Annotated in this window: 54 protein-coding genes and 4 pseudogenes (2 of these 58 running past the window's edge); 37 read left to right on the top strand and 21 right to left on the bottom strand. The window is 72.0% G+C overall.

Annotated elements, in window-relative coordinates:
- On the top strand, window positions 1–179 hold the 3' end of the coding sequence (locus tag CRYAR_RS44175; RefSeq protein ID WP_051571456.1) for a hypothetical protein. The gene continues 1,000 nt to the left of window position 1, outside the view; only the last 179 of its 1,179 coding nucleotides appear in the window; its start codon lies beyond the left edge, outside the window; it ends in the stop codon at window positions 177–179.
- A 269-nt stretch (window positions 180–448) separates the two neighbouring features.
- On the opposite strand, the gene CRYAR_RS37715 is transcribed toward CRYAR_RS44175, so the two are convergent.
- Window positions 449–736, bottom strand: a complete 288-nt coding sequence (locus tag CRYAR_RS37715) for a helix-turn-helix domain-containing protein (protein ID WP_211247833.1) — start codon at window positions 734–736, stop codon at window positions 449–451.
- Between the two features lie 400 nt (window positions 737–1,136).
- On the opposite strand from CRYAR_RS37715, the gene CRYAR_RS37720 reads away from it, so the two are divergent.
- Window positions 1,137–2,366 carry a PP2C family protein-serine/threonine phosphatase gene (locus tag CRYAR_RS37720; RefSeq protein ID WP_211247834.1) on the top strand — a complete coding sequence of 410 codons (1,230 nt, stop codon included), beginning with the start codon at window positions 1,137–1,139 and terminating at the stop codon, window positions 2,364–2,366.
- Window positions 2,367–2,390: 24 nt separating this feature from the next.
- On the opposite strand, the gene CRYAR_RS46425 is transcribed toward CRYAR_RS37720, so the two are convergent.
- From CRYAR_RS46425 to CRYAR_RS44740, 5 genes are read right to left on the bottom strand one after another with little or no spacing between them, the layout of a single operon-like run.
- The gene (locus tag CRYAR_RS46425) at window positions 2,391–2,972 is read right to left on the bottom strand and encodes a hypothetical protein (protein WP_051571457.1); all 582 of its coding nucleotides are present in this window, start codon (window positions 2,970–2,972) and stop codon (window positions 2,391–2,393) included.
- Window positions 2,969–5,347, bottom strand: a complete 2,379-nt coding sequence (locus CRYAR_RS37730; protein WP_035869424.1) for a glycoside hydrolase family 2 protein — start codon at window positions 5,345–5,347, stop codon at window positions 2,969–2,971. Before CRYAR_RS37730 ends, CRYAR_RS46425 begins: the two co-directional genes overlap by 4 nt.
- A gap of 11 nt (window positions 5,348–5,358) precedes the next feature.
- Entirely contained in the window at window positions 5,359–6,171 is an 813-nt protein-coding gene (locus CRYAR_RS37735; protein WP_035857979.1) for a carbohydrate ABC transporter permease, read from the bottom strand.
- Window positions 6,168–7,028, bottom strand: a complete 861-nt coding sequence (locus CRYAR_RS37740) for a carbohydrate ABC transporter permease (RefSeq protein ID WP_211247836.1) — start codon at window positions 7,026–7,028, stop codon at window positions 6,168–6,170. Before CRYAR_RS37740 ends, CRYAR_RS37735 begins: the two co-directional genes overlap by 4 nt.
- Window positions 7,025–8,338 (bottom strand): ABC transporter substrate-binding protein, encoded by a 1,314-nt coding sequence (locus tag CRYAR_RS44740; RefSeq protein ID WP_035857981.1) that lies wholly within the window; start codon window positions 8,336–8,338, stop codon window positions 7,025–7,027. Before CRYAR_RS44740 ends, CRYAR_RS37740 begins: the two co-directional genes overlap by 4 nt.
- Before the next feature lie 180 nt (window positions 8,339–8,518).
- Between CRYAR_RS44740 and CRYAR_RS37750 the strand changes: the two genes are divergently transcribed.
- The 4 genes from CRYAR_RS37750 (at window position 8,519) to CRYAR_RS44185 (ending at window position 12,377) form a co-directional block, all read left to right on the top strand.
- Entirely contained in the window at window positions 8,519–9,721 is a 1,203-nt protein-coding gene (locus tag CRYAR_RS37750; protein ID WP_051571458.1) for an ROK family transcriptional regulator, read from the top strand.
- Between the two features lie 116 nt (window positions 9,722–9,837).
- Window positions 9,838–10,821, top strand: coding sequence for a glycosyl hydrolase (locus CRYAR_RS37755; RefSeq protein WP_035857986.1), 984 nt, complete (start codon window positions 9,838–9,840; stop codon window positions 10,819–10,821).
- A gap of 78 nt (window positions 10,822–10,899) precedes the next feature.
- A complete protein-coding gene (locus tag CRYAR_RS37760; RefSeq protein ID WP_211247837.1) occupies window positions 10,900–11,736 on the top strand; it encodes a LacI family DNA-binding transcriptional regulator in 837 nt (278 codons plus the stop codon).
- 23 nt (window positions 11,737–11,759) lie between these two features.
- Window positions 11,760–12,377, top strand: coding sequence for a hypothetical protein (locus tag CRYAR_RS44185; protein ID WP_051571460.1), 618 nt, complete (start codon window positions 11,760–11,762; stop codon window positions 12,375–12,377).
- Window positions 12,378–12,387: 10 nt separating this feature from the next.
- Here the strand turns inward: CRYAR_RS44185 and CRYAR_RS47800 are convergent.
- Together CRYAR_RS47800 and CRYAR_RS37770 are read right to left on the bottom strand one after the other, a co-directional pair.
- Window positions 12,388–12,522, bottom strand: a pseudogene (locus tag CRYAR_RS47800) (DUF5996 family protein); the annotation flags it as partial.
- A gap of 76 nt (window positions 12,523–12,598) precedes the next feature.
- Window positions 12,599–13,345 carry an SDR family NAD(P)-dependent oxidoreductase gene (locus CRYAR_RS37770; protein WP_035857990.1) on the bottom strand — a complete coding sequence of 249 codons (747 nt, stop codon included), beginning with the start codon at window positions 13,343–13,345 and terminating at the stop codon, window positions 12,599–12,601.
- Window positions 13,346–13,402: 57 nt separating this feature from the next.
- Here CRYAR_RS37770 and CRYAR_RS37775 point away from each other — a divergent pair, with 57 nt between their 5' ends.
- On the top strand, window positions 13,403–14,434 hold the full coding sequence (locus CRYAR_RS37775; RefSeq protein ID WP_035857994.1) for a DUF4331 family protein: 1,032 nt from the start codon (window positions 13,403–13,405) through the stop codon (window positions 14,432–14,434).
- Here the strand turns inward: CRYAR_RS37775 and CRYAR_RS37780 are convergent.
- Genes CRYAR_RS37780 through CRYAR_RS37790 form a run of 3 tightly spaced genes read right to left on the bottom strand, consistent with a single transcriptional unit; the run spans window position 14,421 to window position 17,520 of the window.
- A complete protein-coding gene (locus CRYAR_RS37780; protein WP_157018381.1) occupies window positions 14,421–15,851 on the bottom strand; it encodes a protoporphyrinogen/coproporphyrinogen oxidase in 1,431 nt (476 codons plus the stop codon). The genes CRYAR_RS37775 and CRYAR_RS37780 overlap by 14 nt on opposite strands.
- Complete coding sequence (locus CRYAR_RS37785; RefSeq protein ID WP_035857999.1) at window positions 15,758–16,759, bottom strand: terpene synthase family protein; 1,002 nt, start codon at window positions 16,757–16,759, stop codon at window positions 15,758–15,760. The genes CRYAR_RS37780 and CRYAR_RS37785 overlap by 94 nt, the downstream gene beginning before the upstream one ends.
- A gap of 5 nt (window positions 16,760–16,764) precedes the next feature.
- Entirely contained in the window at window positions 16,765–17,520 is a 756-nt protein-coding gene (locus tag CRYAR_RS37790; RefSeq protein WP_035858002.1) for a S1 family peptidase, read from the bottom strand.
- 383 nt (window positions 17,521–17,903) lie between these two features.
- On the opposite strand from CRYAR_RS37790, the gene CRYAR_RS37795 reads away from it, so the two are divergent.
- Entirely contained in the window at window positions 17,904–18,500 is a 597-nt protein-coding gene (locus CRYAR_RS37795; RefSeq protein ID WP_035858005.1) for a MarR family winged helix-turn-helix transcriptional regulator, read from the top strand.
- Window positions 18,501–18,514: 14 nt separating this feature from the next.
- On the opposite strand, the gene CRYAR_RS37800 is transcribed toward CRYAR_RS37795, so the two are convergent.
- Entirely contained in the window at window positions 18,515–19,981 is a 1,467-nt protein-coding gene (locus tag CRYAR_RS37800; protein WP_035858008.1) for a catalase, read from the bottom strand.
- Between the two features lie 102 nt (window positions 19,982–20,083).
- Between CRYAR_RS37800 and bla the strand changes: the two genes are divergently transcribed.
- Complete coding sequence (gene bla / locus CRYAR_RS37805; protein WP_035858010.1) at window positions 20,084–20,944, top strand: class A beta-lactamase; 861 nt, start codon at window positions 20,084–20,086, stop codon at window positions 20,942–20,944.
- Window positions 20,941–21,393 (top strand): acyl-CoA thioesterase, encoded by a 453-nt coding sequence (locus tag CRYAR_RS37810; protein ID WP_051571462.1) that lies wholly within the window; start codon window positions 20,941–20,943, stop codon window positions 21,391–21,393. The genes bla and CRYAR_RS37810 overlap by 4 nt, the downstream gene beginning before the upstream one ends.
- Here CRYAR_RS37810 and CRYAR_RS37815 read toward each other — a convergent pair.
- On the bottom strand, window positions 21,362–21,823 hold the full coding sequence (locus CRYAR_RS37815) for an SDR family NAD(P)-dependent oxidoreductase (RefSeq protein WP_051571463.1): 462 nt from the start codon (window positions 21,821–21,823) through the stop codon (window positions 21,362–21,364). The two genes, CRYAR_RS37810 and CRYAR_RS37815, sit on opposite strands and share 32 nt — an antisense overlap.
- Window positions 21,824–21,888: 65 nt before the next feature.
- A complete protein-coding gene (locus CRYAR_RS44190) occupies window positions 21,889–22,524 on the bottom strand; it encodes a helix-turn-helix domain-containing protein (protein WP_051571464.1) in 636 nt (211 codons plus the stop codon).
- Between the two features lie 144 nt (window positions 22,525–22,668).
- Here CRYAR_RS44190 and CRYAR_RS46430 point away from each other — a divergent pair, with 144 nt between their 5' ends.
- The 5 genes from CRYAR_RS46430 to CRYAR_RS44195 are packed head-to-tail and all read left to right on the top strand — an operon-like array spanning window position 22,669 to window position 28,512.
- Window positions 22,669–23,202 carry a hypothetical protein gene (locus CRYAR_RS46430; RefSeq protein ID WP_051571465.1) on the top strand — a complete coding sequence of 178 codons (534 nt, stop codon included), beginning with the start codon at window positions 22,669–22,671 and terminating at the stop codon, window positions 23,200–23,202.
- Window positions 23,189–23,884: a helix-turn-helix transcriptional regulator gene (locus CRYAR_RS49965; protein WP_245620593.1), complete on the top strand. Its 696-nt coding sequence runs from the start codon at window positions 23,189–23,191 to the stop codon at window positions 23,882–23,884. The genes CRYAR_RS46430 and CRYAR_RS49965 overlap by 14 nt, the downstream gene beginning before the upstream one ends.
- A gap of 7 nt (window positions 23,885–23,891) precedes the next feature.
- A complete protein-coding gene (locus CRYAR_RS37835) occupies window positions 23,892–24,467 on the top strand; it encodes a Pvc16 family protein (protein WP_063725822.1) in 576 nt (191 codons plus the stop codon).
- On the top strand, window positions 24,464–26,371 hold the full coding sequence (locus tag CRYAR_RS37840) for an ATP-binding protein (RefSeq protein ID WP_035858012.1): 1,908 nt from the start codon (window positions 24,464–24,466) through the stop codon (window positions 26,369–26,371). Before CRYAR_RS37835 ends, CRYAR_RS37840 begins: the two co-directional genes overlap by 4 nt.
- Window positions 26,372–26,391: 20 nt before the next feature.
- Entirely contained in the window at window positions 26,392–28,512 is a 2,121-nt protein-coding gene (locus tag CRYAR_RS44195) for an eCIS core domain-containing protein (protein WP_051571466.1), read from the top strand.
- A 3-nt stretch (window positions 28,513–28,515) separates the two neighbouring features.
- Here CRYAR_RS44195 and CRYAR_RS44200 read toward each other — a convergent pair whose 3' ends face one another.
- Window positions 28,516–29,868 (bottom strand): RICIN domain-containing protein, encoded by a 1,353-nt coding sequence (locus CRYAR_RS44200; RefSeq protein WP_051571467.1) that lies wholly within the window; start codon window positions 29,866–29,868, stop codon window positions 28,516–28,518.
- Between the two features lie 223 nt (window positions 29,869–30,091).
- On the opposite strand from CRYAR_RS44200, the gene CRYAR_RS37860 reads away from it, so the two are divergent.
- The 15 genes from CRYAR_RS37860 (at window position 30,092) to CRYAR_RS37930 (ending at window position 48,897) form a co-directional block, all read left to right on the top strand.
- Window positions 30,092–31,678, top strand: coding sequence for a phage tail sheath subtilisin-like domain-containing protein (locus tag CRYAR_RS37860; protein ID WP_035858013.1), 1,587 nt, complete (start codon window positions 30,092–30,094; stop codon window positions 31,676–31,678).
- Window positions 31,679–31,711: 33 nt separating this feature from the next.
- Window positions 31,712–32,155, top strand: a complete 444-nt coding sequence (locus CRYAR_RS37865) for a phage tail protein (RefSeq protein ID WP_035858015.1) — start codon at window positions 31,712–31,714, stop codon at window positions 32,153–32,155.
- Window positions 32,155–32,646 carry a hypothetical protein gene (locus tag CRYAR_RS51085; RefSeq protein ID WP_035858017.1) on the top strand — a complete coding sequence of 164 codons (492 nt, stop codon included), beginning with the start codon at window positions 32,155–32,157 and terminating at the stop codon, window positions 32,644–32,646. The genes CRYAR_RS37865 and CRYAR_RS51085 overlap by 1 nt, the downstream gene beginning before the upstream one ends.
- The gene (locus CRYAR_RS48305) at window positions 32,643–32,801 is read left to right on the top strand and encodes a DUF6760 family protein (RefSeq protein ID WP_169745145.1); all 159 of its coding nucleotides are present in this window, start codon (window positions 32,643–32,645) and stop codon (window positions 32,799–32,801) included. The genes CRYAR_RS51085 and CRYAR_RS48305 overlap by 4 nt, the downstream gene beginning before the upstream one ends.
- 4,244 nt (window positions 32,802–37,045) lie before the next feature.
- Window positions 37,046–37,483 carry a phage tail protein gene (locus tag CRYAR_RS37880; RefSeq protein ID WP_035858021.1) on the top strand — a complete coding sequence of 146 codons (438 nt, stop codon included), beginning with the start codon at window positions 37,046–37,048 and terminating at the stop codon, window positions 37,481–37,483.
- The gene (locus CRYAR_RS37885) at window positions 37,483–38,184 is read left to right on the top strand and encodes a CIS tube protein (protein WP_035858024.1); all 702 of its coding nucleotides are present in this window, start codon (window positions 37,483–37,485) and stop codon (window positions 38,182–38,184) included. The genes CRYAR_RS37880 and CRYAR_RS37885 overlap by 1 nt, the downstream gene beginning before the upstream one ends.
- On the top strand, window positions 38,181–40,043 hold the full coding sequence (locus CRYAR_RS37890; RefSeq protein WP_035858026.1) for a VgrG-related protein: 1,863 nt from the start codon (window positions 38,181–38,183) through the stop codon (window positions 40,041–40,043). Before CRYAR_RS37885 ends, CRYAR_RS37890 begins: the two co-directional genes overlap by 4 nt.
- 19 nt (window positions 40,044–40,062) lie before the next feature.
- A complete protein-coding gene (locus tag CRYAR_RS37895; RefSeq protein WP_035858028.1) occupies window positions 40,063–40,470 on the top strand; it encodes a GPW/gp25 family protein in 408 nt (135 codons plus the stop codon).
- Entirely contained in the window at window positions 40,470–42,425 is a 1,956-nt protein-coding gene (locus CRYAR_RS37900) for a putative baseplate assembly protein (protein WP_035858030.1), read from the top strand. Before CRYAR_RS37895 ends, CRYAR_RS37900 begins: the two co-directional genes overlap by 1 nt.
- Window positions 42,422–42,964 carry a phage tail protein gene (locus CRYAR_RS37905; RefSeq protein ID WP_035858032.1) on the top strand — a complete coding sequence of 181 codons (543 nt, stop codon included), beginning with the start codon at window positions 42,422–42,424 and terminating at the stop codon, window positions 42,962–42,964. The genes CRYAR_RS37900 and CRYAR_RS37905 overlap by 4 nt, the downstream gene beginning before the upstream one ends.
- A 22-nt stretch (window positions 42,965–42,986) precedes the next feature.
- The gene (locus CRYAR_RS37910) at window positions 42,987–43,868 is read left to right on the top strand and encodes an NADase-type glycan-binding domain-containing protein (protein WP_035858034.1); all 882 of its coding nucleotides are present in this window, start codon (window positions 42,987–42,989) and stop codon (window positions 43,866–43,868) included.
- 92 nt (window positions 43,869–43,960) lie between these two features.
- Window positions 43,961–46,849, top strand: coding sequence for an AfsR/SARP family transcriptional regulator (locus tag CRYAR_RS37915; RefSeq protein ID WP_051571468.1), 2,889 nt, complete (start codon window positions 43,961–43,963; stop codon window positions 46,847–46,849).
- Between the two features lie 90 nt (window positions 46,850–46,939).
- The gene (locus tag CRYAR_RS37920) at window positions 46,940–47,545 is read left to right on the top strand and encodes a dihydrofolate reductase family protein (protein ID WP_035858036.1); all 606 of its coding nucleotides are present in this window, start codon (window positions 46,940–46,942) and stop codon (window positions 47,543–47,545) included.
- Between the two features lie 107 nt (window positions 47,546–47,652).
- Window positions 47,653–48,273, top strand: coding sequence for a hypothetical protein (locus CRYAR_RS37925; RefSeq protein ID WP_157018384.1), 621 nt, complete (start codon window positions 47,653–47,655; stop codon window positions 48,271–48,273).
- A gap of 48 nt (window positions 48,274–48,321) precedes the next feature.
- Window positions 48,322–48,897, top strand: coding sequence for a TetR/AcrR family transcriptional regulator (locus tag CRYAR_RS37930; protein WP_035858038.1), 576 nt, complete (start codon window positions 48,322–48,324; stop codon window positions 48,895–48,897).
- On the opposite strand, the gene CRYAR_RS37935 is transcribed toward CRYAR_RS37930, so the two are convergent.
- The gene (locus tag CRYAR_RS37935; protein WP_035858040.1) at window positions 48,887–49,720 is read right to left on the bottom strand and encodes a helix-turn-helix transcriptional regulator; all 834 of its coding nucleotides are present in this window, start codon (window positions 49,718–49,720) and stop codon (window positions 48,887–48,889) included. The two genes, CRYAR_RS37930 and CRYAR_RS37935, sit on opposite strands and share 11 nt — an antisense overlap.
- 102 nt (window positions 49,721–49,822) lie before the next feature.
- Here CRYAR_RS37935 and CRYAR_RS37940 point away from each other — a divergent pair, with 102 nt between their 5' ends.
- Window positions 49,823–50,572: an SDR family NAD(P)-dependent oxidoreductase gene (locus CRYAR_RS37940; RefSeq protein ID WP_035858042.1), complete on the top strand. Its 750-nt coding sequence runs from the start codon at window positions 49,823–49,825 to the stop codon at window positions 50,570–50,572.
- Between the two features lie 81 nt (window positions 50,573–50,653).
- On the opposite strand, the pseudogene CRYAR_RS51090 reads toward CRYAR_RS37940, so the two are convergent.
- Window positions 50,654–50,908: pseudogene (locus CRYAR_RS51090) on the bottom strand (RNA polymerase sigma factor); the annotation flags it as partial.
- A 149-nt stretch (window positions 50,909–51,057) separates the two neighbouring features.
- Here CRYAR_RS51090 and CRYAR_RS51095 point away from each other — a divergent pair.
- The 3 genes and pseudogenes from CRYAR_RS51095 to CRYAR_RS37950 form a co-directional block, all read left to right on the top strand.
- Window positions 51,058–51,288 (top strand): annotated as a pseudogene (locus CRYAR_RS51095) (Asp23/Gls24 family envelope stress response protein); the annotation flags it as partial.
- Between the two features lie 142 nt (window positions 51,289–51,430).
- Window positions 51,431–51,796, top strand: a pseudogene (locus CRYAR_RS51395) (DUF6286 domain-containing protein); the annotation flags it as partial.
- A 37-nt stretch (window positions 51,797–51,833) separates the two neighbouring features.
- Complete coding sequence (locus tag CRYAR_RS37950; RefSeq protein ID WP_035858046.1) at window positions 51,834–52,412, top strand: hypothetical protein; 579 nt, start codon at window positions 51,834–51,836, stop codon at window positions 52,410–52,412.
- A 3-nt stretch (window positions 52,413–52,415) separates the two neighbouring features.
- Here CRYAR_RS37950 and CRYAR_RS50460 read toward each other — a convergent pair whose 3' ends face one another.
- The 4 genes from CRYAR_RS50460 to CRYAR_RS37965 form a co-directional block, all read right to left on the bottom strand.
- A complete protein-coding gene (locus CRYAR_RS50460; RefSeq protein ID WP_281174659.1) occupies window positions 52,416–52,547 on the bottom strand; it encodes a hypothetical protein in 132 nt (43 codons plus the stop codon).
- A 175-nt stretch (window positions 52,548–52,722) separates the two neighbouring features.
- Window positions 52,723–53,730, bottom strand: coding sequence for an alpha/beta hydrolase family protein (locus tag CRYAR_RS37955; RefSeq protein WP_035858048.1), 1,008 nt, complete (start codon window positions 53,728–53,730; stop codon window positions 52,723–52,725).
- Window positions 53,727–54,080: a hypothetical protein gene (locus CRYAR_RS37960; protein WP_035858056.1), complete on the bottom strand. Its 354-nt coding sequence runs from the start codon at window positions 54,078–54,080 to the stop codon at window positions 53,727–53,729. The genes CRYAR_RS37955 and CRYAR_RS37960 overlap by 4 nt, the downstream gene beginning before the upstream one ends.
- 69 nt (window positions 54,081–54,149) lie before the next feature.
- Entirely contained in the window at window positions 54,150–54,584 is a 435-nt protein-coding gene (locus tag CRYAR_RS37965) for a TetR/AcrR family transcriptional regulator (RefSeq protein ID WP_035858058.1), read from the bottom strand.
- Between the two features lie 117 nt (window positions 54,585–54,701).
- Between CRYAR_RS37965 and CRYAR_RS37970 the strand changes: the two genes are divergently transcribed.
- The 3 genes from CRYAR_RS37970 to CRYAR_RS37980 all read left to right on the top strand — a co-directional run.
- On the top strand, window positions 54,702–55,139 hold the full coding sequence (locus tag CRYAR_RS37970; RefSeq protein ID WP_035858060.1) for an ATP-binding protein: 438 nt from the start codon (window positions 54,702–54,704) through the stop codon (window positions 55,137–55,139).
- A 90-nt stretch (window positions 55,140–55,229) separates the two neighbouring features.
- Entirely contained in the window at window positions 55,230–55,634 is a 405-nt protein-coding gene (locus CRYAR_RS37975) for a Dabb family protein (protein ID WP_035858061.1), read from the top strand.
- A gap of 41 nt (window positions 55,635–55,675) precedes the next feature.
- Window positions 55,676–56,062, top strand: partial view of an ester cyclase gene (locus CRYAR_RS37980; RefSeq protein WP_035858063.1) — the 5' portion only. Its footprint extends 42 nt past the window's final position; the window shows 387 of its 429 coding nt (coding positions 1–387); its start codon is at window positions 55,676–55,678; the stop codon falls past the right edge of the window.

Raw genomic sequence — 56,062 nt, forward strand, 5'->3', positions numbered from 1 at the left:
CCGCGCCGACGAAGGCCCGTGGGCCCGCGGCCCCGAACCCCGTGGCCGCCCGCCCGAAACCGCGGAAGAGCACCCCGACGAAACGACACCACCACGCGACCCGCGGCAACCACGAGCGCTCACGCCGCTGGCACCACCCGCGCGGAAACCGGCACGGGCACCCGCGTCGGCACCGCTAGGCGGTGACCGGCCGCAGCAGCTGATTGCGTAACCCGATCGCCTCGCTCGCTCTGGCCCGCGGTCGCGGTGCACGGCGGTTCCACACCACCGTCTACGCGCTCGGCGGCTGGGTCGGCCCGACGCCGGACTCCTACGCGATCTTCGGCGCCACGCTGTTCGCGGCCGCGGTCGCCGAATGGGAGTGCGGCTGGGCCGATCAGACGCCGCCCCGGAATCCGCGTCCGTCCGAGGTGGCTGCGCCTGATCCGCGCCGCCCGATCCGGGCGGGTCACTCCTCGCCGTTGGCGGCCCGGTTGAGGCGCAGCGCTTCCTCGAGCTGGTCTTCCAGGCTGATGATGCGGCACGCCGCGTCGAGGGCCATGCCCTGATCGACGAGCTCGCGGGCTCGGGCAGCGAGCCGGAGCTGGTGCCGGGAGAAGCGGCGGTGCCCGCCGGCCGAACGTGTGGGGGTGATCAACTTCGCCTCGCCGAGGCTGCGCAGGAATCCCGGTGAGGTGCCGAGAATCTCGGCCGCGCGGCCCATGGTGTAGGCCGGAAAATCGTCGTCGCCGAACATGTCGTCGTGCTCTCGGGCCATGCAACCTCCACGTCTGGGCCCCGGCGCGGTAAGCGCCGGGGCCCAGGATCACGGGTCAAAAACACCATCTACCGATCGACTACATCGGCTCTCTTATTCGCGCCGGCCCAATCGTGCGGCACAGGACGCGAGGATCGCATCAGCGTGACCGGAGACCACCTCTCAATCGATGGAACCTACGGTGCCCGGCCTCGAAATCCGGCCCGGGCCGATCCGAACGGTGTGGGACCCCTTCCCTCTCGACTGTTTCTTGCTACGGCCGAATTTAGTCCGTCGTCCGGAGCATGTCTAGTTCCGTCAGCACAGATTTTCTGATCAACCGGATCGAGCTTCGCTACTCCGCCCGTCGTGGCCGCACATCCGTACCTATGCTCGCCCGGTGAGCATCAAAGGCGTTTCGGACGCGGACCTGTGGGAGATGCTCTTCGCCGTCGAGAAGGCGGCGCCCGTCGACGCCGTGCAGGTGGTCGCCCGCCGGCTTGCCGTCGGCATCGAAGCCACCGCGGCCTCGTTCCTGGTGGCCGATCTGGGCGGCCGGGCACTGGTACGCATGGTCCACCTGCCCGACCTCGCGGCCGCCGACCCCGGCCGTCGGAACGGGGAGGCGGCGACCGTGCTGCCGTTCGACGGCGGCCCGCAGGAACGAGCGCTGCGTTCCCAGCGCGTGCAGGTCGAACCCGGCGCGGACGGCACGTACGTCGTCACCGCGCCGGTCACCGAGCGGGGCGAGACCATCGGCGTCCTGGAGCTCACGTTCCCGGCCGAACCCGACGAGGCGGCCCTGGACGCGGTCGGCCGGGGCGCCCACGTCCTCGCGTACGTGGTGATCGCCGCCCGGCGCCACACCGACCTGTTCGAGTGGAGCCAGCGCACCACACCGTTCAACCTGGCGGCCGAGATCCAGCGCCGGCTGCTCCCCAGCGCGTTCACCTGCGAAGCCGCCGCGTTCACGCTGTCCGCGTGGCTGGAGCCTGCGGCGACCGTCGGTGGGGACACCTTCGACTACAGCCTGGCCCGCGACGTCCTGCACATGAGCATCACCGATGCGATGGGGCACGGGGTCGACAGCGCCCTGCTCGCCTCGCTGAGTGTCGGGAGCCTCCGCAACAGCCGCCGGCTGGGCCGGACCCTGACCGAACAGGCCGCCTTCGCGAACCAGACGCTCAAGGACCATCCGCCCGCCGGATTCGGGTTCGCGACCGGCCTGATCGCCCGGTTGGACCTGCACACCGGCCGCCTGCACCTGGTGAACGCCGGGCACATCCCGCCGCTTCTCGTCCGCGGCGGGGTCGTCGAGGAGCTCCGGCTGCCGATCGATCTGCCGTTCGGGATCCGCAGCGGGCAGCAGTACCGCACGACCGAGATGACGCTGCGGCCGGGCGACCGCCTCGTGCTGCTCACCGACGGCATGCTCGAACGCCGAGGATCCGTCGTCGACCTCAACCAGCCCCTGCTGGCCTTCGCCGATGCCCATCCGCGTGAAGTCGTGCGCGCGCTCACCGACGCGGTGCTCGCCACCGGTGGCCCCGCACTCGCCGACGACGCCTCCCTGCTCGTCCTCGACTGGTATGGCGACCACGCCGGCGCGGGAGATCACCCTGGGCAGTGACCCCGTCGTCCACGGCCGGCCGCATCACGCCGGGGCGAAGCGGCCCCGGGCGTAGAGGGTGATGACGATCAGCATGGCGAGCCCCGACGCGACCGCCAGGGCCTCGGCGGCGTGCTCGACGCCCACGGCGCCGATCAGCAGGCCGATCACGCCCAGTCCACCGACGAGGCCGCCGAGCCAGAAGAACATCCGTTCCCGGAACGCCCAGGCGAACGGGATGAAGTGCAGCCCCACGACGGTGGCGATCAGGGCCGGGCGCAGCTCCCCGCGGTCGGCCGCGGTCAGGACCCGCGAGCCGACGTTGATGAGCGCGAGCTCGCCCACGACGCAGGCGACGTAGATCACCAACGCGCGCCGGCTCGGACGCGCCATCGGCCCCAACGCCACCGGCCACACGTAGAGCGCCAGCAGCGCGGCCAGCACCAGCGCCGCCCCGGCCACCCAGGCGGCGACGTGGGCGACCGTTCCGAACACGCCGGAGTAGCCGGCGACGAACACCAGACCGCCGATCAGGCCGATCAGGCTCCCCCAGCGCCGCGGGTCGACCGCGGGCGGAGGCTCCCCGACCTCGGGTCCGTACCGTCGAGCCCCCGCAGGTTGTGTCATGCGTGTGATTTCAGCACCGACGCCACATCCGTGAGCACCCAGGGCGCCGACACCGATCCGGGGTCCAGATCGACCGGTGCGCGGACGTGGAAGACGACCGACTCGCCGGCCAGCAACGTCACGAACCCCCGGTCGACCACCGCCGCCTGGTGGATGCGGTCGGCCTGGAGCAGCACGTCACGCGCCAGCGCGGCCGACTCGACCCGGACGTCCAGCCCGCCCGGAACCGGCTCGACGGTGACCGCCAGTTCGGCGTCCGGGTAGGCGAAGTCCTTGTCCGGGACGCCGAACCACAACGCACGCTCGTCGTCCAACCGGGCCACCAGGAACTCCGCGTCGGCGAACGAGCCCGGCACCGGCACCAGCTCCACCGACCGGGGCGCCACCTCCACGTCCGCGGAGTGCCGGTCGCCGGTGCCCTGCCGTTCGACGCTCACCCGGCCGGTCCACGGATGCGGGCTGTCGTTGAGCACGCCGACGACGAGACCGCCGTCCCGGGGCTGGATGGTCAGGGCGCGCTCGGCGTACAGCTCGCGCAGTGCGAAGTAGAGCGGCTTGTAACGCCCGGCGCCGTCGATCGCGGCCCACGACGTGACCGGCCACAGGTCGTTGAGCTGCCAGAGGATGCTGCCGCCGGTGTGCGGCCACCAGGAGCGCCAGTGCTCGACGCCGGTGCGGACGGCGCGGACCTGGTTGAGCTGGCCGAGGTAGTGCCAGGCGTCGGTGCCGTCGGGCACACCGAAGTGCGGGGCGAGCCCGCGGGCCAGCTTGCCGTTGCCGTCCTCGGCCTTCTGGTGGTGCAGCACGCCGGGCGAGTCGGGGCGCAACGGCTCGTCGGACACCGCGTCGCGCAGCGTCCGCCACGCGGGTGGCGCCTGCCAGCCGTACTCGGCGACGAACCGCGGCGCCGAGTTCCGGTAGTTCTCGTAGTCCTCCCGGTTCCACACCTCCCACGAGTGGAACGTGCCGTGGTCGGGGTCGTTCGGCGGGAGGTCGGTCCGGCCCGGCCACGGGCTTCCGGCCTGGTACGGCCGGGACGGGTCGAGCTCGGCGACGATTGCCGGCAGCGTCTGCAGGTAGTACTTCTCGCCCCAGCTCTGCCCGGTGGCCCGGCCCATCGCCTCGTACAGCCAGAGGTTCTCGTTGTTGCCGCTCCAGGTGACCAGGCTCGGGTGCGCGGCCAACCGGACGACGTTCTCGCGGGCCTCGGCGACGACCTCGGAGTAGAGCGGCTCCTCCTCGGGGTAGCAGGCGCAGGCGAACAGGAAGTCCTGCCACACCAGCAGGCCCAGTTCGTCGCAGGTCTCGTAGAACGCGCGGTCCTCGTAGATGCCACCGCCCCACACCCGCACCAGGTTGACGCCGGCGTCGGCCGCCTCACGCAACCGTCGCCGATAGCGCTCGCGGGTCATCCGGGACGGGAAGACGTCGTCGGGGATCCAGTTGACGCCCTTGACGAGAACCGGCTCGCCGTTGACGTGGAACACGAACCCGCCGCCGGTCCGGTCGATCTCGACCGTGCGGAACCCGGTGCGGCGGTGCCACCGGTCCAGCACGACGTCGCCGTCGAGCAGTTCGACGGTCAGGTCGTGGAGCGTGGGTTCGCCGTGACCACGAGGGCTCCAGGGCGTCACGCCGCCGACGTCGAGAGTGGACCGCGCACCGGTCGTGGTGCCGGGGAGCTCCAGCGCGGCGATCTCCGCGCCGTCGACGAGCACCCGGGCGCGGAGGTCGCGCGCACGGGTGCGCTCCACGTCGAGGGTCAGGGCCAGCCGGCCGACGCCGTCGCGATGGGTCGCGAGCGGAACCACGGTGGCCAGCCGGGCCGTGCTCCAGCCCTCCAGCCGCACCGGCCGCCAGATGCCCGCGGTGACGAGCGTGGGGCCCCAGTCCCAGCCGAAGCTGCACGCCATCTTGCGGATGAAGTTGAACGGCTCCGGGTAGGCGTTTGGTCGCGCCCCGAGCTTCTCACGCAGGGCCTCGGCCTCCCGGTATGCCGACGTGAACCGCACGCGGAGAGGGCGTGGCGCCGCATCGACGAGCGGCGTCACGTCGAACCGGTAGGAGCGGTGCATGTTGCGTGTCGTCCCGAGGGCCACGCCGTCCAACTCGATCGCGGCGACCGTGTCGAGCCCTTCGAAGACCAGGTCGATCCGCTCCGGCTTCGGGCCCGGCCACGCGACGTCGCGCTCGTAGCTCCAGTCGGTCCGGCCGACCCAGGCGACCGCGTTCTCGTTGTCGTCGAGGAACGGATCGGGGATGAGCCCGGCGTCGAGCAGATCGGTGTGAACGCAACCGGGCACGGCAGCGGACGCGGCCGCGCCGCCGTCCGACGACAGCGTCCACGCGCCGCCGAGATCCTGCTCGGAAATCATCGGGTCCTCGCTCATTTGGTTGCTCCGGCGGTGACGCCGTTGTAGATGAATCGCTGCAGCAGCAGGAAGATCACGACGGTGGGCAGGATGACGATCATCGTGCAGGCCGCGATCGTCTCCCACTGCGCGCCGTACGGGCCCTTGAAGCGGAACAGCGCCGTCGAGATGACGTTCAGCTCGGGCGATCGCAGGTACAGAAACGGTATGTAGAACTCGTTGTAGACGGCGATGCCTTTGATGATGACCACGGTGGCGATGGCCGGCTTCATCAGCGGGAGGATCACCCGCCGGTAGACGGTGAACCGGGACGCCCCGTCGAGCACGGCGGCTTCGTCGAGGCTGATCGGGATGGCCGAGATGAACTGGATGAAGATGTAGATCGACACGATGTCGGTGCCGGTGAACAGCACGACGGCCGACCAGAGCGTGTCCACGAGCCCCATCGACTTGACGATCTGGTACGTCGCGACCTGCGTGGTGACGCCGGGCACGAGCGCGGCGACCAGGAACAGCCCGAGCACCAGCCGTTTGAACGCGAACGCGAACCGGCTGATCGCGTAGGCGGCGAGCGTGCCGACCGCGACCGTGCCGACCAGCGAGACCACCAGGATGATCGTCGTGTTGAGGAAGCCGCGGAGCATGTCGCCCTCAGTCCAGGCGGTGGCGAAGTTGGCGAAGTTCAACCAGTTCCGCGGCGGGGTGAGCGGGCCGGTGCGGTTGTACTCCGCGTGCGTCTTGAGCGAGGCGAACAGCACGACGACGAGCGGCAGGAGGACGACGAACGACGCCAGCACGAGCGAGCCGTACTTGCCGATGCGGCTCATGACAGCGTCACCTCCTCGTCCGGCAGCAGCCGTCGTTGGATCCACGTCGCGAGCAGGACGATCACCAGCAGTGCGACGGCCATCGCCGACGCGAGGCCGATCTTCCGGAACCCGAACGCGGTCTGGTACGCCTGGATGACGAACGTCGTGGTGCCGTTCGCGCCGCCGGTCATGATGAACGGGATCTCGAAGACCGACAGGCTGCCGGAGATCGCCAGGATGAACGAGAGGCTGATGATCCGGTGGATCCCCGGCGCGATGATGTGCCGGAACTGGTGCCAGCGGCCGGCGCCGTCGATCTCCGCGGCCTCGTAGATCTCCCCCGGAATGGACTGGATGGCGCCGAGGAACAGCACGAAGCTGAGCCCGGTGAACCGCCAGACCGAGGTACCGGCGAGCGAGACGTTGGCGAGGTCGGGGTCACCCAGCCACAGCTGGGTGTGCTCGCCCAGGCCGACCAGGCGCAGCAGCGAATCGAGCGTGCCGCCGGGTTGGAACAGGAAGAGGAACACGAACCCGACCGCGACGCTGTTGAGCAGGTACGGAAAGAACAGAATGCCTTTGAACAGCGAGCGGAAGCGGACGTTGAACGACAGCAGAACCGCGAAGTAGAGCGCGATGGCGATCTGGACGAACGACGCCCCGAAGTAGTAGAGGCTGATCAGGAAGACCCGCCAGTACTGCTCGTCGGTGAAGACCCGGACGTAGTTGTCGACGCCGACCGGCTCCATCGTCGTGCTCAGGCCGTTCCAGCTGTGGAAGCTGTACCAGATCATGTTGCCGACCGGCACGTACGTGAACGTGATCAGCAGGGCCAGGGCGGGCCCGAGGTAGCACCACGGGCGAAGCCACCTCACTTCATGACCTTGGCCTGCGCGGCGCCCCACCGCCGGTTGAGGTCGTCGAAAGAGGACTGCCGGCTGCCGTCGGCCGCGCCGCGGGCGATGTCGACGAGCTTCTGCCGGTAGATGTTCCCGGTCAGGTCGATCTCGGCTTCCTTGATGATCTCGTCTTCCTTGCCCGCGTTCTTCGTCGCCGCGGGCAGGTCGAGCAGGACGACGCCGGTGTTCTGGAAGTCCTCGATCACCGCGGGCATCTGCTGGGCCAGCGCGGGCGGGATCGCCTGCTGGTCCGCCGCGAAGCCGGACTCGTCGACCATCCAGTCGAGCAACGCCTTCGCGGTTGCCTTGTTCTTCGAGTTCCGGCTGACCGCGGCGGAGTAGTCGGCGGTGATCTCGGCGTGGAACTTGCCGCCGGTGCGGAACGGGAACGGCCAGAGCGCGATGTCGGCCGGGTCGGTACCGGCCGTCTTCGCGGCCGCCTGCATCTGCGGCACCGCCCACGAGCCGAGCAGCATCGTCGCCACCTGGCCGGCGGCGAGCATCGTCTTGGAGCTCTCCCAGTTCGTCGTCACCGGGTCCTTCTCGCTGAGCCCGCCGTGCACGATGTCGAAGAGCAGGCCGTCGGTGACGTACTGGACCTTCCCCTGCTGCCAGGGTGCCCGGTCGGTGGGGAACTCCTCGAAGATCGCCGGGTCGTTCAGGATCGCCCGGTGGTTGTTGAACTCGCTCAGCGGCCACCCGTCCTTGTAGTTCGTGTAGTACGGGATCGCTGCGGTCTTCTGCTTGATCGCGCGCAGCCCGGCGAGGAACGCCTCCGGGGTCGGGGGTGGCGCGGTGACGCCCGCCTGCGCCCAGATCCGCTTGTTGACCACGACGCCCTTGGCGATGCCGCCCAGCGACAGGCCGTAGACCTGGCCGTCGAACGCCCGCTCGTCGGTGAAGCGGTACTTCTCGCGCAGGTCGTCGAGGGCACCCAGCGGCTCGAAGAACTGACCCAGTTCGCCGACCGGAACCCCGTTGGGGATCAGCAGCACGTCGCCGTAGTCGCCGCCGGACAGCTGCGTGGTCACGTCGCCGTCGTAGTTGGTGACGCCCTGGAACTTCACGGTCGTGCCCGGGTACTTGGCCTCGAACTTCTTCGCGTAGCCGGGCAGCACCGTGCTCACCAGGTCGGTGCGGTTGGTGAGCATCGTGACCGTGCCGCTGACGTCGCCGGAGAAGTCGCCGCCACCGGCGTCCCCGTCCTCGGCGCCGCCGGTGCAGCCGGACACCAGCGCGACCGTGGCGGCGGCGCTCAGCCCTAAGAAGTTCCTTCTGGTGATCATGCCCAGGGGTCCCGTTCTGCCAGGTGAAGAGGGGGCCAGCATGGGACGTTCGTCGCTGCCGTGTCAAGATTAGATTACTAATTTATCTAAAGCCCAGGCGGGATCGCGGGGGCGGGCCCGGTACGGTACGCGTGAGCGGAAGCCCCGTTCTCGGTGCGAGGAATGTGGAGAAAACCCCTGATGGCACGCCGAGAAGCGCCCGCGGCCGGCCCCGGAAGCCGGGCTCTCGTCGTCGACACTGTCCGGTCGGCGGTGACGATCAGCCGGGGCGAGCTCGCCGAGCTGACCGGGCTCACCCAGCCGTCGATCTCCAACATCGTCCGCGACCTGATCGCCGACGGGATCATCCACGAGATCGGCTCGGCCGACTCGACGCACGGCCGGCGACGCAAGCTCATCGCGATAAGCGCGGCGAACCGGCTCGGCATCGGCTTCCACCTCGGAGCCGACACGGTCACGTGCGTCGCCGTCGACCTCACCGGAGGTGTGGTCGGCCGGGAGGTCGTGCCCCGCCCCGCCGACGACGGGCGGCTCGTGGAGCACCTGGCCCGCCGGTTCGGCGACTTCACCGACGGCCTCGACATCCCGCGCGGCCGGATCGAGGGCCTGGCCGTGGTCGCGCCCGCGCCGACGCCCGGCACGACGGCCGCCGGGACTGTCCCCGCGGCCTCACCCGAGCTCACCAGCGTGCGCACCGAGCTCAGCGAGCGCGCCGGCGTGCCGGTCCTGGTGGAGAACGACTCCGCCGCCGCGGCGCTCGGCGAGTTCTGGAGCCGCCGGGTGTCGCGCGACCAGGCGTTCGGGTGCATCTACCTCTCGTCCGGGATCGGCGCCGGGCTTGTCTTCGGCGGCGCGCTGTTCCGGGGTGAACGGTTCGGCGCCGGGGAACTCGGCCACACGTCGATCGACTACGACGGACGGCCCTGCCCGTGCGGTAACCAGGGGTGCGTCGAGCAGTACGCCTCGACCCGGGCGACGGTGACCGCGGCGCGGCAGGACCCCGCGCTGAGGGCCCGGCTACCGCTGGACGGCAGCGACGCGAGCGCCTACGACGCCGTCGCCAGGGCCGCGGTCAACGGCGACGCCGACGCGCGCCGCCTCCTGGACCAGGCGGCCGACTGGCTGGGCGTGGCGACCACCTCGATGGTCAACCTGCTCGACCTGGGTCGTCTGGTGCTGACCGGCCCCGGCGTCGCGGTGGCCGGCTCGATCTACGCCCGGCGGCTGCGTGATCACTTGAGCGCGCGGGTCCACTCCCGACAGCGGCACGTCGTCTCGGTCGAGCTCTCGGCTCAGCCGCGTGACGCGGCCGCGATCGGTGCCGCCGCGCTCGTCGTTCAAGCGTCGATCGCCCCTGGTCACACCCCGGGCCAGCCGGCCTGAGCCCGACCATCCGCAGCTGGAGACGTAAATTAAATTAATAATTCTTAGATTGACGAACGGCAAGCGGGGCGGGAATCCTGACCCCACCGCGCCCCGTTCGAAGGGATCCGTTCCTCATGAGACTGCTCACCGCACTGACCGCGGCGCTCGTCACCGTCGCCGCGGTCGCGATCACCACCCCCGCCCACGCGTTTCCCGCCGCGTCGCCGGCCACGGTCGTCGGCTACCTCAAGTCGATCACCGGGAAGAACATCGTCAGCGGCCAGCACAACAAGGAACCGGCGAGTGCACCCCAGCAGTACTCCCAGCAGGCCCGCGACGTGACCGGCCAGTGGCCCGGCCTGTGGGGCGGCGAGATGCAGTTCAACCCGTCCGACGTCGCCAACCGCCAGGCCGTGGTCAACCAGGCCAAGACCGAGTGGAAGAACGGCTCGCTGGTCGCGCTGACCTGGCACGCTTGCTCGCCGACGGTCGGCGCCACCTGCGCGTTCGAGGGCGGCGTCAAGACCACGATCAGCGACGCGCAGTTCCAGCAGATCGTCACGCCGGGAACCGCGCTCTCCACCGCGTGGCGCAACCAGATGGCGGCCGTGGTGCCCTATCTCCGACAGCTCCGGGACGCCGGTGTCCCGGTGCTGTGGCGCCCGTTCCACGAGATGAACGAAGCCTGGAACTGGTGGGGCCACCGCCCGGGAGCGAACGGCAGCGCGAAGCTCTTCCAGCAGATGCGTGACTACTTCACCAGCCAGGGCCTGACCAACCTGATCTGGGTGTGGAACGTGCAGGACAACCCGGCCGGTGGCTGGGCGAGCTACTACCCGGGCAGCAGCTACGTCGACGTGGTGACGCTCGACGCCTGGTACAAGAACCACCCGTCGGCCGGCGACTACCAGCAGATCCTGTCGATCGCCGGGAGCAAGCCGATCGCCATCGCCGAGATGGGCAAGGTGCCGACCGCGGCCCTGCTCTCCGCCCAGCCGAAGTGGTCGTACTTCATGGTCTGGTCGGAGCAGCTGAAGGGCAGCAACACCAACGCGGAGATCCAGGCCGCGTACTTCCTCCCCCAGGTCTTCAACCAGGGCGAGGTCCGGATCGGGTAGTCGACCGGCACGGCGGTGCGGGCCCGGGCCCGCACCGCCATGATTACCGGTGGCGTCGGGAACGGGAGGACATTCGTGATGCAGGTGCCACGACGGGTGGGGCTCGTGCTGGCCCGGGCCTCCCGGACGCTCGGCGAGGAGCCCTACTACCACGAGTTCATCGAGGGGCTCGAGCGCGTGCTGGCCCCGGCGGGCATCTCGGTGCTGGTCAAGATCGTCACCGACCGGGCGGCCGAGAACGCCACGTACGAGCAGTGGTCGGCCCAGCAGCGCGTCGACGGCGTCGTCCTGGTCGACCTCCGGCCCGACGACGACCGCGTGGACCTCGTCCGCCGGCTCGACCTGCCCGGGGTGGTGATCGGCGACCCGTCCACCGCGGCCGGCCTGCCCACGGTGTGGACCGACGACGCCGGGTTCGCGCGGGAGGCGGTCCGGTTCCTGGCCGAGCGCGGCCACACCGTCCTGGGGCAGGTCAGCGGGCCGCTCTCGTTCGCGCACTCCCAGCTGCGCCGCGGTGGCTTCGAGTCGGAGGCCGCGGCGCGTGGCCTGACGTTGACGAGCGCCGAGGGTGACTACTCGCTGGAGTCCGGCCGGACCGCCACCACCGAGCTGCTCACCGCGGGCGCTCCCCGGCCGACCGCGATCGTCTACGACAACGACCTCATGACGATCGGCGGCCTGGAAGCGATCGCCGAGCAGAAGCTGACGGTCCCCGCCGACCTCTCGCTGATCGCCTGGGACGACTCGGCCCAGTGCCAGCTCGCCGTCCCGGCGTTGTCCGCGATGAGCCACGACGTCGGCCGGATCGGCGAGATCGCGGCCGGGGCGGTGCTCGACGCGATGCGCGGCGGATCCGACGGCGACGTGTACGAGGCTCCCAAGGCGCACATCGTCGAGCGGGAGAGCACCCGATAGACGCCGGCGAATAGGGTCTGGGTATGACCGGCCTGACGATGGTGGCTTTCATTCGTGTCCCGGCGGATCAGGCTCCGGCCCTGACGCGCTACGAGGACGCCGTGCTGGGCCTGCTCCCCAGTCACGGCGCGCTCGTCGAGCGGCGGGAGAAGTCGGCCGACGGCAGCGCGGAGGCGCACCTGCTCAGCTTCCCGTCCCGGGAGGCGATCGACGCGTTCGACGCCGACCCGGCCCGCGCCGAGGCCCGGGCGGGCATCGACGCCTCGACCGTGGAGGCGCTGCGCTTCCTGCTGGACCCGGAGGACGGGCCCGACGACATCGTGCTGTGGCGCTTCCTGACCGATGAGTGGTTCAGCATCCTGCTGGAGAAGGGGCAGGACCTCGCCGACGTCGACCTGTTCCTGCTGGCCGACGTCCTGTTCGACGTCGACCACTACGTCGCGGCGGCGCGCGGGCTGGCGGCCGAGACGCTCCCGGAGGCGGCCGAGCTGACCTCGCCGGAGATCACGTTCTACGCCGGAGAGCAGTGGGTGGTGCGGTTCGCCGAGGGCGCTCCGGACCCGGAGGGCGTGCTCGTGGTGTTCGACGGACGTGACCCGTTGCGTCTGGAGGAGCTCGACGCCGACGAGGCCGCGGAGTAGCCGGCGGACTTCACCGGGCCCAGCGCTGGGGGTTGTCCTCCAGGGCGGCGCGGTCCCAGCGGCCGAGGTCGGCGGCCGCGTCGTAGGTGGTGCGGAGGAACTCCGCGATGGCGCGGTCGGGGTCGGGTGCGGCCCGCGCGACCTCGCCGAGCACGCGGTTGGCCTGCAACAGCTGCCGCCAGAACAGCGTGGCCGCCGCGGCGTCGTAGGAGGCGTGGGGCTCAGTCGTACATTAGGCCGCCGTCGATCAGCAGGCCGATGCCGGTGATGAACGCGGCCTGGTCGGAGAGCAGGTAGGCCACGGCCTGGGCGATCTCCTGGGTGGTGGCGATCCGGCCCATCGGGATCAGCTCGGCCCACTCCCGCTGGTTCTCCTCCGGGAAGGCGGCCAGCCCCGCGGTCAGCACGGTGCCCGGGCAGATCGCGTTGATCCGGATGTTGCGGCGCGCGTACTGCAGCGCGGCGTTCTTCGTCAGGCCGATCACGCCGTGCTTGGCCGCGGTGTACGCCGCCATCCCGGGCGCGTTCTTGAGCCCGGCGTTCGACGCCATGTTGACGACGCTGCCGTGCCCGGCGTCGACCATGACCTTGAGTTCGGCCCGCAGGCACAGGAACGTGCCACGCAGGTCGACGCCGAGCACCTGGTCCCAGGTCTCGATCGGGAGTTCGTGCAGGTCGCTGGGTGCGTGCCCGATCCCCGCGTTGTTCACGGCCAGGTCCAGGCCGCCGAGGTGACGCACCGAGCGATCGATCAACGCGTCGACGCTGTCCGGGTCGGCGACGTCCGCGTGGACGAACGTGGCCTGGCCGCCGTCGGCGCGGATCGTCTCGACGGTCCGCTCACCGCCGTCGACGTCGATGTCGGCGACGACGACCCTGGCGCCGAGCGAAGCGAGGTGCGCCGCGGTCGCCCGGCCGATCCCGGAGCCGGCCCCGGTCACCAGAACGCCCGCGTTGCTGAAAGTCACGGCGATATGCTCCTCAAGTTGGTAGGACTCCTATCGAGATCGTGGCATGCTGGGCCCATGTCCCACCACTTGGATTCACCGCTGGCCCGTCAAGACCCCCGACTCAACATCACCGACCAGTACGTCTTCGACGTCGACGACGCGACCGTGCTGGTCATGAACGTCCGCACCTCGCTGGCCGGCGCCGACAGCCCGGCCGGTTTCCACCCCGAGGGCAGGTACGAGTTCAAGATCCACCAGGGCGACGCCGACCGGGAGTCGCTGACGTTCCGCGTCACGTTCGACCCGGAAGCCGCCGACGGAGAGCAGACGTACCGCCTGGACCGCCTCGACGGTGACGACGCCGGGCGCGATGACGCCACCGGGACGACCCTCGTCGAGGGCCGGACCGGCCAGGCGATCGACGGCCCCGACGGCCTCCGGGTCTGGGCCGGCCGCGCCGCCGAGCCGTTCTACCTCGACCTCCGGCTGCTCGGGGCGGTCGACCAGGCGGTCCAGCACGGCCAGGACGTCCCGATCACCGGCTACTCGGCGGCGGAGAACACGTTCGCCGGGGCCGCGGTCGACAGCATCGTGCTCCAGCTCCCGCACACCGATTCCGTGGTCGCGCTCGGCCGCGACCTCCGGGTGTGGAGCGTCGCGAAGCTGGCCACGGACGCCGGCGGCTGGCGTCAGATCAACCGGGCCGGCCTGCCGATGATGTGGCCGATCTTCCGGGACGCCGAGAGCGACGTCGCCAGCGAGGCCGACCAGACCCACCCGGCCGACGACCGGGTCAACTACGCCAAGACGATCACCGACCTGATCGCCGGCGTCGTGGCCCGGCGCGGCACGTCGTCCCGGCCGGACGCGTACGCGGCGGCGGTGACCGATCGGCTGACCCCGGACACCCTGCCGTACCGGGTCGGTACGCCCGCGGTGTTCGGCTTCGCCGGGTTCAACGGCAGGCACCTGGCCGACAACGCCCCCGAGGTGATGTTCTCGCTCGTCACCAACAGTGCGGTGACGACCGGGCTCACCGCGGACCAGACCGCGGCGACCCGGTCGGAGACGTTCCCCTACGTGGTTCCCAGCGCTACGCCCCGATGATCTGGCGCGCGGCGCGCTCCCCCGAGCTCAACGACGTGTTGGTGGTGGCGGCCGAGAAGTAGTCGCCGGCATAGAGGACCCGGTCCGCCGGCGACCGACTTCCGAGGAAGCGCCCCAGCGCCGCGGTGCTGCCCGGGGAGCGCGTCGGCGCGCAGGGGTTCCACCGCTTCACGAACGACATCTCCACCCGCCCGGCCAGACCGCGCAGGCTCTCGAGCTTCGCGATCTCACCGAGGGCGGCGTCGGCGACGGAGACGTCGTCGGCCTCCCAGTGCCGGCGGCACCACTGGTCCCGCCAGGAGAACGTCATCAGCCCCTTCCCGTCCGGGGCTCTCCCGGGCGCCCGGCGGTGATCGTTGATCCACACGAACAGGTCCCGATGCTCGGACTTCGGGACGTTCACCCAGATCGCCTCCTCGGGCAGGCGCTCGGTGAGTCCGAACATCACCTGGATGCTGCGGACGAGCCGGAGCGTCGTGAAGTAGTCGCGCGCCTCGGGCGTCATCTGGGGGAAGATCTGCGGGAGGTCGAGCGCGGGAACGGCGAAGACGCAGTAGTCGGCCGATTCGGTGCGTTCGGCCCCGTCCGCGGCCCGCCACGTGACCTGCACCTCGTCGCCCGTCACCTCGACGTGCTCGACCCGGCAGCCCAGCCGCACGTCCAGGTCCTTCGCCAGCCCGAGCGGAAGGAACGACATCCCCTCGGGCGAGTTGAAGTACGAGCCTCCGAGCAGGTAGTGCTGGATCGTGAAGAGCACCAGGCCGATCGTGAACTGATCGGCGTCGACCAGGTTCATGGCGCGGCCGAGCGGGCCGACGACGTACTCCAGCAGCTCCTCGTTGAGGCGCCGCTTGCTGTAGTCCTCGGCCGACTCGTCCCAGTCGGTCGCGCCGGAGAAGTCGTCCCAGCGGAGCGTCGACCGGGCCCGCCGGACGTCGCGGAGCAGCCGGATCGCCTTCAGCTTCGATCCCGGGCCGAGCAGCCGGGACCGCACCAGCTCCCCCACCGGCCACTGGGCCGCCGGGTCGACCCGATGGACGTCGGTGCCCCTGAGCGTGCCGATCAGCCCGCTGGTCGGCACGACCTTGCTGGTCAGGCCGGCGTCGGCGATGAGGCGTTTCATCTGGACGTACGACGACGTGAGTACCGACGCGCCGGTGTCCAGGAGGTAGTCGCCCACCCGTTCGGACTGCATCCGGCCACCGACGCGATCGCTCGCTTCGAGCGTGATCACGTCGGCTCCGGCCTGGGTCAGCCGGAACGCCGCGGTCAGACCGGCGATGCCCGCGCCGACGACGACGACCTTCCGGCCCGCGAGATCGGTCATCGGTCCATCCCTTCGAAGATCAGGTCGTCGGTTCCGCCGAGGCTCTCGAGCGCTCCGGCACGGCCGTACCGGTCCGTGCGGGCGTACCAGGCGAGGTGGCCGCTGAGCAGGTGTTCCAGACCGACCACGTAGGAGGCGGCGGCCCGCCGCGCACGATCGTCGAGAGCCAGCCGGTCGAACGCCACCAGCACCGCGTCGCGCCGGCTCAGGAACTCACCCAGCCGTTCGACGAAGATCCGGTGGGCCAGCTCGACCGCCTCCGGCAGGCTGCACCGTCGCTCCTCACGCAGGCTGAGCACGACGTTGTGGGACTCGCCGTTCGCGAGCTCCCGGTCGAGCGAGCGCAGATCCTGGATGACGATCATGAGGTGCCCGGACGTGGACAGCAGCGCCGCGAATTCCGGGCTGTCGCGCACGGCCGCCGGGAGGACGATCCCGTCGGCGAACTCCGCCAGGTCCGCGAGCACCGGCCAGGCGAACGTGTTCATGCGCAGGTCGAAGTAGGCCCCCGGCGCGGGAATCCGGTTCGCTGCCCGGAACTCGAGCTCGCGGACCAGGCTCCGGCAGTAGTCGTCGAGATGACCGAGCAGGCGTTGGCGCAGTGGAGCGGGCACGGCGGAGAGCCGGTTCCTGCGCAGATCACTCAACGCGGTCAACAACGGTCCGGACGCGGGGGCACCGGCCAGGACCGCCGACACCTGGTCCGCGGCCCTGGCCGCGTTGGCGGGCGACCCACCCAGGCGGTGCACGTCGAAATGGTCGTCGTACACGAACATCCAGGCCACGAGTTCGGCCAGCGTGCGAAGCTCCTCCGCGCCCGCAGCGGGATAGAGGGACGCGACGAGCAGGTCGAAGCGCGCCCGCTCGAACTGCCGGTTCAACTCGGGCGTGGCCAGACCGGACCGCTGCAGCCAGTGGCGCAGTCGCGCACCGAGCGTCGTGGAGTGCGGGTTGATCCGGGCCGGGAACGGAACGCGCAGGACGGGAACGTCGATCATCGCGGTCAGAATTCGCCGATCGTCTCGGTGATCCAGTCGGCGGCGACGTCGACGCGGGCCGTGGTCTCCTCGCCGCTGTGCGGGCAGCCCGGGCCGCTGCTCTCGGTCGACACGACCTCCGGCCCCGCCTCGGTCATCCGGAAGTACGGTGCGCCGGAGTCGAGCAGGCAGGCGCTCGTGTCCGGCGCCGGCTCCTCGCCGGTCACGCCGATCGTCGAATCGTCCACACTGGCGACCGTGAACAGGCCGGTCTGCAGATGCTCGGCGGCGGTCGTCAAGCCACCTTTCAGAGCGCCCCAGCCGGTCAGCCGGAGTTGCTCGCCGGCCTCGGGCTCGATCGCGGCGACCATGATCGGCTCGATGTCGGTCACCGGGGTCTCCAGCCGGGCCAGCGCGATGTCGTTGACCGGGGACTGCCTCACCTCGGTCACGGCCACGTCCACTCCGCCGTCACCGTCGGCCTCGACCCGGCCGAGCACCACCGTCGTGTCATAGGGCACCGGGCCACCGACCCGCTTCCCCGCGACGTCGTGGAAGCAGTGCCCGGCGGTCAGCACCCACTCCGGCGCGACGAGCGCGCCCGAACATCCGCTGTCGCGGGTAGTGCCGTCGGAGTTCGGGATGCCGGTCATCGTCAGCCGGGCCGCGAACTGGAAGTTGCCCTCGTCCACCGGGACGCCGTTGGCCAGCGCGTGAGCCGGTGACGCGGTCAGCACCAGAGCGGCACCGACAGCTAGGACGAATATCGAAAGCGAACGCAAGTCAACTCCTTGATAGGTAGGACTCCTTTCTAACTTCCGGATCGGCGGACGAGCGGCAAGGGACGGATTCCGGTCACTGACGCCGGACGGCGCTCCGTCCTCCACGCGTCGATCGATCGCCGATTCGACGGTGTGACCAGCGCAGACACCGGGCCGTCCCGCCGAGTTCATCCGGTGCGACGTCGACCACATGAGACCGTGGTCACGCCGGTCCTCCCGCCTCCGTCTGGGCAGGCTCGACCCGAAACGGACCCATCCGACGAGGAGCCCCGCTCCGGCACATCCGGCTCGAAGTCGGCCATCCTCGCAGCTGAGCGGGGTCGGTGGCACTCGGAAGCAACCGCTAACGAGCTAGGATGACGTGTCCTACCGAAGGCGGTCAGATGATCGACGGCACGGCCGACCTGGATCGGCGGCTGGCGGATACCGTCGAGCGGCTCGCGAACGGCTTGCGCGCGCTTGCTCAGCGCAGCGCCCGCCGGCACAACCTGTCGCCGCTGCAGCAACAGGTCGTGCTCGCACTCAGCCGGCAGCCCCCGGCCCGGCGCGAGGTCAACGCGCTCGCCGGCGAGTTCGACGTCACCACACCCACCGTCTCCGATGCCGTGGCCGCGCTCGAACGCAAGCAGTTGCTGACCCGCTCACCGGGCTCGGACGGGCGTCGACGTGTGCTCACGCTCACCGAGCTCGGCACCACCGTCGCCGAGGAGCTCAGCGGGTGGGACGGCTCGCTACTCGAAGCGCTCTCCGTCCTGCCGGTGGAGGACCGGGCGACGACGCTGCACACGCTGCTGCGCGTCATCGCCGACCTGCAGCGCCGGGGCGCGATCAGCGTCGCGCGCACGTGCACGACGTGCCGGTTCTTCCGGCCCGACGTGTACCCCGATCCGGCCGCTCCGCACCGGTGCGAGCTGCTGCAGATGCCGCTGCCCCTCACCGAGCTCCGGACCGACTGCCCGGAGCACGAACTGGTCGGATAGCGGCCGGTCGGGCGTCACAGCGCGCCGATCGCCTCGCACGCCTTGCGTACGCCCTCGCCGTAGGCGGGATCGGCCTTGGCGCAGTTCGCGACGTGGCGTTCGACGGTCTCCCGGCGGGCGCCCTTGATCGCTCGCGCGGTGTTGTCGAACAGCACCTGCTGCTGCGCGCCGGTCATCGACCGGAACAGGTCACCCGGCTGCTCGTAATAGTTGTCGTCGTCGGCCCGGAAATCGAACCGATCGGCGGTGCCACCGACGGCCCGGGCCGGCTCGGCGAACGCCGGCTGCTCGGGCCAGCGTCCGAAGCTGTTCGGCTGGACGCCCGGCACGCCACCCTGGTTGCCGTCGACACGCATGGCCCCGTCCCGGTGGTACGAGTTCACCAGCCGCGCGCCCCGCGGGTAGTTCACCGGGATCTGGTGGTGGTTGACGCCCAGCCGGTAGCGGGCCGCGTCCCCGTAGGAGAACAGACGTCCCTGGAGCATCTTGTCCGGGCTGAGCGAGATGCCCGGCACGACGTTCGCCGGCGTGAACGCGACCTGCTCGACGTCGGCGAAGTAGTTCTCCGGGTTGCGGTCGAGTTCGAGCACGCCCACCTCGATCAGCGGGTAGTCCTTCTTGCTCCACACCTTCGTCAGGTCGAACGGGTGGAAGCGGTAGTCCTCGGCGTCGCGCTCCGGCATGACCTGGACGTAGAGCTTCCAGCTCGGGAAGTCGCCGCGCTCGATGGCGTCGAACAGGTCGCGCTGGTGGGACTCGCGGTCCTGACCGATGAGCGCGCCGGCCTCCTCGTCGGTGAGGTTCTGAATCCCCTGCTGGGTGCGGAAGTGGAACTTCACCCAGTGACGCACCCCGGCGGCGTTGACGAAGCTGAACGTGTGGGATCCGAAGCCGTGCATGTGGCGGTAGGAGCGGGGAATGCCGCGCTCGCTCATCACGATCGTCACCTGGTGCAGTGCTTCCGGCAGGTTCGTCCAGAACCCCCAGTTGTTCTCCGCGCTGCGCATGTTGGTGCGCGGGTCACGCTTCACGGCGTGGTTCAGGTCGGGGAACTTCAGCGGGTCGCGGAAGAAGAAGACCGGAGTGTTGTTGCCGACGACGTCCCAGTTGCCCTGCGGGGTGTAGAAGCGCACGGCGAAGCCACGGATGTCGCGCTCGGCGTCGGCCGCACCGCGCTCGCCGGCGACCGTGGAGAAGCGCACGAACGTCTCGCACGTGTTGCCGACGGCGTTGAAGAGCTCGGCCATCGTGTAGCTGCTGACGTCGTTGGTGACCGTGAAGGTGCCGAACGCGCCGGAGCCCTTGGCGTGCATCCGCCGCTCGGGGATGACCTCGCGGTCGAAGTGTGCGAGCTTCTCCAGCAGCCAGAGGTCCTGCAGCAGCACCGGCCCACGTGGACCCGCGGTGAGACTGTTCTGGTTGTCCGCGACCGGCGCCCCGGCGGCCGTGGTCAGCGGATCGAGGTTGTCTTCGGCGGCCATTGCTCACTCTCAGTTCAGTAGGACTCCTATCGACACTGTGTCAGAATGGACCGCGGCAGGACAAGTCAAACCTGACTCACTCAAGAAAAGAGGGCATCTGACATGGTGCGGCTGTTCGCGGTGGCAACCTCGCTGGCCTTGGTGTTCACCGGGTCGGCGGCCACCGCCGCCCCGTCCGATACCCGCGATGCCCTGCGTCGGTTGGAGTCGACCTACGACGCCAGGCTCGGCGTCTACGCGGTCGACACCGGCACCGGACGCACGGTCGCGTACCGGGCCGACGAGCGGTTCGCCTACGCGTCGACGTACAAGGCGCTCGCCGCGGCCGCGGTGCTCGACCGCACCGACCCCGCCGACCTGAACCGGGTCGTGCGCTACACCGCCGCCGACGTGGTGGACGGCTCGCCGGTCACCGCGGAACACGCCGGGCGGGGCCTGCCGCTCGGCCGGATCGCCGAAGCGGCGATCACCAAGAGCGACAACACGGCCGGGAACCTGCTGTTCCGCGAACTCGGCGGCCCGGCCGGCTTCGAGCGGGAACTACGCTGCCTCGGCGACCGGGTGACCTCGGCGGACCGCCTGGAGCCTGCCCTCAACGGTGCGGTGCCCGGCGACGTCCGCGACACCAGCACGCCGCGCGCGCTCGCCGCCGACCTGCGTGCCTACGCGCTCGGCGACGCGCTCGACGTCGCGGACCGGGGCCGCCTGGTCGGCTGGCTGCGCGGCAACACCACCGGCGCCGAGCTGATCCGCGCCGGCGTCCCGGCCGGCTGGATCGTCGGTGACAAGACCGGCGCCGCTGAGTACGGAACCCGCAACGACATCGCGGTGCTCTGGCCTCCGTCCGGTGCGCCGATCGTCCTCACGGTGCTCTCCCGCAAGACCGACGCGGACGCGAAGTACGACAACGCCCTGATCGCCGATGCCGCCCGCGTGGTCTCGGCCGAGCTGCGGTCGGCATGACGCACACGACGCGGATCACCGTCCGCAGCGACGACATCGACGCCAACGGGCACGTGCGTGACTCGAAGTACCTCGACTACGCGGTGCACGCGCGCTGGGTGACGCTGGCGCACGCCGGGCTCGACGCCGGGAAACTGGTCGCGGCCGGGCTGGGACCGGTCAACCTCGAGGTGTCGATCACCTACGCGCGCGAGGTGGTGCTCGGCGACGAGATCGCGGTCGAGACCCGGTTCGAGTACCCGTCGCCGAAGCTCGTGAAGGTCGTGCAGACGCTGACCCGGCGCGACGGGATCGTCGCCGCGCAGGTCGTCAGCGTCACCGGGCTGATGGACCTGCGCCGGCGCAAGCTCGTCGACGACGCGGCCGGACGCTACGGCGAGTTCCTGAGCGACCTGACCGTGGTCGATCTCGTCCCGTTCACAGGCTCTGCCCCCCGGACAGATCGATGACGCTCCCGGTGGACCACTGGAACGCGTCGGAGAGAACGGTGGGCACGGCCGCGGTGATGTCGTCGACCGTCGCGATGCGACCCTGAGCGATCGTGTGCGCGGCTAGTTCCTGCACCTGCGGCGCGTGCATGATCCCGCCGCCGAAGTCGGTGTCGACCGCGCCACCCATCAGCGTGTTGACCCGGATTCCCCGGTCGGCGAGCTCGACGGCCTGGTACCGGGTGAGTGCCTCCACCGCGCTCTTGGTCGCGGCGTAGGCCGCCATGCCCGGCACCACGCCGCGGGTCAGCGCGGTGGTGACGTTGAGGATCCGGGCGCCGTCGGCGAGCAGGGGCAGCACGCTCTGCGTCAGGAAGAACGGCCCCCGCAGGTTGACGGCCACGAGCTCGTCGAACTGCGCCGGGGTGGTCTCGGCGAAGGGCGCGTACACCCCGATGCCGGCGTCTTCGAGCGGTCGCGCCCCGATCGACAGCGAATGTCCGGTGAGCGGACGAATCAGTGGCCGGCCGCGGCGACCCGGCGCTCGAGCGCGATCGCGGCGCGGTGGACCGGCGCCGCGAAGCGCTCGGCCGGTCGCACCGAGGTGGCGACCTGCAGCGCCGCGCGGGCTCCGCCGGGCAGTACGATCGGCACCGCGTAGCAGGTCACCCCGCCGAGCTCCGGGCCGTGCACGACGGCCTTCCCGACGTGCCGGCGGCCGGTGGGACGCAGGACCTGCCCGGCCGCGGTGGAGGCCGGCATGTCCGCGCCCGCCCGGGCGTCGATCGGCAGCGCCTCCCGGCCCGGCACCATCTCCAGCGCCACGAAATCCTCCGCCCGCGGCACGACGAGCGACACCGCGCCACCGGTCAGCTCACGCAGTTCCCGGATCGCCGCCATCGCGTGCACCCGCAGCCCGGCCACCGGTTCGACGGATCGGGCCAGCCCGAGCATCCCGGCGGCGAGCGTCCACCGGCCGTCGCGCCGCTCGACCGCGCCCACCTCCGTGAGCTGGTCCAACAGCCGGTAGACGGTCGGCCGCGGGAGGCCGGTCGCGCGGGCCAGCCGGGCCACCTGCTGCCGGGGTCCGACGCCGGGCAGCGCGTGCAGGACGCGGAAGGCACCGTCGACGACGCCTCGCTGAATCGGCATGGCTCGATGGTTACAGAACGTAGTAACAAGCGGGTCAGTATTCGTCCACATCGTTCCGCCTACATTCGCGACGTTCCCTGCCTCGATTCAGTCAGGAGTAGTTTCGTGCGACGTCCCTCGGTGTCCTTGGCCGCAGCAGTCGGCTTGAGCGCTGTTCTGGCGCTCAGCGCCTGCGGCAACGACGCACCGGCGCAGCTCCCCGCGTCGGCGCCCGCGGCACCCGCGACCTCGGCCGCCGCCGGCAATCAGCCCTCGGACGGCCAGCAGCAGCAGGGCGGCGCGGCCCCGGAGACCAACCCGAACGGTGGCTACTGGCCGGCGTCGCTCAACGCCACCGACAACAAGAAGCTCGGCACGATCGTGACCGACGGCGACGGCTTCACGCTCTACCGCTTCGACAAGGACAGCAACCACCCGTCCCGGACGACGTGCTTCGACGCCTGCGCGAAGAAGTGGCCGCCGGTGCTGACCCGGAACAAGATCGTCTTCAACGGCATCGACCGAAGCGCGCTCGGCACCATCCAGCGCTCCGACGGCACCTACCAAGTGACGCTCGGTGGCTGGCCGGTCTACCGCTTCGCCGACGACGCGAAGCCCGGCGACATCTCCGGCGAGGCCGTCCAGGGCACCTGGTTCACGCTGTCCCCGTCGGGCAAGAAGGCCAATGGCGACGACTGACCGGATGCCCCGGGAAATCACCTCCGCGCTGGCGGTCGAGTCCGGTGCGAGCCGGGTGGAGCCGCAGCGCATCGACGTCACCGTCCACTGCGAAGACCCGCTGACCCGCGCCGGGATCCTCAGCCATCTGCGCGCCGAACCGCTGATCGCCGTCCGGGACGCGGCCACCCAGCCGCGCGGCGGCGTGGCGATCGTGCTCGCCGAACGGCTGGAGGACTTCACCGCCGCGCGGCTGCGCCGGCTCGCACAGACCCAGCAGGTCGTGTTCGTCGTCGGCCAGCTGCCCGAGCGGGACCTGCTCCGCGCGCTCGACCTCCGGGTGACGGTGATCGTGCTGCGCCACCAGGCGACGCCGGAACGGATGGTCAACGCCGTCCGCTCGGCCGTCCGCGGTGACCGGGACCTGCCCGGTGACCTCGTCGGCCAGCTCGTCGACGTCGTCCACCGGCTGCTCGTGCAGGCCGACGGCAACGTGGTCCCGACCGCGTCGCACGGGCCGACCGACCGGGAGCTGGACGTGCTGCGCCTGCTCGCAGAGGGCTGGGAGACCCGCGTGATCGCGACGAGGCTCGCGTACTCCGAGCGCACGGTGAAGAACGTCCTGCAGGGCTTCACGGCCCGGTTCCAGCTGCGGAACCGGGCCCACGCGGTCGCGTTCGCGTTCCGCGAGGGCTACCTGTGAACCGCTCGTGATCAACGACGTCGATCAGGTGCTGCGCACGCTGCTCACCGAAATCGCGGCGCCGGCCGGAGCCGGTGACGTGGTCTTCGACGCGCCGACCCGGGACTGGGCGGCGCGCCGGACCGGCCCGACGGTCAACGCCTACCTCTACGAGATCCAAGAGGACCTGGCCCGCCGGGAACGCGGCGCGATCGCGATCCGCGACGAGAACGGCCGGGTCGTCGGCCGCCGCCAGCCGCCGCGCTGGTTCCGGCTGACCTACCTGGTCACCGCGTGGACGACCCGCCCGGAGGACGAGCACCGGCTGCTCTCGGCGGTGCTGCGGGGGCTGCTGCCGCGCGAGACCGTGCCGCTGGACGACGCTCCGGCCGCGCTGGCCGCGCTCGGCGTCGCGCTGCCGATCACGGTCGGGGTACCGCCCGAGCAGTCGCGGTCGATCGCCGACATCTGGTCGGCGCTGGGCGGGGAGCTGAAGCCGTCGCTCGACATCACGGTCGTGGTGCCGTTCCCGGTCTCGCCCGAGTACCCGACCGCCCCGGTGGTCACCGAGCCGCTCGTCGCCGACGTGCGGGTCCGCGAGTGACGGCGCTCCTCGCGCCGCTGGCCGCGCTGTTCGAACGGCTCCGGGCGACGGTCGCGGAGCGCGCGGCGGCCGACCCCGACGCGCTCGACCCGCTCCGCGGCCTGCTCCTCTCCCCCGACGCGGCGCGGGTGTTCGCCGAGCGCGGCCCGCTCGGTGTGTCCTCTCCGGACGAGTTCCGCCCGGGCCCGCTGCGGCTGCCCGACGACGTCGCGGCCGGGTTCGCGCTCACCCCGCTGGACGAGGCGATCCTGCTGATCGCGGTCGCGCCCGACGTCGATCGCCGGGTGGAACCGCTGTACGGCTACCTCAACGACGACGTCGGCCGGCGGCGCGCGACCGTGCAGCTGACGCTGGAGCTGCTCGGTCTCGGGCCGCACCTGGCCGAGGCCCGGGCGCGGTTCCACCGGTCGGCGCCGCTGCGCGCCGGCGGACTGCTCACGCTCGAGGACGACGACCGGCCGCTCCCCGGCCGGTCGCTGCGGGTTCCGGAGCGGGTCGTCGCGCACCTGCTCGGTGACGACCACACCCTGGACGAGGAGCTCGTCGGCTCCGCACGGCTGGTTCCGGTGCCGTCCGTGCCGCCGGTCTCGACGCTCGTCGGGCTGCCGTCGGCGGGACCGCTGCTGGTCCACGTCCGCGCGGCCAGGGCGGACGCCTCGGACGGGGCCGACGCCGCGGTGGACGCGATCACCGCGACCGGACGGCCGGCCCTGATCGTCCGGCCGGAAGCCCGGCTCTCGTCCGCGGTGCGTGAAGCGCGGCTCCGCGGCGCCGGGCTCGTCGTGGGCCCCGTCGTCGACGACGCCGCCCGCCTGGTCCGGCAGCTGGCCGCGGCACCACCGCCACCGGCGCTGTTCACCTACGGGCCGACCGGCCTCGACCCGGCCTGGGCGCCGGACGCGACGGTGGTCACCGTCGAGGTCCCGCAGCCCGCGCCGACGGTCCCGGCCGAGTTCGCCCCGGCGCTCGCGCCCTACCGGCTCACGCCCGCCCAGATCGACGCGACGCTCGAGGCGGCCCGGGTGTTCGCCGCGATCGACCGGATGCCCGTGGCCGACGCGCACGTCCAGCGCGCGGCGCGGCAGCAGTCGGCCCCGCAGCTCGACCGGCACGTGCGCCGGGTCCCGCCGGCCGTCGGCTGGAACGACCTGATGCTGCCGGACGACCGGTCGGCCCAGCTGCACGAACTGGTCGTCCGGGCCCGCACCAGGCAGCAGGTCCTCGGCGGTTGGCGGATGCGCACCGGCGGCGGACGCGGGCAGGGCGTCGTGGCCCTGTTCGCCGGCGAATCGGGCACCGGCAAGACGCTCGCGGCCGAGGTCGTCGCCGGGGAAATCGGGTTGGACCTGCACGTCGTCGACCTGGCCTCGCTCGTCGACAAGTACGTCGGCGAGACCGAGAAGAACCTCGAGCGGGTGTTCACCGCGGCCGACCAGGCCGACGCCGTGCTGCTGTTCGACGAGGCCGACGCGGTGTTCGGCAAACGCGGTGGCGTCCGGGACGCACGCGACCGCTACGCGAACCTGGAGAGCGCCTACCTGCTGCAGCGGCTGGAGTCGTTCGGGGGGATCGCGGTGCTCACCACGAACCTGCGCGCGAACGTCGACGAGGCCTTCACCCGCCGGTTCGACCTGGTCGTCGACTTCCCGTTCCCCGACGCCGAGCACCGGGCCCGGCTGTGGTGGCTCGCGCTCTCCGGCGCGCCGCAGGCCGACGGCCTCGCCGAGATCCTGCCGCACCTGGCCGCGCAGTTCGAACTGGCCGGTGGCGCGATCCGCAGCGCCGCCGTGACCGCCGCCTACCTGGCTGCCGGGCGCGGCACCCCGGTCACCGCAGCCGACGCGCTGGCCGGTGCCGAGCGGGAGTACCGCAAGCTCGGCCGACTCGTGCCCACCCCGGCCTGACCCGATCGAAAGGCACCGCCATGCACCGACACACGGACGGGCCCGCCCGCGAGACCCAGAGCCCGACGGCTCGCGCGGCGACGTCGGCCGACCGGGATTCCGAACCGGAGGCGCTGGTGCGGGCTCTGCAGCGCAGCGCGGGGAACGGTGCGGTGGCCCGGGCGCTGGCCGACGCCCAGGCCACCACGACGGTGCCGGACGTCCTGCGGTCGGGAGGTCGTCCCCTGCCCGGCTCGCTACGCACCGAGATGGAGGCCCGTCTCGGCGCCGACTTCTCCGACGTGCGGTTGCACACCGGCCCGGCGGCGCAGCGTTCGGCCGCCGAGATCGGGGCGCGGGCCTACACGTCCGGCCCGCACGTCGTCCTGGGCACCGGGGGCGGGGACCGGCACACGCTCGCGCACGAGCTCACCCACGTGGTGCAGCAACGCAGCGGGCCGGTCGCGGGCACGCCGGGCCCGGACGGGCTGGCCCTCTCCGACCCGGGCGACCAGTTCGAGCGCGCGGCGGAGGCCGCCGCGACCGCGGCGCTGCGCGGACCGGTTCCCGGCGCGTCACCCGCGCCTGCCGACGCCCCGGCGGCGACCGCCGGGGCCGCGGTGCAGCGGCTGGTCAAGGTGACCGACAACGGCGTCCGGCTCGCGCACACCGACGACAAGACGCAGGTGAAAGCGCCGTTCACCCAGTCCGACGCGGACGAGCTGATGAAGCGGGTCACCGCCGCGGTCAACGCCAGCACCGACCCGCGGTTGCAGGCCGACTTCGCCGCGAACGAGGCCCGGGTGGCCCAGCAGGCGAGCAAGTGGGTCGCCGACAGCAAGGTCGGTGTCGGCGCCGGTCCGGGCTCGTTCGGGGCCAAGCGCCACGTCGTCGAGTACCCCTCCTACGAGCAGGCGGCGCGCGCGCTCGTCGGGTGGGTGCTCCAGAAGCCCGGCCGGCACGCCGAGAAGAACCTGGCCCGCAACGTGTACGCCGACGACGACGTCTCCGACCGCCTCGACAGCGTGTTGCGCAAGGTCGAGCGGTGGATCGGCGCGCTGCCCTCCGAACCCGGCCGAACCTTCTTCGACGGCGGCGAGAAGGCGGGCGACGTCGACCTGAAGCGGGTCTGGAAGGAGTTGGAGACCGGGAAGGGCCTCGTCAACGACAAGCGGGACGACGGCTGGTCGGACTTCGGCACCTACCAGCACCACGTCGACGCGCGTGCCGGCGATGAACGCACCAAGTTCGGGGGCAACTTCCTGGCCGTGCTGCGCCAGCCCGACGAGTACCCGCTCCGCGACAAGGTCGTCGTCCTGCACGACCTGTACGAGTACTTCAAGCCCGCCAACCTGAGCCGGCCCAACGCACGCACCGCGGGCAACGGTCTGCTCCCCGATCAGCCCGCCGACCCGCTGGTCGAGAGCACCCAGCAGGTGGGCCCGCAGGGTGCCCTCGTACGCGGCACGGACAAGGGCACCCTGCGGGGCACCACCCGCAACGAGGACGCTCCGTCGACGCGGATGGCCCGGGAGCACAACATCCCGGTGTTCGCCGGCCAGTCGGCGACCACGGCCCGGCTGCTCCACCTCGCCCAGTTGGCCGGCGCGGACGCCGAGGAGCTCAGCGCGGTCGCGCTCGGAATTTTCGCGTTCTGGCGGATCGACTACGACCACACGATGGAACTCTCGTACCACACGCTGCACGAGACGCTCGACGTCGCGAAGAACTTCGGGGTGCCCTACGACCAGAACAACCGCGACGCGACCTTCGGCACCTACGCGCGACGGATCGAGGCCGGGCGCCAGCGGTACATCGAGGACAGCAAACGCACGAACGACCAGTTCGACCGGCAGGGCCGTGTGCTGACCCGGGCCGTCACCGCGCTGGAGGCCGACCACCGCGGACGGCTCGACCACGGGGTCCGGCACCGGGGTCGCCGCGCCGACGGCCGTCGCCTCCTGGGTGAGTTCACCAACGCCGCAGCGACGTGCCGGACCGCTCTGGACGCGTTCGCGAGCGCCCCGGCCGAGGAGCGGCAACAGCGGCTGGCCGACTACCAGGAAGCGGTGAGCAAGGCCCGCGAGCTCTTCGCCGCGGTCAGCGCCGTCGTGAAACAGCAGCGTCTGAACGACGCGGAGACCGCGGAGCCCCCGATCTGAGCGTCAGTTCTCGAGCAGCTGCCAGCGCTGCTGGTTCTCCAGGTCGCCGGTGCAGTCGGACGCGACGACCTTGTTGCCGGTGCCCATGTCGGTCAGGCAGTCGCCGGTGTCCAGGTTCGTGATCTCCGACCGGTTGTTGCCCTTGTCCTCCACCCGCCACTTCTGGCGGTCGTCGACGCGGCCCCGGCGGATGTCGTCGGTGGAGGTCTCGCGGAGCCGCACCTCGGACTCCCCCCGCCGCTGCTCCAACACCAGCGCGCTCGAGGTGGCCGGCACCAGCACCACGGTGCCGTCGCCGGCCGGGAGGGTGATCCACCGCTGGTAGTCGCGCGCCGGCTGGGAGGCCCTGGCGAGCAGCCCGACGTCGGTGCTGTCGGTCGGGCGGGTGAGCAGGTCACCGACGCGTGCGCCACTGATCACCAGCGACTGCTGGTTTTGCTGGTCCTGCCCTCCCTGCTGGTCCTGCTGGTCCTGCTGGTCCTGCTGGGCGTCGCCGTTGTTCTGCTCCGCCGGGGGCGGCGGGGAGGCTTGGCCGACGTCCTGGGCCTGGCCGGTGGGCGGTGCACCGGTCGGCACCGCGACCGCCGCAGGCGGTGCGTTCCGGAAAGCCCGGGCTCCGTAGTAGACACCGCTGCTCAACAGCGCCAGAGCAACCACGGCGGCGGCGACGACGTAGAGCCAGCGGGGCAGCAACGGCCGCCGGACGAACGTCCCGCGCGACTCCAGCCGGGAACCGAACGCGTCGACTCCGGGGCCGCCCAGCTGGGTCGTGACCGCGAACGGCAGCCGCTGGTCACCGCGGAGCAGATGCAGGCCGCGGGCCTGGATGCGCACACCGGCCGACAGCGTGGAGCCGGGAGCGACACGCATCGCGGCCGGCGTGGGCCGGAACCGCAGCGCGTCCTCGTCGTCGCGGGCGCCGACCGTGACGTCGACCGGGGCATTGCCGTTGTTCTGGAGGGTCAACCGCGGGGTCGCGCCCAGGCGTCCCCGCACCGTCACCGGGAACAGCTCGGCCCGGACATCGCTGAACGGGCTGACGTCCACCCGCCCCTCGGCGACGTCGAACAGGTTCGGGTTCTGCTGCGAACGGACCCGGACCCCGTACGGCGTCGGCCCCGCGGGTGCGGCCGCCGCCCGTGGCGGTGCGAACGTCACGGTCACGGTGCCGCGGGCCCCCGGGTACAACCGCAGCGTGCTCGGCTCCACAGTGGTCCACGGTGCCGGTGCCCCCACCACCGAAAACGAGTATTCGCTCACGGTGTCGTCCTCATTGCGTACGGTGAGCGTCACCTTCCCCGAACTGCCGGGTTCGACGGGCACCGACGCGGGCTCCAGGGACGTCCAGCTACTCATGCCCGCACGGTAGGTCCGGCATCGACCGGCGACACCGGTCCAAAAGGCACGCCTCCGGGCAGACCCGCTGCCCGTCCGGGCAACCGCTCTGCCTCCCGTGGGGCCCGCGCGCCTGTTTCCGTCGGTCCCGGGCGGCGCCACGCTGGTTGGTGATCCGCGTCCGGCGCGGCACCGTCCCCGCCGCGTGGGACACCCCCAAGCGACTGATCAGCGAGGAGTCGTCATGCCCACCTACCTGTCGCCAGGCGTGTACGTCGAGGAGGTGGCCGGCGGATCGCGACCGATCGAGGGCGTCGGGAGCAGCGTCGCCGCGTTCGTGGGGCTCGCGCCGACCGGCCCGCTGAACGAGGCGGTCCTGGTGCGCAACTGGGCCCAGTTCGTCGGCACGTTCGGCGACTTCAGCGCCGACGCCTACCTGGCGCACGCCGTCTACGGGTTCTTCGCCAACGGCGGCGGCGTGGCCTACGTCGTCCGGGTCGGCGACACGATCGGTGAGGCCGAGTCCGGTAGCCACCGGGCCCGAGCGGTCGCCGCACCGGGCCGTCCGCGTGCGCTGCCCGACTCCGCCTACGCCGCGCTCGGGACGTTCCGGGTCGCCGCGGCCGACGGGGTCAGCGCCGAGGGGCTCACCGTCGAAGTGGGCGACCCGACCGGCGACGGCCCGGAGGAGCGGTTCACGCTCACGGTCAAGCAGGGCGACAACGCCGCCGAGACGTTCGACGTCTCGGCCCGGCGGAACGCGCGGAACTACGTCGTCTCGACGGTCAAGCAGCGTTCGAAGCTCGTCGTCGTGGAGGAGGCGGCACCCGCCTCGCAGCTGGCCCGGCCGCAGAACCAGGCCGTGGCGGTGCCGGCCGCACCCGAGCAGCCGGCGGCGGTGGCCGTGCCGCAGCGCAAGCGGCTCGAGCCGACCCAGTTCCTCGGCGACACCGACGAGCGCACCGGCCTCGGCAGCCTGGAAGCGCTCGACGAGATCAGCATCGTCGCCGCGCCCGACTTGATGGCGGCCTACGAACGCGGCGTGATCGACCTCGACGGGGTCAAGAGCGTTCAGCTCGGCATGATCGCGCACTGCGAGTCGCTGGGCGACCGGATGGCGATCCTCGACCCGCCGCCCGGCTACGGCGCGCAGGCGATCCGCCGCTGGCGCCAGGACGAGGCCGGCTACGACTCGACCCACGCGGCGCTGTACTACCCCTGGATCCAGGTGTTCGACCCCTCCACCGGCCGGCAGCGGCTGGTGCCGCCGAGCGGGCACATGGCGGGCATCTGGGCCCGTAGCGACGCCGAGCGCGGCGTCCACAAGGCCCCCGCGAACGAGGTGGTCCGGGGCGCCGTCGACCTGGAACTGCAGATCAGCCGCGGCGAGCAGGACCTGCTCAACCCGATCGGCGTGAACTGCATCCGGGCCTTCCCCGGCCGCGGTGTGCGGGTGTGGGGCGCACGAACCATCTCGTCCGACCCGGCCTGGCGGTACCTGAACGTTCGCCGGTACTTCAACTACCTCGAGGAGTCGATCCTGCTGGGCACCCAGTGGGTGGTCTTCGAGCCGAACGACCAGGCGCTCTGGGCCCGGATCCGGCGCAACGTCTCGGCGTTCCTGGTGAACGAATGGCGCGCCGGCGCGCTCTTCGGTGCGACGCCCGAGCAGGCGTTCTACGTCAAGTGCGACGCCGAGACCAACCCGGCCGAGTCGGTGGACGCCGGCCGCGTGGTCTGCGAGATCGGCATCGCACCGGTGAAGCCGGCCGAGTTCGTCGTGTTCCGGCTCGCGCAGTACTCCGAGGGCGGCGGCGAACTCACCGAGTGAGTTGTTGTTTCTTCTAGTTGAGAGTGGATCGACATGTCTCTGCAGCCGGGTGACGCCCTCGCCGCACACAATTTCGGCCTCCAGATCGACGGGGTCACCGTCGAGTACCTCCAGGAGGTGTCCGGGCTGACGTTCGAGCAGGACGTCATCGAGTATCAGCAGGTCTCGTCGGACGGCAAACCGGTCACCAAGAAGATGCCCGGGGTGGCCAAGGCCGGTGAGTGCACGGTGACCCGCGGCATGACCGAATCACCGGCGTTCACCGAGTGGATCAACGCGTCGATGGCCGGCGACATGGGCAACGCGCGGAAGAACGCGACGATCATGCTGATGGACTACCAGAACTCGCCGGTCAAGCGGTACAACCTGCGGAACGCCTGGTGTTCACGGATCGAGACCAGTGGAGTTCGGGCCGGTGACGCTTCGGCGCTCACCGAGCAGGTGACGATCACGTACGAAGAACTGGTCATCGAGTGATGCGGAGGGCCGCGACCCGGCCTCCGGCCGCGGCTCCGGTTTCGGAGCCGGGTTCGGCGGTGGGTTCGGTGCCGGGTTCGGCGCCGGTCTCGGCGCCGGAGCCGGAGGGTGGGGCCTCGTCGTTGCGGACGGAGTTCTCGTTCGAGCTGCCGCGAGGTTATGTGGATGAGCTGGGGACGGTTCATCGGGTGGGCACGATGCGGCTGGCCACCGGCAAGGACGAGCTGATTCCGCTCCGGGATCTGCGCGTGCAGGAGAACCCGGCCTACTTGTCGGTGGTGCTGCTGGCCCGGGTGATCACCGGGCTCGGCACGCTCCCGAACGTCCACGACGGCATCGTCGAGAACATGTTCGCCGCCGACCTGGCGTTCCTGCAGGACTTCTACCGGCAGATCAACGCCGAGGGTCACACCAGGGCCGCGGTCGCCTGCCCGCACTGCGCGGAAACGTTCGAGGTCGAACTGGGTGGGAGCCGCCTGGGGGAATCGTGACGTACGCGGCCGACGCCATCCACGCCGAGACCGCGTACCTCGCGTTCCACCTGCACTGGAACTTGTCCGACCTGCTGGACCTGGAACACCACGACCGCCGCAGATACGTCCGCGAGACGGCGGCGCTGGTAGAGCGCGCGGAAAGGAACGGGTGAGTGAGGGTGGGTCGCTTCGCCCGGTGGGGTTGGCTCGGGGGCCGGGGTAACGCTTCGGCGGCCGGCGGCGGGGGTGCTGGGGCTGGGGTTGCTGGGGCCGGAGCCGGTGCCGGGGCTGCTGGGGCCGGAGCCGGTGCCGGGGCTGCTGGGACCGGGGCCGGGGCTTCCCGGGCCGGGGGTGCTGGGACCGGGGGTGCTGGGACCGGGGCTGCTGGGACCGGGGCCGGTGCCGGGGCGGCCGGGGCTTCCGGGGGCGGGGCTGCGGGCGCTGGGGGCGGGGCCTCGTTGCCGGTGGCGCGAGCGCGGGGGGACGCGTGGACCACCCTGCCGCCGATCTCGGTGCTGGGAAGGCAGCGGCCGACCACTGCCGGGTTCGAGGCCCACCTCGCGAGCCACTCGCGTCCTCTGGTGACGAGCGGGCTCGACCACATGCGGGACCCGGCCGCCCCGGCGGGAGTGCTCCACGACGCCTTGGCCCCGGTCGACCGGCCACGATCGGCGACCCGGGCGCGCCCACGCGAGTTACCGGCCTTGTCGCTGCCGGTCGTGAGGCCAGTCGCCGCCGCGGCAGTTTCCTCGCTCGTGGACAGTTCCGAGTCCTCCTCGGCCGCGGCACCTCTCGGTGAAGAGGGCGACACGGCGGTGGCGCATCGCCCCTCCCCCGGGCCGGCCCGGTCGGCAGAAGGTGCCGTGCCTGCGCCCATGGTGCAACGTCGCCAGGACGCACCGGGTCGAGCGGCCCGGTCAGCCTCGAAGCCACGCTCACTTCCCGACGGGAAGCCCGCCACCGCGGTCCGTGTCACCGACGCGACAAGCAACACGCTCCGTCCGATCGGCGCGGCAAGCGACACGCTCCGTCCGACCGACGCGACGAGCAGTACGCTCCCTCCGACCGACGCGACAAGCAGCGCGCTCCGTCCGACCGGCACCGCGCCCCATCCGCTCAGCAGCACGGCCGAATCGGCAACACACCGGACCGCCGCGGCCGGGCTACCGCGCCCGAACGGCGAAACGCCCTCTCCCACGACGGCAACGAGTGACCCGACCTCGACAGCCGCAGGTTCTGGTCACCTCGCCCCACGGGGACGCCCAGCCCCCGACCCCGCCACGGCCGCGGAGGCGGAGGCGGAGGCGGGGCAGGCTTCCGCCAGAGCACGCTCGACCGCAGCCGCCGCCCCCATCGCGCCCGCGCCACCGCTTGTGACGACGGAACCCGCCACCCCCATCCAACGCGCCACCACGGCACCCAGGCGGACGACCAGCTCCACTACGCCGCCCCACCCCGCCACCGCAGGACCCGGCCGAGCACCCAACCCCGGCCCGGACCCGCAACCCCAAACCGCAGCCGAAGCGCACACCCGCTCGACAGCCAGCCCCGCCCCGGCCACGAGCACACGCCCCAGCCCGGCGAGCGACACCGCAGCCGGCGCGCGACCCCGCTCGGCGAACAACACCGCAGCCAGCACGCGTCCCGGTCCGGCAGGCAACGTCACGCCCAGCGCGGCGAACAACACCGTGCCCGGCGCCCGACCCGGCCCGGCGAACGACGCCCCACCCAGCGCAGCGGGTACCACCGCAGCGGACCCGCGCTCCGGCCCGGCAGGCAACACCCGCGCTGACACGCGACCCGGCCCCGCGAGCAACACCCGCGCTGACACGCGACCCGGTCCGGCGAGCAACACCGGCGCTGACGCTCGGCCCAGTTCGGCGAGCAATACCCGCGCTGACGCGCGATCCGGTTCGGCGGGCAACACCGGCACTGACGCTCGGCCTAGTCCGGCCAGCGGCGCTGTGCCCGGTGCGCGCCTCAGCTCGGCAGCCGATTCCGCCGGCAACTCGCGCTCTGGTCCGGCGGTCCGCCCAGGTACCCGGCCTAGCCTGCCGCGCGACGCTGCGGCCGGAGCGGCAACCAATCCTGCAGCCGAGGCGCGGACCGGCCCGACCGTTGGCCCTGCTGCGAGCTCGCCGCAGGGCCGGGCAGCCGACGTCGCTCAGAGGGCACAGTCCGGTTCGGCAACCAGCCCTGTTGCCGGTACACGGCCCAACCCCGCAGCCGGCACACGCCCCATCACCGGCCCCGCGGCCGGTACACGGCCCAACCCGACCACCGAACCCGCCGATGGCGCTCGGCCCCGACCGGCCACGAGCCCAGGTGCGAACGCGCGGCCCGGTGCGGCCACGAACTCCGGCGCGAACGCGCGGCCCGGTGCGACCTCTAACCCCGGCACGAACGCACGGCCCGGTCCGGCCACTAACCCCGGTGCGAACGCGCGGCCCGGTGCGGCGGGCAGTCCGGCGGCAGGTCTGCGGGCCGGGCAGGTGAGCGATTTCGCCGGTGGGTCCTCCGTAGCTGGTGACCTCGGCTCGGCTCCGCGCTCGACGGTGACCACGAGTTCACCGGGCGACACCCGCTCGAACGGCCCCAGCCCGGCACTTCAATCGGCCGGACGCAGCGCGGCGGAGTACTCCGGCGGGCTCGGCGCAAAACGCTCCGGTGAGCTCGGCACAGTGCAGCGCTCCAGCGACAAAAGCTCCACGCCACGCTCGGACGCGCCAGACCGCTCCGGTGGACACGGCGCCGCACCGCGCGGTGGGCACAATGCCGCGGAGCTTCCGGCTCGGCCCAGCACCACGGATCGTTCCAGTGGACACAGCAGCACTGACCGTTCTGCCGGACACAACGCCGCGAATCGTTCCGGTGTGCACAGCGGCGCGGACGGTTCTAGCGCGCATAGCCACGCGAACCGGCACAACACCACGGACCGTCCTGGTCGGCACGGCGACGCAGACCGCCCGGATGGGCACAGCAGCGCGGAGCGGGCCGAGGGGCACAGCAGCTCAGAGCGGGCCGGTGGGCATGGCTCGGTGGGGCCTTCGGGTGCCGTGGGGCGGGCCGGGGTCGGGTCGGGGGCGGCGGCTGTTCAGCGGGCAGTCGACGGTGGCCAGCAGGTCGGTACGCGGCGAACCGGCTCGGACGGTGTCGGTCTGGTCCCTGGGGACGCGCCCCGGGTTTCGGATGGGTCCGGCAGGCGCCCGCACCCGGGGTTGGGCGCGCCGCGTTCGGGACTCGTCTCGGCGGTGGGCGGGTCGGGCGCTGAGTCCGAGGTCTCGCGGATCCGTTCCGGGCGACGGCCCACCCTGGGGCTCGGGGCTCCGCTGGCGCCCGGAACCACCTCCACCGCGGCTCCGGAGGAGCGAAGCGCGACCCGGGCACGCGCCGAATCGACGTCTGCCGGGCACGCCGACCCTGGTCCCCGGATGGTGCCGCGCGCGCCGGTCGGGCCCAGTACGTCCTCGAGCGCGGGGACACCGCATCTAGAGCGGACACCGACCCCCAACCGCACACCCGCACCCGACCGCGCAGTAGACCCCGACCGCTCACTGACCCGTGGTGCGCCGGCCGGCGGTCACCCCTCGGCTGCCAACCGCGATGTGGACCGGATCGCGCCGATGTCGGTGCCGGTGGTGCGGGTTCAGCGGGCCCCGCGCCGGCCGGCTTCGGGTGTCACTCGGCCGACGCTCGGGGGCGCGCTGCCGCTTTCCCGGCGGACCGCGGGTGGAGCGGCGCGGTCGGCGGGTCACCCCGCCCGGACACAGGGATCGGATCGGACGGTTCCTGCGGCCCCGCTCACACGAATCGGGGAGGCCGGGGCGTCGTCGCGGCCGGCGGCGGGTGCTGTTGCTCCGTTTCAGCGGTCCGCCGCTGCCCGTTCGGCCGGCTCCCGTGGTCGTGCCGGTACGCCGCCGCCGGCGCCTTCACCGCTACTCACCTCGCCGGTCGGCAGCTCGACGCCGAACGCGGCTGCCCAGCGCGCACCCGTGCAGCGCACCTCCGCACCAAGGACACCCGCGCCGAACGCACCGAGGACACCCGCGCCGAACGCACCGGGGCCGCGAACCACGCCCGGGACACCGCACCCCGTACAGACACGAACGAACGCCGCGCCGACGAACCGCACACCGACACGCAGCGCTCACACCCCCACGCCCCCGGCAAAGACGCCCTCCGCCCCGAAACCCTCTCCGGCGCACACCTCGCCTCCACAACACGCGTCGAGAAACGCGCCGCGGCCAACGTCGGCGACCGCCGTTCAGCGCCGAACCGCACCTCAACCCACCGAACTCGACGACCTCGCTCGCCGCCTGGTCGAACCGCTCAGCCGTCTGTTGCGCGCCGAGCTACGCGCCGACCGCGAGCGGATCGGCCGCCTGCGTGACGCACGTTTCTGAAAGGACGCTCCGCTATGCCGCCTGCTCTCGATCCGGCCGCCACCGTGTTCTTCCGGCTGGCGATCGACGGCCAGGACCTCGGCCTGTTCTCCAGTTGCGACGGTCTCTCGTCGGAAGTGGTGATCGAGACCCGGGAAGAAGGCGGCAACAACGACTTCGTCTGGCAGCTGCCGTCGCGGGTCACCTACTCCACGATCACGCTGGGGCGGCCGCTCACGCCGGACACCGCGAAGGTCGCCGCGTGGATCTCGTCGATCTCCAAGGGCATCGATCGTCCGACCGCGCAGATCGCCGCGCTCCGGGCCGACGGTTCGACCGTCGCGCAGTGGGGGCTGATCGAGGTGCTCCCGGTCCGGTGGACCGGCCCGAGCCTCGACCCGGGCAACCCCGGCGTCGCGACCGAGACGCTGGAGATCACCCATCACGGCTTCACCGACGCCGGAGCGGTCTGATGCCGCCCCGCGGACGCAACGCGAGCCTGGTCAAGGCGAAGCTGACGATCAATCGTCCGCCGGCCGGTGTGGGTGGCCGCCTGGCCGAGGTCGAGTTCCAGTTCAACCCGTCGCAGCTGCAGATGTCGCGCTCGGCGTCCTGGCACACCCAGCCGGCGGTGGCCTACACGAAGGGAGCCACGCCGGAGTTCGCCGGGGTCACACCGGCCACGCTCGAGGTCGAAGTCTTCCTGGACGCGTCCGACCGGCCCGCCGGGTCGAAGGTGCAGCAACAGGTCGATCGGCTCCTGTCCTGCTGCGAGGTGGAGCCGCAGAGCATCGCGGCGAAGAAGCCGGCGCCGCCGTGGGTGCGGTTCTCCTGGGGTTCGTTCACCACGCCGGGATTCGCCGCCAACGTGCAGAGCGTCAACGCCACGTACACGCTGTTCAGCCCCACCGGGGAACCGTTGCGGGCGACCTGCCAGCTCTCCTTGTCGGAGATCCCACTCCCCACCAAAGGCCAGAATCCGACGTCGGGCGCGCGCTCGGCGACCCGCGTGCACCGGGTCGTCGCGGGGGACTCGCTGGCGAGCGTGGCCTGGCGCGAGTACGGCGACCCGACGCTCTGGCGTGCGGTCGCCCGGGCCAACGACATCGACGACCCGATGCGATTGACGATCGGCAGCGAGCTCCTGCTCCCGTCAGCCGGAGAGATCAAATGACCCGGATCCTCACCAGCGTCCTCGCCGTCGACGTGGACGGTGCCCCGCTCCCCGACCAGCTCAACGCGCTCCTGCTCGAAGGCTGGGTCGACACCAGCGTCACCGTCCCGGCCGCGTTCGGCCTCGTGTTCAGCGACCCCTACGGCACCGTGCTGCGCGACAACCGGCAGCTGACCGTCGGCGCGAAGGTCAAGCTGTCGGCGATCACCGACGGGACACGCAGCGACCCGCTGCTCACCGGTGAGATCACGGCGCTGGAGATGGACGCGGACACCGCCGGGCGGACGCTGCTCGTGCGGGGGTACGACCCGGGGCACCGGCTGGTCCGGGTCCGCCGCGTCGAGGGCTACCCGAACATGACCGCCGCCGACATCGTCCGGAAACTGGCCGGGCAGGCGGGCGTCCGCGTCGGCCGGATCGACCCGACGCCGACCGTCTACGACCTCGCCACCCAGCCGAACCTCACCGACTGGGACTTCCTCACCCGCCTGGCCCGCGAGAACGACGTCCGGCTGTACTTCGACGAGGACGGCGCGCTGCAGTTCCGCGAGCTGCCCAAGGCCACGTCCGCGCCGTCGGACACCACGCCGTCGACGCAGAGCCCGTACGTGCTCGAGTTCGGCACGAACACCCAGCGCAGCCGCGTCGGGCTCACCGCGTCCGGGCAGGTCAAGAAGGTCGAGGTGCGCGGCTGGGACGTCAAGACGAAGCGCGCGCTGAGCGCCGAGACCCCGGCGGGTACGTCGCCGGACGTCCAGCCGGATCTGACGCCGGCCCAGCTCGTCGCGAAGTTCGGCACCGCGGGTCTGGTGGAGACGAGCGTGCCGTACACGACCCAGGCGCAGGTGCAGCACGCCAGCGAGGCGCTCGCGCACGACGTCGCCGGGTCGTCGGCCGAACTCGAGGTGACGGTCACCGGCAACCCGTCGCTGCGCCCCGGGCAACCGGTGGCGGTCAACGGCGCCGGGTTCCCGTTCGAGGGCCGGTACACGGTCACCGACGCCCGGCACGTCTTCGCGTCGGGACGGCAGTACGTCACCCGGGTGGGGGTCAGCGGGCGTCAGTTCCGGTCGCTCTACGGCCTCACCTCGGGTGGTTCCGACGACGCACCGAACCTGCCCGGCGTCGTGATCGCGCAGGTCAGCAACGTCCGCGACCCGCTGAACATGGCCCGCGTCAAGGTCAAGTTCCCGTGGCTGTCCGACACCTACGAGAGCGACTGGTGCCGGGTGGCGCAGTTCGGCGGTGTCCGTGGCGGCGGACTGATGTTGCCCGACGTCGACGACGAAGTGCTCGTCGCGTTCGACCGCGGCTCGCTGGAGCACCCGTACGTGCTCGCCGGCCTCTACAACGGCAAGGACCGTCCGACCAAGCAGTCAAGTGGCCTGGATCCGGTGGACGGCACCAGCGGCCGGATCAACTGGCGCAGCGTCACGACCAGGGCGGGTCACGCGCTCGAGTTGATCGACGCTCCGACCAAAGCGGGGCGGGGCGTCCGGCTGCAGACCGGTGACGGGAACCTCTCCGTGCACCTCGACCAGAGCAAGACCACGGTGACGATCGACAGCACCGGCACGGTCACCATCAGCGGCACCCGCGCGGTGAAGATCCGCTCGGCCGGTGACCTGGACCTGAGCGCCGCCCGCTCGGTGACGATCAGCGGTGGTGGCGCGGTCAACATCCGGGCCGGTGGACGGGTCGGCGTCAACGCCGGCGGCGCCGTGATGATCGACGCGGTCGGGGCGGTTAACGCGAAGGCGGCGGGCCCGGTGAGCGTGCAGTCGGCGCTCAACACGTCGGTCACCGCGACCACGATCACGCTCACCGGCGTCACGTTGCGCAACGGCGTCCCGTTCTGAGTTTCCAGGAGATCCCGCAGTGAGCGAGCAATTCGTCGGCGCCGGCTGGGCGTTCCCGCTACGGACGGACACGTCCGGGGCGGTGGCGCTGGTACGGCGGGAACGAGAGATCGAAGAGGCGATCCGCCTGGTGCTGGCCACCGCGCCGGGCGAGCGGCCGATGCGGCCCGAATTCGGGTGCGCGATCCACGATCTGGTGTTCGCCCCGGTCAACGAGGCGACCGCCGGTGCGATCCGGCAGGAGGTGCGGCTGAGCCTGGACCGGTGGGAGCCGCGGATCGAGGTGGCCGACGTCGTGGTGACGATCGACGACGGCGACGCGACCGTGCTGCTCATCGACGTCCAGTACGTGGTGCGCGGCACCAACAACCCACGCAGCCTGGTGTTCCCCTTCTACACGATCCCGGCGATCGAGGGTGGTCGCTGATGGCGCTGCCCGCCCCCAACCTCGACGACCGGCACTTCCAGCAGTTCGTCGACGAGGCCAAGCGCTACATCCAGCGCACCAGTCCGGAGTGGACCGACCACAACGTCTCCGATCCGGGCATCACGCTGATCGAGGCCGTCGCCCACATGGTCGACCAGCTCGTCTACCGGCTGAACCGGGTGCCGGAGAAGAACCACCTGGCGTTCCTCGACCTGCTCGGCGTCCGGCTGTTCCCGCCGTCAGCGGCCGCGGCCGACGTCACGTTCTGGCTCTCCGCCCCGCAGACCGAACCGGTCGTGTTACCCGCGGGCACCGAGGTGGCCACGCAGCGCACCGAGACCGACGAGGCGGTGGTGTTCGCGACCGGCTCCGCGCTGACGATCCCGAACGCGTCGCTGGAGCGGGTGATCCGGCAGGTGCGCGGCGGCGACGCCGAGGACCGCACCCGCGAGCTGCTCGGCGACGGCGACATCGCGGTGTTCGGCGACCCGATCCAGCCCGGCGACGTCGTGCTGTTCGCGCTGTCCGCGGCCGTGCCCAGCTGCACGGTCGTGCTGGAGCTGGAGAGCCGCGTCGACGGCGTCGGCGTGGACCCGCGGCAGCCACCGCTGCGCTGGGAGGCGTGGACGCCCCGCGGCTGGCGGGCCTGCGAGGTCGACCGGGACAGCACCGGCGGGCTGAACCGCGAGGGCGAGGTCGTGCTGCTCGTCCCGCCGGGGCACGCCCGCTCGGCGATCGCCGGGCACCAGGCGGGCTGGCTGCGGTGCCGGGTCGTGGAGCCGGCGAAGGGCCAGCCGTTCTACGCCTCGTCGCCGACGCTGCGCTCGGCGTCGGGCTACACGATCGGCGGGACGACCAGGGCCGCGCACGCGATCGTCGTCCGCAACGAGCTCCTCGGCGAGTCCACCGGCATGCCGGGCCAGCGGGTGCGGCTGCCGCACCGCCCGGTGCTGGCCGACGAGCCGCCGTTGACGCTGGAGGTCGCCGCCGACGACGGCTGGTACCTCTGGAACCCGGTCGGCGACTTCGGCCGGTCCAAACCCGGCGACCGGCACTACACGCTCGACGCGACCGCGGGCGAGATCGCGTTCGGACCGTCGGTGCGCCAGCCGGACGGCTCGCTGCGTCAGTACGGCGCCGTGCCGCCGGTGGGTGCGGCGATCCGGGCCGCGCGCTACCGGGCCGGCGGCGGGCGCACCGGCAACGTGGCCCGCGGCGCGATCCAGGTGCTGCGCACGTCGATCCCGTACATCGCCCGGGTGGAGAACCGGGAGAACGCGACCGGTGGTGTCGACGGCGAGACCGTCGAGGAGGCCAAGCTCCGCGCGCCGATCGCGCTGCGCGCTCAGGACCGGGCCGTGACCGCGCGCGACTACGAGGAGCTGGCCCGGCAGGCCGCGCCGGAGGCCGCCCGCATCGCCTGCCTCGGCGCGGACGCGGCCGAGAACGGCGAGTACGCCGTCCGTCTGCTGGTGGTGCCGCAGGCGGTCGCCGACCCGGGCGGTCGCCTGCGCTTCGAACAACTGGTTCCGGACGACGCCCTGCTGGACCGGGTGACCCGCTACCTGGACGAGCGGCGGCCGCTGGGCACGCGGCTCTCGATCGGGCCGCCCTTCTACCAGGGCGTCACCGTGACGGCCACGGTCCGGGCGTTCGGGCGGGCCACCGCCGCGGCGGTGCGTGAAACCGCGCTGGGGAGCCTCTACCGCTACCTCGATCCGCTGGTCGGCGGCCCGGACGGCACCGGCTGGCCCGTCGGCCGGTCGCTGCGCTCCGGTGACCTCTTCGGCGTCCTCGCGCAGGCCGCGGGCGTCGAGCTGGTCGAGGACGTCCAGCTGATCGCCGTCGACCCGCTGACCGGTCGCCGGGCCGAGCCGACCGACCGGATCGATCTCGGACCGGCGTCGCTGTTCTTCTCCTACGAGCACGCCCTGCAGGTCCGGGCCGCCCGATGAGAGGCGGCGGCGAGAACCTGGGCAGCAGCCACCCGATCGGCGCGAGCCTCCCCGGCGTCTACGCCGAGGACGACCTGCTCCAACGGTTCTCCGGTGGCCTCGACGCCGTGCTCGGCCCGCTGATCAACGTCCTGGACTGCCTGCCCGCGTACTTCCGGCCGGAGATCGCGCCACCGGACTTCCTCGACTGGATCGGCGGGTGGGTGGGCGCGGGCAGCGACCCGCACGGCGACCCGGAGCCGGTCCGGCGTCGGGCCGTGGCCCAGGCGACGGCCGCGCACCGGCTACGCGGCACCCGCCGGGGGCTGGCCGAGGCCGTCGCCCTGGTGTTCGGCGTCGAGCCGGAGATCACCGAGAGCGGTGGCGCGGTCTGGTCGGCCCGCCCGCTGCAGGCCTTTCCCGGCGACCCGCGGCCGTCGGTGCACGTCCGGCTCCGGGTTCCGGACCCGGCCGCCATCGACGTCCGGCGCCTGAACGCCGTGGTGGCCGACGTGTGCCCGGCGCACCTGCCCTACCAGGTCGAAGTCGTCAAGCAGTGACCCCCACGAAGAACGGATCCCGATGAGCCAGCCCCCGAACCCGCCGGACGAGACCTCCGACACCGACCCCGATTCCGACGTCGATCGTGACCCGACGACGTCCGCGGCCGATCGCGCCCGGGCGCTACTGCTGCCGGTCTCGTCGCCGACGCCGCCGCCTCCGTCCACCGAGGACGTCGTGCCGCCGGTGCTCCCCGGCCGGCCGGAACCGCCGCGGCCGAGCGCTCAGGCGCAGCGCAGCGACGACGAGCAGGGCGTCACGTGCTGGAACTGCGGTTTCGGCAACCGGACCGACCGGGTCTTCTGCCGCAACTGCGGCGTCGAACTCGCGCGGGTGCCGCAGGCCGCTCCGCCGCCGCGTCCGAAGCGCAGCCGCAAGGGCCTGTTCATCGCGCTCGGCGCGCTCGCGGCGGTGATCCTGCTGGTGCTGATCGCGATCCCGCTGATCGGCCTCGTCCGCGACCAGCTGGCCCAGTCCGACCGGGCGACGCCGGCCGCCGCCCAGGCCTCGGTCAGCGACCCCGGCCATCCCGCGCAGGCGGCGTTCGACGACAACGAGAAGACCTGGTACGGCACCGGTCAGGGCGGTGACTCGAAAGGACAGACGCTCACCGCCCAGTTCGGCCGGCCGGTGGACTTCACCGGGCTGCGGATCGTGCCGGGCGCCACGACGAAGGACGAGCAGGCCCGTCCGCACCAGATCGAGGTCGTGTTCACCGACGCGCAGGGCGGCCGGTTCCGCGAGGTGGTGACGCTCGACGATTACGAAGCGTCGTTCCTGCGTGTCCGGGTCGACCGGCTGGTGCGCCTGGATCTGACGCTCGCCTCCGCCTACGGAGCGGGCAACGACAAGCAGGTGGCGATCCGCGAAGTGGTGCTCTTCGGCAAACCGTCGGCTGCCTGACAGATTCCACCATGGTCGGGATTCCGGGAACTCGACCACGTATTGTGATGTCTGTCCGCAGTGGCCCCTATGAGGAACTCGAACATACGACGATGCAATTCTCGGTGCTGGGTCCGGTGCGGGCCTGGCGGGGTGAAGACGAACTCGATCTAGGCCCTGCGCAGCAACGATCCGTTCTCGCAGCACTTCTGCTGCGGGCCGGTTCGCCGGTTTCGCTGTACGAGTTCATCGACGTTCTCTGGGGGGCGGAGGCGCCGGGCACCGCGATCAACATCATCCACCGCTACATCGGGCGATTACGGAGAGTGTTCGAGCCGGAGTTGTCCGCACGCGAGCCGGGCCGATGGCTGGCTCGGGGCGCCGGCGGCTACCGGCTCGACGTCTCGACGGACGACGTCGACCTGCTGCAGTTCCGGGCGTTGCGTCAACGGGCCGCGCACCTGGACGCGGAGTCGGCCGCGGAAGCGGCCGAGCTGTTACTGAGCGCACTCGAACTCTGGGGCGGGCCGCCGGGGGCGGGGCTGCCGCCGCAGGTGGCAGCACATCCGCTGGTCACCGCGGTCGAGGGGGAACGCCTGCTCGCGGTGAAGGAGGCCGCCGACCGGACCGCGGCGACCGCGGACCCGGTGCTCGCCGAGCGGCTCCTGCTGCCGCTGCGCCAGTGCGCGGCCGAGCACCCGTACGACGAGGACCTGCAGGCCCGGCTGATCCGGACGTTGCGTGCCGCCGGACGCCAGGCCGAGGCGCTCGAGGTCTACTCGGCGGTGCGGCTCGAGCTGGCCGAGGCGCTCGGGCTGGACCCCGGCCCGGAGCTGCGCGCCGCGCAGCAGGCGGTGCTGCAGCCGAGCGCCGAGCCGGAGGTCGGTGAACCGGAGGCTCCGGACGCTCCGATGCGGACGCCGGCCGCCCGCCCGGCGCAGCTTCCGGCCGACGTCTTCGGGTTCACCGGGCGACGGGCCGAGATCGCCGCGCTGGAAACGCTCGTCGACGACGGCGACGGCGACGACGAGCCGGGCTTTCCGATCGTCACGTTCGGCGGGATGGCCGGCATCGGGAAGACGACGCTCGCGGTGCACGTCGCGCACCGGCTCGCCGATCGGTTCCCGGACGGGCAGCTCTACGTCGACCTGCGCGGTTTCCATCCCGGCGACTCGGCCGTCAGCCCGACCGAGGCGGTCCGCCTCTTCCTGGACGCGCTCGGCGTTCCGGCGCAGCGCGTGCCGACCGACCCGGACGCGCGGATCGCGCTCTACCGGAGCCTGCTGGCCGACCGGCGGATGCTCGTCGTGCTGGACAACGCACGCGACACCGACCACGTCCGATCGCTGCTGCCGGGCTCGGCCGGATCGTTGACGCTCGTCACCAGCCGCAACCCGCTGCAAGGTCTGGTCGCCCGCGAAGGTGCCCGCTCGACCCCGCTGGACCTGCTCTCCGACGACGAGGCGCACGAGTTCGTCGTCCGGCGGCTCGGCTCGGCCCGGATCGCCGGGCAGCCCAACGTCATCGCCGAGTTGGTGGCTCTGTGCGGTGGTCTTCCGCTCGCGCTCGCCATCGTGTGCGCCCGTGCCGCGCTGCACCCGACGTTCCCGCTGAGCACGGTCGCGGACGAGCTCCACGAGAGCCGGGACAGCCTGCAGGCGTTCGCGGGCGAGGACCCGGCCAGCGACGCGCGGGCGGTGTTCTCCTGGTCCTACCGGGCACTCAGCCCGGCCGCGGCCCGACTGTTCCGGCTGCTCAGCGTCCATCCCGGCCCGGAGTGCTCGATCGCGGCGGCCGCGGCGCTGGCCGGACAGTGCCCGGCCGACGTCCGGCCGGTGCTCGCGGAGCTCGCCCAGGTGCAGCTGATCACCGAGCGGGCGCCGGGGCGGTTCAGCACGCACGAACTCCTCCGCGTGTACGCCACCGAGCGGGCCGCGAAGGAGGACTCGACCGAGCAGACCGCGGCCGCGATGCGCCGGCTGCTCGACTACTACCTGCACAGCGCGCACGCCGCGGACCAGTTGCTCGCACCGGAGCGCGACCGGGTCACGCTGCCGGCCGCGCCGCCGGACATCCGGCCGGAACAGTTCACCGAACCGCGCCGGGCCGGGAACTGGCTCGACGTCGAGCGCACCACGCTGCTCTCGGTGATCGAGCTGGACGCCCGGGACGGCGACGGACGGCACAGCTGGCCGCTCGCCTCGGTGCTGGAGATCTACCTGGACCGGCAGGGCCGGTGGGAGGACCAGCTGGCCGTGCAGACCGCGGCGCTGAGCGCGGCCCAACGGCTGGACGACCAGAACGGCCTGGCCCACGTGCACCGCTCGCTGGGCTTCGTCAACGGCCGGCTCGGCCAGTGGAGCCGGGCCGACGAGCACCTCCGGCTCTCGCTGGCGTTGTTCGAGAAGGTCGGCGACCGCAACAGCCAGGCCCGTGTCTACCGGTACCAGGCTTTCCTGGCCAACACCCGCGGACAGCACCGCGAGGCCCTCTCCCGCTACCGGCACGCGCTGACGCTCTACCGGGCCACCGGCCGGCGATCGGGCGAGGCCAGCACGTTCAACGAGATCGGCTACACGCACATGCTGCGGGGCGAGAACCGCAAGGCGCTCGTCGAGTGTGGCCGCGCGCTCAAGATCCACCAGGAGATCCACGACTGCAACGGCACCGCCGCGGCCTGGGACAGCCTCGGCAGCGCCCACCTCAACCTGCGCGAGTACGACGAGGCGCTGGACTGCTTCGCCCACGCGCTCTCGATCTACCGCGAGATCCACGACCGCTACCTGGAAGCCGACACGCTCGACCACCTCGGCGACACCCACGCCGCCGCCGGCTCCGACGCGCAGGCCGCGGGGGCCTGGCAGGCCGCGATCGTCATCCTCCGCGCCCTCGGCCATCCGGACGCCGAGCACGTGCGGGTGAAGCTCGACGAGGTGACCCGGCGCAGCTCCGGTCAGGGCCGAACCCTCCGCTGGCTGCCGGACGGCCGCAGCAGCGCGTGACGCAGGTCACATTCACGGAGGTCGAGTAGCGGCGTCCAGCTCCGACACCCTGCCGAGAAGCGTTTCCGGCACACCTGTTGGAGGTTCACGATGTCTGACACCACCTGCCACATGTCGATTTCGCTCGACGGCTTCGCCGCCGGGCCGGAGCAGAGCCGGGAGAGCCCGCTGGGTAAGCGGGGGCTGGAGTTGCACACCTGGCACATCGGCGATCCCCGCGCGAACGACGCCGACAAGATCGCGGCCGAGTGGCTGATGCGACCCCGGGGCGCGTACGTGATGGGCCGGAACATGTACGGCCCGATCCGCGGCGACTGGGACGAGGACTGGAGCGGCTGGTGGGGCGCCGAGCCGCCGTACCACGCGCCGGTGTTCGTGCTCACCCACCACGCGCACGACCCGATCGAGATGGAGGGCGGGACGACGTTCCACTTCGTCACCGAGGGCTTCGACGCGGCCTACGCCGCCGCGCGCGAGGCGGCAGGCGACCGGGGCGTCGACATCGCCGGTGGGGCGTCGACGGTCCGGCAAGCGCTGGCCGCGGACGTGATCGACGAGCTGACGCTCGACATCGCACCGGTACTGCTCGGCGCGGGCGAGCGCATCTTCGACGGCACCGAGGCGTTCGGCTTCGAACCGGTGGAGGTGCTGCACTCCCAGCTGTCCACCCACATCCGTTACCGCCGCCTCCGCTGAGCCCAGGTTTCTCCGCCCGGAACACCGCCCCTTCGCGATTAGTACAGTGTGCTAGTACGCTGTACTAGTCGCGCCGGGACGCGGTGCCTCGGGATGGGAGAGAACTGATGTCGTTAGTTGCTCAGCAGCCGCAGAGTCCGGTTCGTGAGCACCGTCGGGCGCTCGTCGTGATCGGCCTGGTCAACCTCGCGTTGTTCCTGGCCGGAGTGCTGCTCACCGTGCTCGTGCCCGAGTTGCGGCCCGGCGGGATCGGCCAGCTCCACGGTGAGCCCGACACGCCGGGGCTCGGCACGCTCGTCGCCGACGCGTACCGCAGCGAGAACGTCATCTGGGCGGCCGCGGTGACGTTCGTCGTCAACCTGGTACTCGCGTCGATGCTCCAGACGACGTTGCCCAGCCTGATCGTCCCGTTCGTCGGCGTCGTCATCACCGCGGTGCGGATCTTCTCCTGGGGAATTCTCTTCACCCCCGCCGGCCAGGACGACGCGACCTTCCTGTTCCACTACGTGACGCTGCTGATCGAGGGCGCGGCCTACGTCCTGGTGGCGTTCGCGTCCTGGGTGCAGGCGCGCCGCTTCCTCCAGCCGCGCCGCTTCGGTCTGCCCAACCACCGGGCGGGCTACGTCGCCGGTCTCCGCGCGACCGGGCGGCTCTACGTCTGGGTCGTCGTGCTCCTGCTCATCGGCGCGATCTACGAAGCGTTCTCGGTGATCTACATCGTCGCCTGACCCTGCGCGCGCCGCGCCCTTCCGCGCGGGAAGATGGACGGATGAGCGGTGATCGACGTGGCTGACCGACGCACTCAGATCGTCGCCGCGGCGCGTGAACTGCTCGGGGAGAACGCGGAGCGCGCGCTGAGCGTCCGGTCGGTCGCCGCGCGCGCCGGCGTCGGCGCCAGCACGCTGCGCCACTACTTCCCGACCCAGCGGGAGCTCTACCGGGCCGTCTTCGACACCGCCTACGACGAGACGGCCCGCGACCTGCGGATCGACGATCCCGACGTGCCTGCCGTGGACCGGCTCGTCGAGTGCCTGGCCCAGCTGCTGCCGCCGCGGCTGCCGTTCGAAACCTGGATGGTGGTGCTCAGCGGCCTGGTCGGGGCCGAATCGACCGCGGATTCCCGGCTCGCGTGGACGTCGTTCGTGGAGCGCTCACGCGTCCGGGTGGTCGACTGGCTCACCCGGCTCGAGCGCGAGGGCGCGGTCGCTCCCGGGCCGGTCGAGCGCCGCGCGCGCCTCCTGCTCGTGGTCGTCGACGGCCTGTCCGCCGACCGCATGCTGCAGGGCCGACGCAGCGAGGAGGAGGAGCTCGCCGTGCTGACCGACGCCGTCCTGGCGGTCCTCACGGTGTGACGAGCTCCCAGGCCGCGAGCGTCGGCAGGAGCCCGGCCGTCGGCGAGTCCGGCGGCGCGGTGTAGATCGTCAGCCGCTGGTCGGGTTCGTGGGGCGCGCCGACGACCTCGATGTCGAACTCGAGCCGGCCGAACGCGGGGTGCTCGATCCGCTTGGTCACCGACGTGTAGTCACGCACGTGCTGGTCGTCCCACCAGCGTGCGACGTCCGGGTCGTCGCGGCGCAGGGCCGCGATCTCGGCCAGCAGACGCGTGTCGTGCGGGTGCCGTCCGATCTCCCGCCGCATCGCGCCGACCGAGGCCTGCGCGAAGTCGGCCCAGTTGACGATCCGTTCGCGGGCCATCGGGTCGCGGAACAGGTAGTCGACGAACGCGGTGCCCGGCGCGAGGTCGCGGCCGAGCACCGCCCGGAGCAGCGCGTTGCGGGCCAGCACGACGCCACGCCGGCCCAGCAGCAGCACCGGGCGGTGATCGAGCGCGGTCATCACCCGGAGCAGGCCGGGGTCGGGGCGCTGGGTGACCGCGGTCCCGCCGCGCCGCCGCCCGGGCGCCGCGAGGTCGTGCAGGTGCGCGCGCTCGACGTCGTCGAGGCGGAGCGCCGAGGCCAGCGCGTCCAGGACCTCGCGCGAGATGTTCGGCTGTCGTCCCTGTTCGATGCGCGTGTAGTAGTCGACGCTCAGCCCGGCCAACATCGCCAGCTCCTCGCGGCGGAGGCCGGGCACGCGCCGCTGGCCGCGGAACGGCTCCACGCCGGCCTGCGCCGGGCTCAACCGATCGCGGCGCGAGCGGAGGAAAGCCGCGAGCGCGGTCCGGTCCGGTTGCACGTCTCCAGCTATACCCGACGCGCGGGCGAGCAGCCTGGTTACGCCATGACCAGGCTGGACGCGCCCTGGTAGGGCGGCGGGGACCGGCCGAGACTTCCCGGCATGACCTTCACCACCGCATTCGTCACCGGCGCCACCAGCGGAATCGGCGCCGCCATCGCTCGAATCCTGGCCGCACGCGGCCTGCACGTGGTCGTCGGCGGTCGCGACGCCGCGCGGGGGTCCGCCGTCGTCGACGACATCCGCGCCGCCGGCGGCAAGGCCGACTTCCTCGCGCTCGACCTCCACGCCGCGCCGAGCGTGCTCCGCACCTCCGCGGCCGACGTGGCCGACCTGCTCGGCGGCCGGGTCGACGTGCTGATCAACAACGCCGCGCTCTACCCGGTCGGTCCGACCGAGGCCCTGGACGACGACGACCTGGACGCGATGCTCGCGGTGAACGTGCGTGCGCCGCACGTCCTGGTCGGCGCGCTCGCCCCGGCGATGGCCGAGCGGGGGTCGGGCGCGATCGTGACGATCGGCTCCTGGATGGCGACGCTCGGCGGGCCGTTCGGGGCGATGTACAGCGCGACAAAGGCCGCGGACGAGCAGCTGACCCGGTCGTGGGCGGCCGAGTACGGGCCCCGCGGGGTACGGGTCAACGCGGTCGCGCCCGGCGCCACCGCGACCCCGGGCAACGAGTTCGCGGCCGAAGCCGTCCGCGCGATGGCGGCGACCACGCCCGGCGGCGTCCCGCTGCAGCCGGAGGACGTCGCCAACGCGGTGGCGTTCCTGGTCTCCGACGAGGCCCGCATGGTGCACGGCGCGACGTTCGCCGTCGACGGCGGCATCACCGTCGCCCGGCTGGGCTGACGCGGCCCCAGCGCCCAGCAGACCGCGTACGGCGGTCGGGCTGACCCCGAGGACCATGCCGACCTCGGCGTAGCTCAGTTGCTCGACCTCGCGGAGCAGCCGGGCCGACCGCTGACGGTCCGGCAGCAGGCGCCGCGCGCTGTCCAGCGCCTCACGCAGGTCCCGGCCGAGCGAGATCTGAGCCGGATCGGGGGCCGGGTCGACGATGTCGGCCGCGACGTCGTCGAGACCGGCCCGCGGAACGGCCGAGCGGCGGCTCAGCTGACGCGAGACCCGGTGCCGCACCAGCGTGAACAGCCACGTGCGCAGCGAGGAGTCACCGCGGAAGTTCGGCAGACCGCGCCAGGCGTCGAGAAAAGCGTCCTGGAGGACGTCCTCGGTCGCCGACGACGCGGGAGGCGTAGCGGTAGAGCGCGGCGCCGTGGCGCGTCACGATCGCCGCGAACGCCTGCTCGTCGCCGAGGCGGGCGCGACGCACCAGCACCGGTTCGGCCCGGACCATCACCGCGCTGCGCGAGCGGATCCCCGGCGGCCGCGTCAACCACTCGCTGGGCGTGTCGGTGGAGGTCGGCGAGACCCAGGCGGCCGTGGACATCGACCTCATCGCCGAGTACGGGGTCGCGATCACCGAACTGGCCGCCGGGGTGCGCCGCAACGTCATCACGTCGGTGGAGCGGATGACCGGGCTCGAGGTCGTCGAGGTGAACATCGCCGTGTCCGCCGGCCCGCCCGGGCCCGCCTCGTCCGCGGCCCGATCGGCGTCGCCGGTCCGTGCTCGCGACCGCGCTCCTCGTCGTCGGGGTCGTCCTGGTGCGCGACGGCCTCGTCGCCGCCGGCCTCCTCGGGGGCCGGGCCACGGTGCCCGCGCTCCTCGGAGCCGCCGACCGCCTCACCGCCCACACCTGGCTGATCCCGGTCGGGGTCGGGCTCGCGGTCGTCGGCCTCGCGCTCGTCTACGCCGCGCTCCGCCCGCGTCCTCGCCGGGGTGTCCCGATCGACTCGGCCACCGGGCTGTTCCTCACCACCGACGGGGTCGCCCGGCTCGCCTCCGACGCCGCCGGCGAGGTGGGTGGGGTCCTGCGGGCGCGGTCGTCGGCCGGCCGCCGTCGTGTCGTGACCAGGGTCGAGACCACGGCCGACGATCCCGCGCTCGCGGACGCCGTCACGCGAGCCGTCTCCACCCGCCTGGCCCACCTGCGGACGCCGCCCACCGTCCGGGTCCGGGTCCGGGTCCGCGCCCCGACACCAGGAGGGTCCTCTGATGCGCCGCTCCACGCTCGTGCTCGACCGGCTGGCCGCGCTGGTGGCCGGTGTCGCGCTCCTCGGTCTCGGCGCCGCGCTGATCGCGTGGCCGAGCGGCTGGCTCGCCGATCGGTGGCCCGCCACGCCGGACCGCATCAGCACCGGAGCCGACGACGTCGTCACCGCGCCCTGGTGGCCGTGGGCGGCCGGCGTCGCCGGAGCGGTCGTCGTGCTGGTCGCGGCCTGGTGGCTGCTGGCGCACCTGCCCGTGCGTGGCGTCGGTGCGTTGCTCCTTACCGGCTCCGACGGCAACGGACGCCTGGCGCTCGCCCCCGCCGGGTCCGCCGACTCCGCCGCCTCGATGTTCGCCGAGACGCCCGGCGTCCGCTCCGCCCGCGCCCGCGTGGTCCGCGAGCGCGGCACGACCGTCGTCGATCTCACGGCGACGTTGGAGCCGCACGCCGACCTCGCCGAGGTGGCTCTCGCCGCGGACGCGGTGGCCGCGGACCTCCAGGACGTGCTGGGCCGCGACGACGTCGCCGCCCGGGTCGACCTCACCGTCGCGGGGAACCGCCGCGCGCTGCCCCGGGTGCACTGACCGTCACCGGGTCAGCCACCGGTCGAGCTCGTCCAGGACGCTCGCTACCTCCGGAGTGAGCGCGTCGGCGATCCCGGCCGGTGTCCGTCCCTCGTGGATCAGCCGGCCGGTGTCCCCGATGACGATCTGGAACACGCCGGCCAGCGCGATTGCCCCGCAGGCGCGCGACCTCCGCCGGAACCGGGCTCGTCGCGCCGATCACGGCGGCCGGCGCGCGGGCCTGCCGGTCGACCGGTCACGGCGCGCGCACTCCTGCGCGTGGTCGACGCCGCCGGGCGTCCGGGCCGCCGGGCGTCACGGCCGCCGGGCGTCAAGGCCGCAGGAATCGGTGCAACGCGGCGAGCAACGACGGAGCGAGCCTTCCCGGATCGGCGGGGTCGGTCATCAGGTGGCCGACGCCGGGCAAGATCACCCGGCCGACCGTGGCGGCCAGCGCGGTGGTGGCGTCGCACGGGACCTGCGGGTCGGCGGTGCCGCAGGTGAGCAGCGTCCGGGTGCCGGGCGGCAGCCGGCGGGCGACCGCCGCGGGCTCGACCGCGTCGATCGTTTCCACGTACCGCCGGCTGGTGCCGGCCAACCCGCGGAACAGCTCCGCCACCGCGGGCGGCATGCCCTCGGTGCCGACCGGCCGGTGCGCGCGGAGATCGGCGACGGCCCGGTCGATCGCGCGGTCCGCGGCGCGCTGCTGGGCCGGGTCCAGCTGGCCGGCCTCGACCGCGGCGGCCAGTTGATCGCGCAGCTGCTGGGCGAGCACGTCGAGGAACCGTCGCGCCAGCGGCTGCAGCAACCCGACACCGGCCGCGCGCGGCGACGCGGAGACCGCCACCCGCAGTGCCGTCAGCGCTCCCTCGCTGTGCCCGATCAGGTGCACGGCGCGCCGATCGACCTCCGGCCGGGCGGCGAGCAGCCGGTAGGCCGCGTCGGCCTGACGGACGAAGGCGTCGTAGTCGAGCGTCTCCGGTTTCGGAGCGTAGGCGCCGAGCCCGGTCCGCCCGGTGCCGTACTTGTCGAACCGCAGGCTGACGACACCGTCGCGCGCCAGCGCCGACGCGAGACGGGTCAGCGTGTGTGCCGCGAGTCCGGGCTGGTCACCGTTGCGGTCGGTGGGGCCGCTGCCGGGTAGCAGCAGCGCGGCTTTCATCGTCCGCCCCGGACGGTGGGCCGGAACGTGCAGGGTTCCGTACGTCCGGGTGCCGTCGACCACGAAGCTGACCTCGTGGTCCGCGGCCGGCACCGTTGCCGCTCGGGCCGGTTGGGCCGTCCCGACGAGGGCCGCGACGACGACCGCCGAGAGAACGAGCCGGAGAAGGGCGGTCACCGCGGGACCGCCCGCTCGATCAGCGCGACCGTGGCGGCCGGGTCGGCGACCTCGACGACCAGGCGGGCGTAGCGCTCGTCGGCGAGCACGATGACGACGGCGCGGGCCCGGTCGCGGACGTTCCAGAAGACGCGCTCGCCGTCCTGGTGGAACGTGCCCGCGGTGATCACGCCGGGCACGTTCGTCCCCGGCGCCCGCAGACCCTTCGGCTCGGTGACGATCCCGGGGTCGGCGGTGGCGCCCCGGACGTTGTCCAGCGGGATCACCAGGCGACTCTTGAACGCCCACAGCTTCTCCAACGCTTCCATCTCGACGACGAGGTCGTTGCCGTCGATGCTGACCTGAGCCATCTGAAGGTCCTTTCGGGGCAGGCGGAACCGGCCGGAACCGTCGTCCGGCGGTGGATCGGGGGTGAACGGCTACGGGTGGCGCACCCCGGCGCGGACCCGGAGGCGTTCGCCCAGCACCGCGCTGAGCACGGTCGGGTGCGGGGACGACTGCAGGGCGCGATCCAGGGTTTCCCAGGCCCTGGTCACGAGGGCGGCCACTTCAACGTCGACGGGGGCGCGCTCGACCGCGGCCAGCAACAGCAGGTCGAGCCCGGGGTCGTCGACGACCTCCGCGCCGGCCTCGAGCCGCTCGGCCAGGGGCGGGACCTCGTGCTCGAGGTACCACCGCAGGGCCGCGAGATACAGCCCTCGTTTGCTCCCGAACGTCTTGTAGAGGCTGTTGCGGTGGACCCCCAGCTGCTGGACGAGGTCGTCGACCGACACGCCGTCGTAGGCCCGGCCGGCGAACAACCCCGCGGCCGCCGCCGTGACGGCTGGTTCGTCGAATCCCCTAGGGCGGCCCATGCGTCGACCCTAGACAGTTTAGGAACGATCAGTCAAGAACGATCGTTCCTAAACTGCGGACGACGAGAGACCGAGCGTCGGGCTTGACCGCCGATCGAACTGGGAACTGTGCGCTCCATGGGTAGCCTGACGCACTCCCGTCCGCCGGTGCCGAGCGCGGAGCAACAGCGGTGGACGTTGCACAGCGCCCACGAACTCCGTGACCTGCGCCGCTCCCTGTTCGAGGCCCTCACCGGGCGGTCGTTCCCGTCGGGCGGGAGCCTGGAGGACGTCCCGGAGAAGATGGTGCTCGTCGCATCCGAACTGGCGACGAATGCCATCCGCCACGGCCTGCCGCCGAGCATCATCCGGCTGCTGCGGGCCGGGGACTCGTTCGTCCTCGACGTGGCCGATCACGACAAGTACGTCTCCCCCACCTACGCCGACGGCCGGGACCCGGGTGAGGGCGGGCTGGGGCTGCGGCTGGCCGAGAAGCTGTCGCTCGACGTCGGCTGGTACATCGACGACGAGGCCGGCACCAAACACGTCTGGGCGCAGTTCCCCGCGTCCGCGTGAGGTAGGTAAGTAGCTTTCGCCGACGCGAGCGGAGCCGCGCACGCGTTCGAATCGAGGTGGCGAGCGCACCCCGATCGAAGGCGGCGACTGTTGATCTACCACGGCAACCGGATCAAGTTGAAGGACGGCATCTCCGCCGAGACCGCCCACGGGGCGCTGGCGCTGCTGCGGAGGGCCGGCGAGGAAATCCCCGCCGTGCTGGACTTCGTCGTCGGTACCGACATCGGGGCCGACTACGACTTCGGTGCGGTATTCGTACTGGCCGATCTGGACGGCTACTGGGAGTACCTCTCCCATCCGGCCCACTCCGCGGCCGAACGCGGTGGGCTGCCTCTCATGGAGAAGTTCGAGGCTTTCGACATCACCGACGACCCCGATCCCGAGTTCGGCGCCAAAGTGGCCGAACTCCAGCGGCGTCACGTCGAGACCGATCCCGTCCTCGCCGAACTCATGGCGGCGCTACCGGAGAACCTCGGCAGTTCCCGGGTTCAGTGACCGCCGCACCCCACCCATCGTCAGCGAACGGAGAAACACAGATGAGCGACGACACTTCCCGCCTCGTGGAGGCCTGGAAGGCGTTGTGGAACGGGCACTACGCCGTCGCCGACGAGCTGATCGCGCCCGGCTTGCGCGTCCACGCCGCTCTCATGGACGGCGGCGACGGCAGCGCGATCACCGACGCCAAGACCATGGTCGACTGGATCGCGCAGCTGCGCGGCCCGTTACCGGAGCTGGCGTTCGAGATCGAGGTCGGGCCGATCGTCCAGGGCGACCTGCTGGCCCTGCGCTGGCGCGCCCGGGGGCCGTACGGCGGAGGGTTCCCCGGCGCCGACGCCCCGGTCGGCACCGTCGTCGACTTCGCCGGGGTGGACCTGCTCCGGGTGAGCGAGGGCCGGATCGTCGAGTACTGGCTCAACTCGGAC

The organism is Cryptosporangium arvum DSM 44712 (assembly GCF_000585375.1).
Lineage (GTDB): Bacteria > Actinomycetota > Actinomycetes > Mycobacteriales > Cryptosporangiaceae > Cryptosporangium > Cryptosporangium arvum.

Bases quoted from the DNA above. Each gene is read 5' to 3' on its own strand.
- CRYAR_RS37715 (WP_211247833.1), bottom strand. From the start codon at position 736: ATGTTCGGCGACGACGATTTTCCGGCCTACACCATGGGCCGCGCGGCC.
- CRYAR_RS46425 (WP_051571457.1), bottom strand. From the start codon at position 2,972: ATGACACAACCTGCGGGGGCTCGACGGTACGGACCCGAGGTCGGGGAG.
- CRYAR_RS37730 (WP_035869424.1), bottom strand. From the start codon at position 5,347: ATGATTTCCGAGCAGGATCTCGGCGGCGCGTGGACGCTGTCGTCGGAC.
- CRYAR_RS37735 (WP_035857979.1), bottom strand. From the start codon at position 6,171: ATGAGCCGCATCGGCAAGTACGGCTCGCTCGTGCTGGCGTCGTTCGTC.
- CRYAR_RS44740 (WP_035857981.1), bottom strand. From the start codon at position 8,338: ATGATCACCAGAAGGAACTTCTTAGGGCTGAGCGCCGCCGCCACGGTC.
- CRYAR_RS37750 (WP_051571458.1), top strand. From the start codon at position 8,519: ATGGCACGCCGAGAAGCGCCCGCGGCCGGCCCCGGAAGCCGGGCTCTC.
- CRYAR_RS37755 (WP_035857986.1), top strand. From the start codon at position 9,838: ATGAGACTGCTCACCGCACTGACCGCGGCGCTCGTCACCGTCGCCGCG.
- CRYAR_RS37760 (WP_211247837.1), top strand. From the start codon at position 10,900: ATGCAGGTGCCACGACGGGTGGGGCTCGTGCTGGCCCGGGCCTCCCGG.
- CRYAR_RS44185 (WP_051571460.1), top strand. From the start codon at position 11,760: ATGACCGGCCTGACGATGGTGGCTTTCATTCGTGTCCCGGCGGATCAG.
- CRYAR_RS37775 (WP_035857994.1), top strand. From the start codon at position 13,403: ATGTCCCACCACTTGGATTCACCGCTGGCCCGTCAAGACCCCCGACTC.
- CRYAR_RS37785 (WP_035857999.1), bottom strand. From the start codon at position 16,759: ATGATCGACGTTCCCGTCCTGCGCGTTCCGTTCCCGGCCCGGATCAAC.
- CRYAR_RS37795 (WP_035858005.1), top strand. From the start codon at position 17,904: ATGATCGACGGCACGGCCGACCTGGATCGGCGGCTGGCGGATACCGTC.
- CRYAR_RS37800 (WP_035858008.1), bottom strand. From the start codon at position 19,981: ATGGCCGCCGAAGACAACCTCGATCCGCTGACCACGGCCGCCGGGGCG.
- bla (WP_035858010.1), top strand. From the start codon at position 20,084: ATGGTGCGGCTGTTCGCGGTGGCAACCTCGCTGGCCTTGGTGTTCACC.
- CRYAR_RS37810 (WP_051571462.1), top strand. From the start codon at position 20,941: ATGACGCACACGACGCGGATCACCGTCCGCAGCGACGACATCGACGCC.
- CRYAR_RS44190 (WP_051571464.1), bottom strand. From the start codon at position 22,524: ATGCCGATTCAGCGAGGCGTCGTCGACGGTGCCTTCCGCGTCCTGCAC.
- CRYAR_RS49965 (WP_245620593.1), top strand. From the start codon at position 23,189: ATGGCGACGACTGACCGGATGCCCCGGGAAATCACCTCCGCGCTGGCG.
- CRYAR_RS44195 (WP_051571466.1), top strand. From the start codon at position 26,392: ATGCACCGACACACGGACGGGCCCGCCCGCGAGACCCAGAGCCCGACG.
- CRYAR_RS44200 (WP_051571467.1), bottom strand. From the start codon at position 29,868: ATGAGTAGCTGGACGTCCCTGGAGCCCGCGTCGGTGCCCGTCGAACCC.
- CRYAR_RS37860 (WP_035858013.1), top strand. From the start codon at position 30,092: ATGCCCACCTACCTGTCGCCAGGCGTGTACGTCGAGGAGGTGGCCGGC.
- CRYAR_RS37865 (WP_035858015.1), top strand. From the start codon at position 31,712: ATGTCTCTGCAGCCGGGTGACGCCCTCGCCGCACACAATTTCGGCCTC.
- CRYAR_RS51085 (WP_035858017.1), top strand. From the start codon at position 32,155: ATGCGGAGGGCCGCGACCCGGCCTCCGGCCGCGGCTCCGGTTTCGGAG.
- CRYAR_RS37880 (WP_035858021.1), top strand. From the start codon at position 37,046: ATGCCGCCTGCTCTCGATCCGGCCGCCACCGTGTTCTTCCGGCTGGCG.
- CRYAR_RS37885 (WP_035858024.1), top strand. From the start codon at position 37,483: ATGCCGCCCCGCGGACGCAACGCGAGCCTGGTCAAGGCGAAGCTGACG.
- CRYAR_RS37890 (WP_035858026.1), top strand. From the start codon at position 38,181: ATGACCCGGATCCTCACCAGCGTCCTCGCCGTCGACGTGGACGGTGCC.
- CRYAR_RS37900 (WP_035858030.1), top strand. From the start codon at position 40,470: ATGGCGCTGCCCGCCCCCAACCTCGACGACCGGCACTTCCAGCAGTTC.
- CRYAR_RS37905 (WP_035858032.1), top strand. From the start codon at position 42,422: ATGAGAGGCGGCGGCGAGAACCTGGGCAGCAGCCACCCGATCGGCGCG.
- CRYAR_RS37910 (WP_035858034.1), top strand. From the start codon at position 42,987: ATGAGCCAGCCCCCGAACCCGCCGGACGAGACCTCCGACACCGACCCC.
- CRYAR_RS37915 (WP_051571468.1), top strand. From the start codon at position 43,961: ATGCAATTCTCGGTGCTGGGTCCGGTGCGGGCCTGGCGGGGTGAAGAC.
- CRYAR_RS37920 (WP_035858036.1), top strand. From the start codon at position 46,940: ATGTCTGACACCACCTGCCACATGTCGATTTCGCTCGACGGCTTCGCC.
- CRYAR_RS37925 (WP_157018384.1), top strand. From the start codon at position 47,653: ATGTCGTTAGTTGCTCAGCAGCCGCAGAGTCCGGTTCGTGAGCACCGT.
- CRYAR_RS37940 (WP_035858042.1), top strand. From the start codon at position 49,823: ATGACCTTCACCACCGCATTCGTCACCGGCGCCACCAGCGGAATCGGC.
- CRYAR_RS37950 (WP_035858046.1), top strand. From the start codon at position 51,834: ATGCGCCGCTCCACGCTCGTGCTCGACCGGCTGGCCGCGCTGGTGGCC.
- CRYAR_RS37960 (WP_035858056.1), bottom strand. From the start codon at position 54,080: ATGGCTCAGGTCAGCATCGACGGCAACGACCTCGTCGTCGAGATGGAA.
- CRYAR_RS37965 (WP_035858058.1), bottom strand. From the start codon at position 54,584: ATGGGCCGCCCTAGGGGATTCGACGAACCAGCCGTCACGGCGGCGGCC.
- CRYAR_RS37970 (WP_035858060.1), top strand. From the start codon at position 54,702: ATGGGTAGCCTGACGCACTCCCGTCCGCCGGTGCCGAGCGCGGAGCAA.